Origin of the sequence: Sphingomonas desiccabilis, assembly GCF_004135605.1 — a bacterium.
GTDB classification, from domain to species: domain Bacteria; phylum Pseudomonadota; class Alphaproteobacteria; order Sphingomonadales; family Sphingomonadaceae; genus Sphingomonas; species Sphingomonas desiccabilis.
On sequence record NZ_SDPT01000002.1, the window covers coordinates 1,012,927 to 1,069,546 of the forward strand.

Annotated in this window: 52 protein-coding genes (2 of these 52 running past the window's edge); 22 read left to right on the top strand and 30 right to left on the bottom strand. The window is 69.5% G+C overall.

The features are described 5' to 3' along the window. The 5 genes from pstB to EO081_RS13005 all read right to left on the bottom strand — a co-directional run. Positions 1-704: the 5' portion of a phosphate ABC transporter ATP-binding protein PstB gene (gene pstB, locus EO081_RS12985; RefSeq protein ID WP_221215062.1), read on the bottom strand. It extends 43 nt beyond the left edge of the window; 704 of the gene's 747 nt are visible here — the first part of the coding sequence; it begins with the start codon at positions 702-704; its stop codon lies off the left edge, out of view. Between the two features lie 35 nt (positions 705-739). Beyond that, positions 740-2,035, bottom strand: coding sequence for a phosphate ABC transporter permease PstA (gene pstA / locus EO081_RS12990; protein ID WP_375781650.1), 1,296 nt, complete (start codon positions 2,033-2,035; stop codon positions 740-742). Beyond that, positions 2,028-3,404, bottom strand: a complete 1,377-nt coding sequence (pstC, locus tag EO081_RS12995; RefSeq protein ID WP_129342301.1) for a phosphate ABC transporter permease subunit PstC — start codon at positions 3,402-3,404, stop codon at positions 2,028-2,030. Before pstC ends, pstA begins: the two co-directional genes overlap by 8 nt. Before the next feature lie 7 nt (positions 3,405-3,411). Further along, positions 3,412-4,443, bottom strand: coding sequence for a substrate-binding domain-containing protein (locus EO081_RS13000; protein ID WP_129342302.1), 1,032 nt, complete (start codon positions 4,441-4,443; stop codon positions 3,412-3,414). A gap of 73 nt (positions 4,444-4,516) precedes the next feature. Continuing rightward, positions 4,517-5,728, bottom strand: a complete 1,212-nt coding sequence (locus tag EO081_RS13005) for an ATP-binding protein (protein WP_129342303.1) — start codon at positions 5,726-5,728, stop codon at positions 4,517-4,519. A gap of 118 nt (positions 5,729-5,846) precedes the next feature. Between EO081_RS13005 and EO081_RS13010 the strand changes: the two genes are divergently transcribed. The 4 genes from EO081_RS13010 (at position 5,847) to EO081_RS13025 (ending at position 8,474) form a co-directional block, all read left to right on the top strand. After that, positions 5,847-6,254: a hypothetical protein gene (locus EO081_RS13010; RefSeq protein WP_240697664.1), complete on the top strand. Its 408-nt coding sequence runs from the start codon at positions 5,847-5,849 to the stop codon at positions 6,252-6,254. 80 nt (positions 6,255-6,334) lie between these two features. Further along, a complete protein-coding gene (locus tag EO081_RS13015; RefSeq protein ID WP_311720797.1) occupies positions 6,335-6,574 on the top strand; it encodes an HPr-rel-A system PqqD family peptide chaperone in 240 nt (79 codons plus the stop codon). After that, the gene (locus tag EO081_RS13020) at positions 6,571-7,434 is read left to right on the top strand and encodes an HprK-related kinase A (RefSeq protein WP_129342305.1); all 864 of its coding nucleotides are present in this window, start codon (positions 6,571-6,573) and stop codon (positions 7,432-7,434) included. Before EO081_RS13015 ends, EO081_RS13020 begins: the two co-directional genes overlap by 4 nt. Continuing rightward, entirely contained in the window at positions 7,431-8,474 is a 1,044-nt protein-coding gene (locus tag EO081_RS13025; protein ID WP_129342306.1) for a nucleotidyltransferase domain-containing protein, read from the top strand. The genes EO081_RS13020 and EO081_RS13025 overlap by 4 nt, the downstream gene beginning before the upstream one ends. Before the next feature lie 3 nt (positions 8,475-8,477). Here EO081_RS13025 and EO081_RS13030 read toward each other — a convergent pair whose 3' ends face one another. Genes EO081_RS13030 through EO081_RS13040 form a run of 3 tightly spaced genes read right to left on the bottom strand, consistent with a single transcriptional unit; the run spans position 8,478 to position 10,442 of the window. Then, complete coding sequence (locus tag EO081_RS13030; RefSeq protein ID WP_129342307.1) at positions 8,478-8,951, bottom strand: OsmC family protein; 474 nt, start codon at positions 8,949-8,951, stop codon at positions 8,478-8,480. Positions 8,952-8,959: 8 nt separating this feature from the next. Further along, a complete protein-coding gene (locus tag EO081_RS13035; RefSeq protein WP_129342308.1) occupies positions 8,960-9,751 on the bottom strand; it encodes an SDR family NAD(P)-dependent oxidoreductase in 792 nt (263 codons plus the stop codon). A gap of 7 nt (positions 9,752-9,758) precedes the next feature. Further along, the gene (locus EO081_RS13040) at positions 9,759-10,442 is read right to left on the bottom strand and encodes an HAD-IA family hydrolase (protein ID WP_129342309.1); all 684 of its coding nucleotides are present in this window, start codon (positions 10,440-10,442) and stop codon (positions 9,759-9,761) included. A gap of 75 nt (positions 10,443-10,517) precedes the next feature. On the opposite strand from EO081_RS13040, the gene glmU reads away from it, so the two are divergent. The 10 genes from glmU to EO081_RS13090 all read left to right on the top strand — a co-directional run bounded on the left by glmU (position 10,518) and on the right by EO081_RS13090 (position 23,580). Beyond that, the gene (gene glmU / locus EO081_RS13045; protein WP_129342310.1) at positions 10,518-11,876 is read left to right on the top strand and encodes a bifunctional UDP-N-acetylglucosamine diphosphorylase/glucosamine-1-phosphate N-acetyltransferase GlmU; all 1,359 of its coding nucleotides are present in this window, start codon (positions 10,518-10,520) and stop codon (positions 11,874-11,876) included. A 1-nt stretch (position 11,877) separates the two neighbouring features. Further along, positions 11,878-13,701, top strand: coding sequence for a glutamine--fructose-6-phosphate transaminase (isomerizing) (gene glmS, locus EO081_RS13050; protein WP_129342311.1), 1,824 nt, complete (start codon positions 11,878-11,880; stop codon positions 13,699-13,701). Positions 13,702-13,840: 139 nt separating this feature from the next. Beyond that, positions 13,841-15,706 (top strand): putative bifunctional diguanylate cyclase/phosphodiesterase, encoded by a 1,866-nt coding sequence (locus tag EO081_RS13055; protein WP_129342312.1) that lies wholly within the window; start codon positions 13,841-13,843, stop codon positions 15,704-15,706. Beyond that, complete coding sequence (locus EO081_RS13060) at positions 15,706-17,487, top strand: sensor histidine kinase (protein WP_129342313.1); 1,782 nt, start codon at positions 15,706-15,708, stop codon at positions 17,485-17,487. Before EO081_RS13055 ends, EO081_RS13060 begins: the two co-directional genes overlap by 1 nt. A gap of 137 nt (positions 17,488-17,624) precedes the next feature. Beyond that, positions 17,625-19,679 (top strand): carbon starvation CstA family protein, encoded by a 2,055-nt coding sequence (locus EO081_RS13065; protein ID WP_375781661.1) that lies wholly within the window; start codon positions 17,625-17,627, stop codon positions 19,677-19,679. Then, positions 19,676-19,870, top strand: coding sequence for a YbdD/YjiX family protein (locus EO081_RS13070; RefSeq protein WP_129342315.1), 195 nt, complete (start codon positions 19,676-19,678; stop codon positions 19,868-19,870). The genes EO081_RS13065 and EO081_RS13070 overlap by 4 nt, the downstream gene beginning before the upstream one ends. Positions 19,871-19,953: 83 nt before the next feature. Then, complete coding sequence (locus EO081_RS13075; protein ID WP_129342316.1) at positions 19,954-21,243, top strand: Hsp70 family protein; 1,290 nt, start codon at positions 19,954-19,956, stop codon at positions 21,241-21,243. A 93-nt stretch (positions 21,244-21,336) separates the two neighbouring features. Next, positions 21,337-21,912 (top strand): LbetaH domain-containing protein, encoded by a 576-nt coding sequence (locus EO081_RS13080; RefSeq protein ID WP_129342317.1) that lies wholly within the window; start codon positions 21,337-21,339, stop codon positions 21,910-21,912. Positions 21,913-21,994: 82 nt separating this feature from the next. Then, the gene (locus tag EO081_RS13085) at positions 21,995-22,429 is read left to right on the top strand and encodes a hypothetical protein (RefSeq protein WP_129342318.1); all 435 of its coding nucleotides are present in this window, start codon (positions 21,995-21,997) and stop codon (positions 22,427-22,429) included. Continuing rightward, complete coding sequence (locus tag EO081_RS13090; RefSeq protein WP_129342319.1) at positions 22,426-23,580, top strand: SGNH/GDSL hydrolase family protein; 1,155 nt, start codon at positions 22,426-22,428, stop codon at positions 23,578-23,580. The genes EO081_RS13085 and EO081_RS13090 overlap by 4 nt, the downstream gene beginning before the upstream one ends. Before the next feature lie 3 nt (positions 23,581-23,583). Here EO081_RS13090 and EO081_RS13095 read toward each other — a convergent pair whose 3' ends face one another. From EO081_RS13095 to EO081_RS13150, 13 genes are all read right to left on the bottom strand, one after another. Continuing rightward, positions 23,584-24,864, bottom strand: a complete 1,281-nt coding sequence (locus tag EO081_RS13095; RefSeq protein WP_129342320.1) for a hypothetical protein — start codon at positions 24,862-24,864, stop codon at positions 23,584-23,586. Continuing rightward, on the bottom strand, positions 24,864-25,631 hold the full coding sequence (locus tag EO081_RS13100; protein WP_129342321.1) for a glycosyltransferase: 768 nt from the start codon (positions 25,629-25,631) through the stop codon (positions 24,864-24,866). Before EO081_RS13100 ends, EO081_RS13095 begins: the two co-directional genes overlap by 1 nt. Then, on the bottom strand, positions 25,628-26,869 hold the full coding sequence (locus EO081_RS13105) for a glycosyltransferase (RefSeq protein WP_129342322.1): 1,242 nt from the start codon (positions 26,867-26,869) through the stop codon (positions 25,628-25,630). Before EO081_RS13105 ends, EO081_RS13100 begins: the two co-directional genes overlap by 4 nt. Next, positions 26,866-27,774, bottom strand: coding sequence for a glycosyltransferase family 2 protein (locus tag EO081_RS16890; protein WP_165284628.1), 909 nt, complete (start codon positions 27,772-27,774; stop codon positions 26,866-26,868). Before EO081_RS16890 ends, EO081_RS13105 begins: the two co-directional genes overlap by 4 nt. Next, entirely contained in the window at positions 27,771-29,069 is a 1,299-nt protein-coding gene (locus EO081_RS16895) for a hypothetical protein (protein ID WP_165284630.1), read from the bottom strand. The genes EO081_RS16890 and EO081_RS16895 overlap by 4 nt, the downstream gene beginning before the upstream one ends. Beyond that, on the bottom strand, positions 29,066-30,289 hold the full coding sequence (locus EO081_RS13115; protein ID WP_129342323.1) for a WcaI family glycosyltransferase: 1,224 nt from the start codon (positions 30,287-30,289) through the stop codon (positions 29,066-29,068). Before EO081_RS13115 ends, EO081_RS16895 begins: the two co-directional genes overlap by 4 nt. Then, complete coding sequence (fcl, locus tag EO081_RS13120) at positions 30,277-31,233, bottom strand: GDP-L-fucose synthase (protein ID WP_129342324.1); 957 nt, start codon at positions 31,231-31,233, stop codon at positions 30,277-30,279. The genes EO081_RS13115 and fcl overlap by 13 nt, the downstream gene beginning before the upstream one ends. Next, positions 31,223-32,290, bottom strand: a complete 1,068-nt coding sequence (gene gmd / locus EO081_RS13125; RefSeq protein WP_129342325.1) for a GDP-mannose 4,6-dehydratase — start codon at positions 32,288-32,290, stop codon at positions 31,223-31,225. The genes fcl and gmd overlap by 11 nt, the downstream gene beginning before the upstream one ends. Before the next feature lie 24 nt (positions 32,291-32,314). Then, positions 32,315-33,121 (bottom strand): hypothetical protein, encoded by an 807-nt coding sequence (locus EO081_RS13130; protein WP_129342326.1) that lies wholly within the window; start codon positions 33,119-33,121, stop codon positions 32,315-32,317. Then, complete coding sequence (locus EO081_RS13135; RefSeq protein WP_129342327.1) at positions 33,118-35,298, bottom strand: GumC family protein; 2,181 nt, start codon at positions 35,296-35,298, stop codon at positions 33,118-33,120. The genes EO081_RS13130 and EO081_RS13135 overlap by 4 nt, the downstream gene beginning before the upstream one ends. An 11-nt stretch (positions 35,299-35,309) precedes the next feature. Beyond that, positions 35,310-35,996: a polysaccharide biosynthesis/export family protein gene (locus EO081_RS13140; RefSeq protein ID WP_129342328.1), complete on the bottom strand. Its 687-nt coding sequence runs from the start codon at positions 35,994-35,996 to the stop codon at positions 35,310-35,312. After that, a complete protein-coding gene (locus EO081_RS13145) occupies positions 35,993-37,279 on the bottom strand; it encodes an O-antigen ligase family protein (RefSeq protein ID WP_165284632.1) in 1,287 nt (428 codons plus the stop codon). The genes EO081_RS13140 and EO081_RS13145 overlap by 4 nt, the downstream gene beginning before the upstream one ends. 196 nt (positions 37,280-37,475) lie before the next feature. Next, positions 37,476-37,733, bottom strand: coding sequence for a hypothetical protein (locus EO081_RS13150; RefSeq protein WP_129342330.1), 258 nt, complete (start codon positions 37,731-37,733; stop codon positions 37,476-37,478). A gap of 300 nt (positions 37,734-38,033) precedes the next feature. On the opposite strand from EO081_RS13150, the gene proS reads away from it, so the two are divergent. After that, positions 38,034-39,566, top strand: coding sequence for a proline--tRNA ligase (proS, locus tag EO081_RS13155; protein WP_129342331.1), 1,533 nt, complete (start codon positions 38,034-38,036; stop codon positions 39,564-39,566). A gap of 242 nt (positions 39,567-39,808) precedes the next feature. Here proS and EO081_RS13160 read toward each other — a convergent pair whose 3' ends face one another. Next, entirely contained in the window at positions 39,809-39,919 is a 111-nt protein-coding gene (locus EO081_RS13160) for an LPXTG cell wall anchor domain-containing protein (RefSeq protein ID WP_129342332.1), read from the bottom strand. 125 nt (positions 39,920-40,044) lie between these two features. On the opposite strand from EO081_RS13160, the gene rnr reads away from it, so the two are divergent. The 3 genes from rnr to EO081_RS13175 all read left to right on the top strand — a co-directional run bounded on the left by rnr (position 40,045) and on the right by EO081_RS13175 (position 43,302). Continuing rightward, positions 40,045-42,303: a ribonuclease R gene (rnr, locus tag EO081_RS13165; RefSeq protein WP_129342333.1), complete on the top strand. Its 2,259-nt coding sequence runs from the start codon at positions 40,045-40,047 to the stop codon at positions 42,301-42,303. A 75-nt stretch (positions 42,304-42,378) separates the two neighbouring features. Next, the gene (locus EO081_RS13170) at positions 42,379-42,873 is read left to right on the top strand and encodes a hypothetical protein (RefSeq protein WP_240697666.1); all 495 of its coding nucleotides are present in this window, start codon (positions 42,379-42,381) and stop codon (positions 42,871-42,873) included. A gap of 81 nt (positions 42,874-42,954) precedes the next feature. Further along, complete coding sequence (locus EO081_RS13175) at positions 42,955-43,302, top strand: hypothetical protein (RefSeq protein WP_206364382.1); 348 nt, start codon at positions 42,955-42,957, stop codon at positions 43,300-43,302. A gap of 6 nt (positions 43,303-43,308) precedes the next feature. On the opposite strand, the gene EO081_RS13180 is transcribed toward EO081_RS13175, so the two are convergent. Further along, a complete protein-coding gene (locus EO081_RS13180) occupies positions 43,309-45,051 on the bottom strand; it encodes an ABC transporter transmembrane domain-containing protein (RefSeq protein WP_240697685.1) in 1,743 nt (580 codons plus the stop codon). Positions 45,052-45,261: 210 nt separating this feature from the next. Here EO081_RS13180 and EO081_RS13185 point away from each other — a divergent pair, with 210 nt between their 5' ends. Continuing rightward, a complete protein-coding gene (locus tag EO081_RS13185; RefSeq protein WP_129342337.1) occupies positions 45,262-46,494 on the top strand; it encodes a polyhydroxyalkanoate depolymerase in 1,233 nt (410 codons plus the stop codon). Between the two features lie 18 nt (positions 46,495-46,512). On the opposite strand, the gene EO081_RS13190 is transcribed toward EO081_RS13185, so the two are convergent. From EO081_RS13190 to EO081_RS13205, 4 genes are all read right to left on the bottom strand, one after another. Beyond that, positions 46,513-46,899 (bottom strand): YkvA family protein, encoded by a 387-nt coding sequence (locus tag EO081_RS13190; protein ID WP_240697667.1) that lies wholly within the window; start codon positions 46,897-46,899, stop codon positions 46,513-46,515. 1 nt (position 46,900) lies between these two features. Next, positions 46,901-47,377, bottom strand: a complete 477-nt coding sequence (locus tag EO081_RS13195; protein WP_129342339.1) for a pyridoxamine 5'-phosphate oxidase family protein — start codon at positions 47,375-47,377, stop codon at positions 46,901-46,903. A gap of 69 nt (positions 47,378-47,446) precedes the next feature. Then, a complete protein-coding gene (locus EO081_RS13200; RefSeq protein WP_129342340.1) occupies positions 47,447-49,423 on the bottom strand; it encodes an alpha/beta hydrolase family protein in 1,977 nt (658 codons plus the stop codon). A gap of 146 nt (positions 49,424-49,569) precedes the next feature. After that, entirely contained in the window at positions 49,570-50,598 is a 1,029-nt protein-coding gene (locus EO081_RS13205) for a DNA topoisomerase IB (protein ID WP_129342341.1), read from the bottom strand. A 111-nt stretch (positions 50,599-50,709) separates the two neighbouring features. On the opposite strand from EO081_RS13205, the gene EO081_RS13210 reads away from it, so the two are divergent. Both EO081_RS13210 and EO081_RS13215 read left to right on the top strand, forming a co-directional pair. Then, positions 50,710-51,315 carry a type 1 glutamine amidotransferase domain-containing protein gene (locus EO081_RS13210; RefSeq protein WP_129342342.1) on the top strand — a complete coding sequence of 202 codons (606 nt, stop codon included), beginning with the start codon at positions 50,710-50,712 and terminating at the stop codon, positions 51,313-51,315. Positions 51,316-51,402: 87 nt separating this feature from the next. Then, a complete protein-coding gene (locus EO081_RS13215; RefSeq protein WP_129342343.1) occupies positions 51,403-52,347 on the top strand; it encodes a right-handed parallel beta-helix repeat-containing protein in 945 nt (314 codons plus the stop codon). A gap of 3 nt (positions 52,348-52,350) precedes the next feature. Here EO081_RS13215 and EO081_RS13220 read toward each other — a convergent pair whose 3' ends face one another. From EO081_RS13220 to EO081_RS16900, 3 genes are read right to left on the bottom strand one after another with little or no spacing between them, the layout of a single operon-like run. Next, the gene (locus EO081_RS13220) at positions 52,351-54,099 is read right to left on the bottom strand and encodes an asparagine synthetase B family protein (RefSeq protein WP_129342344.1); all 1,749 of its coding nucleotides are present in this window, start codon (positions 54,097-54,099) and stop codon (positions 52,351-52,353) included. An 8-nt stretch (positions 54,100-54,107) separates the two neighbouring features. After that, positions 54,108-55,484, bottom strand: coding sequence for a putative O-glycosylation ligase, exosortase A system-associated (locus EO081_RS13225; protein WP_129342345.1), 1,377 nt, complete (start codon positions 55,482-55,484; stop codon positions 54,108-54,110). Then, positions 55,477-55,623 (bottom strand): hypothetical protein, encoded by a 147-nt coding sequence (locus tag EO081_RS16900; protein WP_165284636.1) that lies wholly within the window; start codon positions 55,621-55,623, stop codon positions 55,477-55,479. Before EO081_RS16900 ends, EO081_RS13225 begins: the two co-directional genes overlap by 8 nt. A gap of 87 nt (positions 55,624-55,710) precedes the next feature. Between EO081_RS16900 and EO081_RS13230 the strand changes: the two genes are divergently transcribed. Next, positions 55,711-56,620: the 5' portion of a TIGR04063 family PEP-CTERM/XrtA system glycosyltransferase gene (locus EO081_RS13230; RefSeq protein ID WP_129342346.1), read on the top strand. Its footprint extends 329 nt past the window's final position; only the first 910 of its 1,239 coding nucleotides appear in the window; its start codon is at positions 55,711-55,713; the stop codon falls past the right edge of the window.

Consider the following 56,620-nt stretch of genomic DNA (forward strand, 5'->3'; position numbering starts at 1 on the left):
CGGGGATTGGTGAAGATCTCGGACGTGACGCCATATTCCACCAGGTTGCCCAGGTGGAAAAAGGCCGTGCGCTGCGACACGCGGGCTGCCTGCTGCATGTTGTGGGTGACGATCACGATCGCGTAGCGGCCGCGGAGCTCGTGAATCAGCTCCTCGATCTTGGCGGTCGCGATCGGATCGAGCGCCGAACAGGGCTCGTCCATCAGGATCACTTCCGGATCAACCGCGATCGCCCGTGCGATGCAGAGACGCTGCTGCTGGCCCCCCGAAAGGGCCGTGCCGCTGTCGGAGAGGCGATCCTTGACCTCTTCCCACAGACCCGCGCGCCGCAGCGAGCGCTCGACGATCGCCTCCAGATCCGCACGGCTCGGGGCAAGCCCGTGGATGCGCGGGCCATAGGCCACGTTCTCGAAGATCGATTTGGGGAAGGGGTTCGGCTTCTGGAACACCATGCCGACCCGGGCGCGCAACTGCACCACGTCCATCGACTTGTCGTAGATGTCCTCGCCATCGAGGCGGATGTCGCCCGTCACGCGCGCGTTGCCGACCGTGTCGTTCATGCGGTTGAGCGTGCGCAGGAACGTCGACTTGCCGCAACCCGACGGGCCGATGAACGCGGTCACCCGGTCCATGTCGACGTCGATGGAGACGTCCTTGATCGCCTGCTTGTCGCCGTAGAAGACGTTGACGTCGCGCGCCGACATCTTCGGCGCTGCGGTGTCGGATGTGGGGCTATGGTTCACCAGCGGGTCTCGAAACGGTTGCGGAGATAGATGGCAAAGGCGTTCATCGCGAGCAGGAACGCCAGCAGCACCAGGATCGCGGCCGACGTCTTCTCGATGAAGCCGCGGCTGACCTGGTCGGACCAGAGGAAGATCTGCACCGGCAGCACGGTCGCCGGCGCGCTCAGGCCGTCCGGCGCCTGGACGATGAAGGCGCGCATCCCGATCATCAGCAGCGGTGCGGTCTCACCCAATGCGCGCGCCATGCCGATGATGGTGCCGGTCAGGATGCCGGGAAGCGCCAGCGGCAGGACATGGTGGAACACCACCTGCACCGGGCTGGCACCGACACCCAGAGCGGCGTCGCGGATCGAGGGCGGCACCGCCTTGATGGCGTTGCGGCCCGCGATCACGATCACCGGCATGATCATCAGCGCGAGCGTCAGGCCGCCCACGATCGGCGCCGAGCGCGGCAGGTTGAAGGTGCCGAGGAACAACGCGAGCCCCAGCAGACCGAAGATGATCGAGGGCACCGCCGCCAGATTGTTGATCGACACCTCGATCAGGTCGGTCCAGCGGTTCTTGGGGGCATATTCCTCCAGGTAGAGCGCGGACAGCACGCCCACCGGGAAGGCGATCAGCAATGTGATCGCCATGGTGAGCAGCGAACCCTTGAGCGCGCCCCAGATGCCGACTGCGGTCGGGTCCGTGGAATCGGCTCCCGTCAGGAAGCCCCAGTTGAAGCCGCTTCGGATCGCACCGACTGCCTTCAGGCGCTCGACCATCTGCTCGGCGGCAGGCTCGCCGGTCGCCTTATAGGCTTCCTCGATCCCGGGTGCCGCGGGCACGTAGAGCGCGGCGCGGCGCGTGAGCAGCGTCGGATCGGCCTTGATCGCATCGCGCACCGTCAGCCAGGCACTCTCGGCGATGACCGGCTGATCCTCGCCAAAGGCTTTCACCGCGGTGAGGCCGGTCACCCCTTCGAGGCCTGCTCCGGAAAGCGCCAGGTCGGCGCCCGCGCTCGCGAGCTGCGCGGGCGCCACTTCCAGCTGCGCTGTCGGGAAGTCGATCGGCAAGGCCACCTGCACCCGCTGGAACCCGCCGATGCCGGCAGTCAGCATCGACACGAGCAGGAAGGCGAGGAAGCCGGCGGACAGCAGCACCGCCAGCAGCCCCAGCAGCCGGAAGCGACGTTCGGCAGCGTAGCGGCGACGGATGCGCCGCTGCATCGACCGGGTGTTCCAGTCCGTGGGGCGGCGCTCGGCCGGCTCGTGGCCGGCGGCGGGGACGCCCGCGACGAGGGGGCTATTCATAGGCTTCCCGATAGCGCTTCACGACGCGCAGGGCGACGATGTTGAGGAGCAGGGTGACGACGAACAGCGTCAGGCCCAGGGCGAAGGCGGCAAGCGTCTTGGGGCTGTCGAACTCCGCCTCGCCGGTCAGCAGGTCGACGATCTGCTTGGTGACGGTGGTGGTGCTCTCGAACGGGTTGAGCGTGATGGTGGCGGCGCCGGAGGCGGCCATCACCACGATCATGGTCTCGCCGATCGCGCGGCTGACGGCGAGCAGGACGCCCGCGACCACGCCGGGGAGGGCTGCGGGGAGCAGCACCCGGCGGATCGTCTCCGACGTGGTGGCGCCCATCGCCAGGCTGCCATCGCGCATCGAACGGGGGACCGCGGCGATGGAGTCGTCGGCCATGGACGAGACGAACGGGATGATCATCACCCCCATCACCAGCCCGGCGGACAGCGCGCTCTCGGAGCTGGCATAGGGCATGCCCAGCATCACCGCGAGGTCGCGGATGGCCGGTCCCACGGTCAGCGCGGCGAAATAGCCGTAGACCACGGTCGGGATGCCGGCGAGGATCTCCAGGATCGGCTTCATCCAGCGGCGCGTGGTCGGCCGGGCATATTGGGTGAGATAGATCGCGCTCATCAGCCCGAACGGAATCGCGACCAGCATCGCGATCACCGCGCCGATGAAGAAGGTTCCCCAGAACAGCGGCACCGCGCCCAGCGTCTCGCCGGGGTCGCTCGCGCGGATCACCTGCGGGCTCCAGCGCGTGCCGAACAGGAAATCGGTGATCGGCACGATCGAGAAGAAGCGTCCGCTCTCGAACAGGAGGGACAGGAAGATGCCGAGCGTAGTCAGGATCGCGATCAGCGAGGCGCCCAGCAGCAGCAGCATGACCGCACGCTCGACGCGGGTGCGTGCGCGGAATTCGGGACGGATGCGGGTGAAGGCGAAGGCCGCGCCGGCAAAGGCGAGCAGCAGCGCCACGGCCGTGCCGATCCACCGATAGCGCGCCTGCGCGGTCGCGAAAACCGGCGCCAGCGGCTCGGAGGCGGGATTGAACGCGCCATAGGCGGTGCCGTTGGCGAGCGCACGTGCCTCCGCCAGCACCGCCGCACGCTCGAAGCCATCGGCGGGGAGGGTGGCTGCGGCCGGGCTCGCCAGCACGGCCTCCTGCGCCAGCTGCGGGGCGACCGCGGACCAGACGGCCAGGAACAGCAGCGCGGGGATCGCCACCCACATCGCCATGTACCAGCCATGCTGGCTGGGCAGCGAATGGACGCGCCCGGCACCCAGCCGCGCGAAGCTGCCGGCGCGCGCGCGGGCGACGATCCAGCCGATCAGCGCCAGGCCGACCAGCAGGAAGAAAAGGGCAAAGCTGCTCATGGGCGGATCAATGCAACGTCGTGGGATCGAGGGGGGTGCTCTGCGCAACGGTCGCGCGGGCAGCGGACCGGACCGCGTCCGGGGCGGCGATCATGCCGCGCCGGGTGAGCGGACCGTCGGGGTTCCAAGAGTCGGCATAGCGCGTCAGGAAGTCGGCCATGCCGGGCACGGCCCGCAGGTGCGCCTTCTTCACATAGATGAACAAGGGGCGCGCGCCGGGATAACTCCCGTCCGAGATCGTCTGGTAGGTCGGCGTCACGCCGTCGAGCGGCACCCCGTGCAGGCGACTGCGATTCTCCTCCAGATAGCTGAAGCCGAACACGCCGATCGCATTGGGGTTGGTGGAGAGGTTCTGCACGATGAGGTTGTCGTTCTCACCCTTGTCGACGTACGCGGCATCGTCGCGAATGCGCGTGCACAGGTCTTCGTAGCGTTCCTTGTTGCTCTCCTTGAGCGCCTTCGCCTCGGGCAGGCCGGCCTCGCAGGCGGGAACCATCACCAGTTCGACCAGAGCGTCGCGCGTGCCGCTGGTGGAGGGCGGGCCGAACACCTGGATCGGCAGGCGTGGCAGCGACGGGTTCACGTCGCTCCAGAAGCGCGCCTTCTGCGGCTTGCCGAGCGGATTGGCGGCAAGGGCCAGGTACACGTCGCGGTCGTTGAGCTGGAGCTTGGGACCGTTGTTCGCTTCCGCCAGCACGACCCCGTCGACGCCGACCTGGACCTCCATCACCTCTTTCACGCCATTGGCGATGCAGCCCTGCATCTCCGACTTCTTGATGCGGCGCGAGGCGTTCAGGATGTCGGGATGCTGCGGGCCGACGCCCGCACAGAACAGCTTCACGCCGGCCCCGGTGCCGGTCGATTCGATCACCGGGGCGCGCAGCGCCGGATTGGCGTTGATCATCGCCTCGGCAACGGCAGTGGTGAACGGGAAGACGGTCGAGGAGCCGACCACCCGAATTTGGTCGCGCGAAACGTTGCGATCGCATGCTGCGAGCGCGAGCAGCGCAGCGGTGGCAATCGCGATACGGCGGATCATCGTCGTCATCTCCACAGCGGGCGAGGGACTCGGCCGACCGTCGCTGCCGCCCTTCCGCACGTTGGTTGCCGTTTTATGACAATGCGCCGTCCTCCACCCTCGGCAGGAGGACGGTGACCGTGGTTCCGATGCCCAGGGTGCTCGCGATGTCGAGTCGTCCGCGATGGCGCTCGACGATGTGGCGCACGATGGAAAGGCCCAGGCCCGTCCCCCCGACGGCGCGGCTGCGCCCGGCGTCGACACGGTAGAAGCGCTCGGTCAGGCGGGGCAGATGCTCTGGCGGGATGCCTTCGCCCTGGTCCGCGACGCGCAGACGGACCATGTCTCCGACCGGCTCCAGCTCCACGCGCACCGGCGTGCCGGGGCGCCCATAGGCCATGGCATTGCCGACGAGGTTGTGGATGAGCTGCGACAGCTGGGCGCGGTCGCCCTTGACGGCAGGTACCTCCGCCACCTCCAGCACCAGGTCGGCACCCCGGCCGCCGTGCAGGTCCACCAGCGCACCGCGAACCTCCCGCACGAGTGCGTCGAGCGCCACCGTGGTCTCAGGAGCCCGGAACTTGCCGGCTTCGATCCGCGACAGCGAGATCAACTCGTCGATCAGCCGCTGCATGCGCCGGGTCTCGTCGAGCATGATGCCGAGGAAGCGGTCGCGCAGCTGCGGGTCCTCGCCCGCTTCCTCGCGCAACGTCTCGGCAAAGCCGCGCAGCGAGGCGAGGGGGGTGCGCAGCTCGTGGCTGGCGTTTGCCACGAAATCGACGCGCATCCGCTCGGCGGCATAAAGCTGGGTCTCGTCGACGAGTTGCACCAGCCGCCGCTCGTCGCCCACGGGTCGTACCCGCATCTCCCAGCGCTGCTCGCGCGTGCCGATGCCGACCAGGTGCGTGGTGCTGCCTGCCTCCTCCGCCGGGTCCGCGATCAGCCGCTCGGCAGCAGCAGGATGGCGGATCGCGATCCGCACGTCCTGCCCGACGATATGGGCCCCCAGCAGCGTACGTGCGGCCTCGTTCGCGCAGGCCACGCGCGTGCCCGCCGTCACCAGCACCGGCCCCGCGAGCGCGTCGATCAGCGCCTGGACGCTCGGTTGCTCCGGACGAAGGCGGGCGGGAGGCCGTGGCAGGCTTTCTTGCGCCTCTCCCGATGCTGCGATCAGGACGGCGGCGAGCCCGGCGACCGCGGCCACCACGACGGCATTGATGTCGGCGCCCAGCAGGAAACCGGCCGCGGCACCGCCAATCGCGACCCCCGCGGCGACGAGCGTGCGAATCCCTGAACCGATGGCCATGGGCGCCCTATAGGCCAGCCGGAGGTCAGCGGGAACGTCCCGCAGCGATACGGACGTTCGGTGGAAGCCCGGCGCTTGGGGATTGCGCATTCGCAGCGCTTCCAACACACAGGCCCTTGTGAGCGACGAGCAGAAACCTGAGGGCGAAGGCGCCCGCTCCGGCCTGGGCCGACGCACGCTGCTGCTGGGGGCTGCGGGTGCATCTGCGGTGGTGTCGATCCGACCCGCCCTGGCGAACACCGCCGCATCCGTGTCGCTGTGCGAGATCCCGGTTCCCGATCCGGGCCGCGCGGGCAGCTATGTCGCGCCCAATGGCGACCTGGTGCCGCCGGGTACCCGCGGAGCCCATTTGGCCGCGCGCCGGCCGTTCAAGGCCGCGGACGTGAAGCGCGCGCTCAACAACGGCGTCAACCTGCCGGGTACCACCAGCGATCAGTCGCGCGCCTACACCAACTACATCCGCCGCCTGCAGTCGGGGACGAGCGGGTTCACCTGCTTCGCTTCCCTGCAGATGCCGCGCGGCTGATCGGCCCCGCGGCGTCCACGCGAATGGCTGCAGCGGATGCAGGCGGCGGTCCTGTGCGGTTCCGCGCGCCAGCGGTGGGCGTGCTGCGCATCATGCCGCTCGACGAACTCACGGCGATCTATCACCGCGCTTCCGGCCAGACTCATCTGGTTGCGTCGCCGGTGCCGGAGATTCTTGCTGCCCTGGCCCCAGCGCCCGCCACGCTCGACGAACTGCTCGCCCGGCTGGCGGCGGGCTACGACGTCGTCGATCCGGACGCGGAGGCGTTGAGCGCGCGCGTCGCCGAACTGGTCGCGCTCGGCCTGGTGCAGTGCGCGTGAGGCACGTGTTCTCCTTGCGCATCGGGCCGGTCGGCTTCCGGGTCGGTGCGGACTGGCGCGAGCCGATCGAGGCGCTAAGGGCGCTGTACGACGACTATCCCAAGCCGCACGACGGCATTCCCGACTTTTCCGTTCGCCTGTTCGCCGCGCGCCGCTGGCGCCGCTGGGTGCGGCCGTCGATCACCATCGGCGGGGACTATGTCCTGCCCGACGCCGCGCCCCTTCCGCTGCCGCTGGGGCTGCTCGCGGCGGAAATGGGCATGAACCTGCAGATGGCGCTCGGTCAGCGGCGCTATCTCCTGCTCCATGCCGCGACCGTCGAGCGCGACGGCCGCGCGCTGCTGATGACGGGTGTCTCGGGCGCCGGCAAGTCGACGCTGGCTGCGCTGCTGATGGTGCGCGGCTGGCGGCTGATGGGCGACGAGTTCGCGCTGCTGGATCCCGCTACCGGCCTGTTGCACGGGTTCCCGAGGCTCGTGAGCCTGAAGAACCGGGCGATCGGCGTGGTCGAACAGGCGCTGCCGGCCGGGAAGTTCGGTCCCCTTCAGGCGGATACGCCGAAGGGGGACATCCGCCATCTGAAGCCGGATGCGGCGTCGGTCGCGGCGATGGACGTGCCCGCGCGGGCCGTGGCGATCCTCTTCCCCAGCTTCGGCCACGCGCCCGATATGCGGCCGGTGCCGCCAGCCGAGACGTTCGTGCGGCTGACCCAGGCCTCGACCAACTATGTCGCCCTTGGCGAGCGCGGCTTCGGCGCGCTTACCCATCTGGTCGCCACCGTGCCTACGCACGCCATCGACTATCCGGACGCCGAAACGGCGGTCGCCATGGTCGAGCGACTGTGGGAGCAGGCCGCGTGAGCGGCGCCTCGCTGGTCCGGGCGCTTCGCGACCCCGCCACGACCCACGCGCTGGACGCCGCCGGCTGGACCGGCCTCATCGCCGCGGCGCGCGCGGAACAGATCCTCGGCACGCTCGCCCACCGGCTGCAAGGCCTGCCCATGCCCGCTACCGTCGATCGCATCCTGGCGGACGCTCGCACCGCCGCCGAGCAAGGGCGCACGCTCGCGCTGTGGGAGGCGGAGATGGCCGCACAGGCGCTGCTGCCGCTCGGCGTCCCCGTCGTGCTGCTCAAGGGTACCGCCTATGTCGCCGCCGGCCTTTCGGCGGGGCAGGGCCGGAACATCGGCGACCTCGACATCCTGGTGCCCCGCGACGCGCTCGATCCGGTGGAGGCGGCGCTGCTGGCGGCCGGCTGGGAATGGGTGAAGCCCGACGCCTATGACGACGCCTATTACCGGCGCTGGATGCACGAGCTGCCGCCGCTGATCCATCGCGAACGCGACCGGATGATCGACGTGCACCACACGATCCTGCCCCTGACCGCACGCCCCACCCCAGACGCGGACGCGTTGCTGACAGGCAGCGTGCCGCTCGCAAACGGCCTCCGCGTGCTGTCTCCCGAGCACATGGTCATTCATGCAGCCGCACACCTGATTGCTGACGGCGACCTCTCGGGCGGCGTGCGCAACCTGTGGGACATAGACCGCCTATGTCGTGACTTTGGTGTGCAGGACAAGGATTTCTACCTGTCGCTGTACGAGGAGGCGCACTTCCAGGGTCTCTGGAGTCAGACCATGCGCGCGCTTCGGCTGGCGCATCAACTCTACGACACGCCGGTCATCGGTTATTGCTCGCCGCTCCGCAGCGATCTGGACGAGAAAGCTTCCGACCGCCTCTATGTCCGCCGGCTGCTCGCCCGCGACGGCTGGGGCAGGGCGACGCGTCCGGTGACGCAGGCCGGCTTCTACCTCCGCTCGCACCTGCTGCGCATGCCGCCGGGAATGCTCGCCCGCCACCTCTGGACGAAGTGGCGCAAGGGACACCGCGTCACGCCCTGACGATCATTCCGTGACGATCACCGGCTCGTGCTTGATCGGGAACCGGACCGACCGCGCGATAAAGCACAGGCGAGAGGCTTCCTCGTGCAGCGCGCGGGCATGCTCGACATCGTCGCCCGCGCCGATGGTGACTTCCGGCCGCAGCGTCACCCCCTGAAACTGGCCCGAGCCGTCGGCATTCTCCGCCATCACCCCGCTGGCGGCATCGCGATAGGCGAGCACGCGGATGCCCGCGCTGGCGCAGAGGTGGAGATACCAGAGCTGGTGGCACGCGGCGAGCGCACCGACCAGCATCTCCTCGGGGTTCCAGCGGCCCGGATCGCCGCGGAAGTCGGGATCGGCCGATCCCGCGATTTCGGGCTTGCCGGCTGCGGTCAGCAGGTGATCCCGACTATAGCCGCCATAGGAGCCGGTGCCCGACCCGGTGTTGCCGGTCCATTCGACCGCAACGGCGTAGCGATGCTCCCGGCCGGCCACCTAGCGTCTCAATGGTATCGATCCGCGGTGCGGTCGCGCGAACTGTTGGGGGCGATCTTCGCCTCCGCAGCCAGATAGGCGTCCCAGTCGCGGATGTCGGGCAGCGAGGGGATGCACACCGGCTCCTCCATCTCCAGCGCCCGCAGCGAGGCGACGACCAGGTCGTCCGCTTGCATCACCCGCTCTGGCGGGAAGTTCTCGATCGCGTTGCCGGCGATCTCGTGGAAGTCGGTCGCGATCACGCCGGGGATCAGCAACTGCACCCGCACGCCGGTCTCGGCCAGGTCCAGCTGCATGGTGCGGGTGAAATAGGCGACGAACGCCTTGGTCGCGCCATAGCCGGCGTTTCCGGCGAACTGCATGAACAGCGTGCCCGACCCGACGTTGATGATGGTGCCTCGGCTCTCCGCGCGCATCCGCGCCGCCGCCGCGTTGGCGAGCCGCGAAAAGGCGAGCACGTTCACCCGGATCATCGACTCCAGGGCGGCAGGATCGAGCCCGCCGACCGCCCCCCGCGCGGCGAAACCGGCGTTGTTGACGAACAGGTCGATCGGATCGCCTTCCGCCAGCCGGGCTTCGACCGCAGCGACCCCTTCCGGCGTTTCGAGGTCGGCGGGCAGCACCTCGACCACGATGTCGTGCGCCTCGCAGAGTTCCTCGGCAAGCGCCTCCAGCCGGTCGGCGCGGCGGGCGACCAGCACCAGGTCATGGCCGGTGCGGGCGAGATGGGTGGCGAAGCTCTTGCCGATGCCGGCGGAGGCGCCGGTGACCAGGGCGGCGGGGCGGGTGGAACTGCTCATGGCCGGCTCAACGCGCAACCCTGCCCAGCCGCTCCAGCACCGGCAGCAATTCGTCGTATCCGTCGATCACCGCGTCCGCCTCCAGTTCCTCCACCGGCTGCATCAGAAAGCCGAAGCTGCATGCAACCGAGGGGATGCCGGCGTTGCGCGCTGCGCCCGTGTCGTAGATCGAGTCCCCGACGAACGCTGCACGCCCGCCGCCGCAGCGCCGGATCATCTCGTCGATCGGCGCGCGATGCGGCTTGCCGAACCCCTTGCCCATGGTGTCGCCCCCGATCAGGCAGGCGAAGCGATCGCGAATGCCGAGCTCGCCCAGCAGCTGTTCGGCAAGGGCCTCCAGCTTGTTGGTGACGACGGCCAGCTTGACGCCGCGCGACTCCAGCGCGTCGATCGCGTCCATCGCGCCGGCGAAGGGGGCACTCTCGACCGCGATGTGGCTTTCGTAATGGTCGAGCAGCAGGCGGTAGAGCCGGTCGAGTTCCATTTCGGAACAGCCGCCGGTGCTCGCCATCCCCTGCATCAACATATGCCGTGCACCGCCCCCGATCATGGTGCGCACCGCCTCGCGTGCCAGCGGGGGCCGGCCGGCATCGGCGAGGGCATGGTTGAGCGCGTTGGCAAGGTCGCCGCTGGTGTCCACTAGCGTGCCGTCCAGGTCGAAGCCGACGATGTCGAAGGCGAAATCCATCATGACGGGGCTCATGCGGGCAAGGCACTGGCAAAGGCAAGATCGGCGTGGCAGGGCGCAGATGCCTCGGAGACGTTCATGACCCCTCGATCCATCGCCGCGATCATTCTTGCCGCCGGCAAGGGCACCCGCATGCAGTCCGACCTGCACAAGGTGCTCCACCCCGTCGCCGGCCGCCCCATGCTGCTGCACCTCGTCGACAGCGTCGCCGCGCTGGCGCCGGACCGTAGCGTGGTGGTGGTGGGCGCCGGCCGCCAGCAGGTCGAGGCGGCCGTGGCTCCGCTCGGCATCGCCACCGCGCACCAGGCCCAGCAGCTCGGCACCGGCCATGCGGTCGCCCAGGCGGAGGCCGCGCTCGACGGCTTCGATGGCGACGTGCTGGTCCTCTATGGGGACGTGCCCCTGGTCTCGGCCGCGACCATGCGGCGGATGCTGGACCGGCTGCACGGCGAAGACGCGCCTGCGACGGTCGTGCTCGGCTTTCGCCCCGCAGATCCGGGCGCCTATGGCCGGATCGTCGCCGAGGGCGACCGGATCGTGAAGATGGTCGAGTTCAAGGACGCGACTGCGGAAGAGCGCGCGCAGACGCTGTGCAACTCCGGCCTGATGGCGGTGCGCTCGTCAGACCTGTTCGCGCTGCTCGCCCGCGTGGGCAACGACAATGCCGCGGGCGAATATTACCTGCCGGACGTCGTCATGCTGGCCGCTGCCGATGGACGTGCCTCGGCCGTAATCGAGACGGATGCGGCGGAGGTCGCAGGGGTCAACAGCCGTGCCGAGCTCGCCGGGATCGAGGCTGCGTGGCAGGCGACCCGCCGCGCGCGCGCAATGGCGGAGGGGGCGACGCTGGTCGCGCCGGAGACCGTCTGGTTCGCGCACGACACGCAGATCGGCCGCGATGTCGTGATCGAGCCGAACGTCGTGTTCGGCCCCGGAGTCCGCATCGCCGACGGGGTGACGATCCGGGCGTTCAGCCATCTGGCAGGCGCGAGCGTGGGCGAAGGCGCCGAGGTCGGCCCCTATGCACGGCTGCGGCCGGGAGCCGTCTTGGAGCCGCAGGCGAAGGTCGGCAACTTCGTCGAGATGAAGAATGCAGTGCTCGGCCGCGGCGCCAAGGCCAATCACCTGACCTATCTGGGCGATGCGGAGGTCGGCGCGGGCGCGAACATCGGCGCCGGCACGATCACCTGCAACTACAACGGCTTCCTCAAGAACCGCACGCGGATCGGCGAGGGGGCGTTCGTCGGATCCAACAGCGCGCTGGTGGCCCCGGTCACGATCGGTGCCGGGGCAATCGTAGCGGCGGGCTCGGTCATCACCCGCGACGTGGCGCCGGACGCGCTGGCGGTGGCAAGGGCGGCTCAGGACGTGCGGCCCGGCTGGGCCGCGCGGTTCCGGGAAGCGATGGCGGCACTGAAGGCCGCGGGGAAGCGATAACATGTGCGGAATTGTGGGAATCATCGGGGGCGGCGACGTCGTGGACAGCCTGGTCGATGGGCTGCGGCGGCTCGAGTACCGCGGCTATGACTCGGCCGGGGTCTGCACCGTCCACGACGGCGTGCTCGATCGCCGCCGCGCCGAGGGCAAGCTCGCCAACCTGATCCGCGAGGTGCGCGACGCGCCGCTCCCCGGCGCCACCGGCATCGCCCACACCCGCTGGGCGACCCATGGCGCGCCGACCACCGCAAACGCCCATCCCCATGCCACCGGCGAGGTGGCGCTGGTCCACAATGGCATCATCGAGAATTTCAAGCCGCTGCGCGACGCGCTGATCGCCCGCGGGCGCGAGTTCCACAGCCAGACCGACAGTGAGGTCGTCGCCCACCTCGTCAGCGAGCGGATCGAGGCGGGGGACAGCCCGCAGGATGCGGTGAAGGCCGTGCTGCCGCAGCTCCATGGCGCCTTCGCCCTCGCGATCCTGTTCCGGCAGTTCCCGGATCTGCTGATCGGTGCGCGCCTCGGCTCGCCGCTGGTCGTCGGCTATGGCGACGGCGAGACCTATCTGGGATCGGATGCGCTGGCGCTGGCGCCGCTCACCCAGCGCATCTCCTATCTGGAAGAGGGCGACTGGGTGGTCCTGACCCGCGAGGGCGCGCAGGTCTTCGACAAGGACAACCACCCCGTGGAGCGGCCGATCACGATCAGCGGCGTCACCGGCGCGCTGATCGACAAGGGCAACCACCGCCACTTCATGCTCAAGGAGATCTACGAGCAGCCGGTGGTCGTCGCCCAGACGCTGCGGTCGTATCTCCGCCCCGTCGAGGAGAAGGTCGCGCTGCCCGACATGGACTTCGACCTGTCCAGCGTCGAGCGGGTCGCGATCGTCGCTTGCGGCACCGCTTCCTACGTCGGCATGATCGGCAAATACTGGATCGAGAAGTTCGCGCGGCTTCCGGTCGAGGTCGATGTCGCGTCCGAGTTCCGCTACCGCGACCCCGTGCTGCTGCCCAACACGCTGGGCGTCGTCGTGTCGCAGTCCGGTGAGACCGCCGATACGCTCGCGGCGCTGCGCCACATGAAGGCGAACGGCGTCACCACCGCCGGCATCATCAACGTGCCGACGAGTTCCATGGCGCGCGAGGTCGACCTGTTGCTGTCGACCCATGCGGGGCCGGAGATCGGCGTGGCGTCCACCAAGGCATTCACCTGCCAGCTCGCGGTCATGGCGGCGCTCGCGGTCAATCTCGCCTGCGCCAAGGGCAAGCTGACGCCGGAGGAAGAGCGCGAAATCGTCCGCCATCTCGTGGAATCCCCCGCAGCCCTCAACGCCGCGCTCGGGCATGATGCGGAGATCCAGCGCATGGCCGGCACCATCGCCGGCGCGCGCGACGTGCTCTACCTCGGGCGGGGACCGGACTATCCGCTCGCTCTGGAAGGCGCGCTCAAGCTCAAGGAAATCAGCTACATCCACGCCGAAGGGTACGCCTCGGGGGAGATGAAGCACGGCCCGATCGCGCTGATCGACGAGCATGTGCCGCTGATCGTGCTCGCGCCCTCGGGACCGTTGTTCGAGAAGACCGTGTCCAACATGCAGGAGGCGCAGGCGCGAGGCGCGCAGGTGGTGCTGATCTCGGACGCCGACGGTCTGGCGCTCGCCGGTGAGGATGCGGTCGCGACCATCGAGATGCCGAAGGTCCACCCGCTGATCGCGCCGCTCGTCTATTCGGTGCCGGTCCAGCTGCTCGCCTATCACGTCGCAGTCGCGAAGGGCACGGACGTCGACCAGCCGCGCAACCTCGCGAAGTCCGTGACCGTCGAATAACCCGCCGGCAGCCGCGAAGAGAAAAGCCAATCCGGCGCGACGTTTACCTCGCTGTAACGCGCCGCCCGGTAAGCTCCCGTCCATTTGGTGAGGGAGTCGGGCCGCGGTGCGGATACTGATTGTAGACGACGAACCGGCGATGCACGAATCCTACCGGCATGCATTCCGCAGGCCGGAAGGAGAGCGCTCCCTGTCCGCCATGGCCGCCGAGCTGTTCGAGGAAGACGGCAACGGCGCTTTGGCTGCCGATCCGGATCCGGAGCTGGAGCTCGTCCATGTCTCCCAGGGATTGGAGGCAGTCGCTGCGGTCGAGGAGGCCGTTCGCGCCGGCAGGCCGTTCGCCGTGGCGTTCATCGACGTCCGCATGCCGCCAGGCATCGACGGCAAGGAGACGGCGGCCCGGATCCGCGCGATCGATCCGGACGTGAGCCTGGTGATCGTCACCGGCTTCTCCGACTTCGCGCCGGCCGAGATCTTCCGTGCCGCCGGGCCGGCGGACAAGATCTTCTACATCGCCAAGCCGTTCGAGGCGGTCGAGGTGGTGCAGACCGCGACCGCGCTCGCGCACCGCTGGCAGCTGGACCGCGAACTCGCTGCCACCCGCGCGGCCCTGGCGGAGAAGGTGGCCCGGCTCGAGGAACAGGCGCTGGAGCTTGCCGCCAACGAGAGCAAGGCCGCCCATCTGGCCAGCCACGACTCGCTCACCGAGGCTCCCAACCGTCTGGCCTTCCTGCGCGCGCTCAGCGAACGCGTGCACGTGCCGGGTTGCTTTGCGGTGGCGATGCTCGACATCGATCGGTTCAAGCTGATCAACGACACCTTCGGCCATTTCGCGGGCGACGAAGTGATCCGCACCGTCTGCAACGTCCTGTCGGAGCAGATCGGGGACGACGGGTTGGTCGCCCGTCTCGCGGGTGACGAGTTCGGGCTGATGATGTCGGTCTCCGGCGAGGACGATGCGGTGATGCGCTGCGAGCGGCTGTTGCGTGCCTGTTCGGGGACGCTCAGCATCTTCGGACAATCGGTACAGAACACCGCCTCGATCGGCTTGGTGGTGGCCGATGCGGATCATCAGCGCGACTCCGTCGATATCATGCGTCGTGCAGACCTGGCGCTGAACGAAGCGAAGCGCGCGGGGCGCAACCTGGTCCGGGTGTTCGACGAGAGCATGGACGATTCGGTCCGCTTCCGCCGCCAGATCGAATCTGGGCTCGGCCAGGCGATGGCCAACGGCGAACTCTCGCTCGTCTACCAGCCGATCTTTGCGCGCGGCGGATTGGAGGTGGTCGCTTTCGAGGCGCTGCTTCGCTGGTGCAGCCCGGAACACGGCATGATCTCTCCGGGGATGTTCATTCCCGTCGCAGAGGAAAGTGGGCTGATCCACGATCTCGGCGACTGGGTGGTGGGCGAGGCGCTCGAAGCGGCCAAGCGCTGGCCAGGGCAATTCGTCTCCGTGAACTTCTCTCCGCGCCAGTTCCGCCGGCAGAATTTCGTGGCGCAACTGGTGGGGCAGGTCCAGCGGGCCGGCGTGTCCCCGAACCAGCTGCAGATCGAGATTACGGAAACAGCGCTCGCCGAAAATGCCGAACGCGCCGCCGACACCCTCTACCGGTTGCGGCAGATGGGCTTTCGCGTGGCGATCGACGATTTCGGCACCGGCTACTCCAGCCTGTATAATATCCGCACCTTCGCGCTCGACACGCTGAAGATCGACAGCAGCTTTGTGGACGGCATGGGACGCGAGCGCGAGTCTGCCGCGATCGTGCATTCGATCATCCATCTGGGCCGCGCGCTGGGTCTGGAGGTCGTGGCGGAGGGCGTCGAGAACGAGACTCAGCTCCAGGCGCTGCGCCTGGCAGGCTGTTCCCAGGTGCAGGGCTATTATCTCTCCCCGCCGCTGGTCGCCGAGGATGCGGTGCGGCTTGCCGAGGGCGGCAGCGTGCTCGACCCGCAGGCCCCCTGCGCACCGGAGGCGCAAGTGCCGGGTACCGGCACCACCGGCTGATGCCCGGCCGCCGGCGCGCGCATCAGGGCTGGCGCCGCCACCTGCGCGGGGCCGGCCCGACGTCCCTGTCCGGCAAGCTCGTGTGGATCCTCACCGGCATCGGCGTGGCCGGGACGCTCGGCATCGCCCTGATGCTGACGCTGGTGCTCACCCCCGGCTTCCGCCAGTTGGAGGATCAGTCTATCCAGCGCGAGACGATGCGCGCCGCCGCCGTGCTCGACACGCTGCGCCTGCAGGTGGAGGCGACGGCCCGTACGGTGGACGAGGCCGGTGCCGGCGGGAAGCCGGCGGTGCGGCTCGCGGAGGAAAGCCCGCGCGCCCGACTGCTCGTGCCGGATGATCCGCCGGACGCTCGGCGGACGGCAGAGGCATTGCGCGGTATCGATCCGGTTGCAGCCCTCGGGGACGCGCGATCGGGCAGCTTCTTCGCCTGGAACGGCGGCACGCTGATCGCCGTCGGCATCGCGCGCGTGACCGCGCGCACAGGAGGGATCCCCACCTATGCCGCGGTTGCCGAGCCGGTACACCGCGCCCAGATACAACAGCGCCTCCAGCGGGCGGTCCGGCTCGTGCCGATGGGTGCCGCTACTCCGCGGGTGGACCGCAACCGCGACAGCCTGGACCTGCGGGTGCCGATTGCAGGCTGGGACGGTCGTCCCGTCGCGGGCGTCGCCTTCTCGATCGATCGGAACCTATGGGGTCTCGGCGGCAAGCTGCTGATGTACGCGGCAGCGGGCGTCACCGCGCTGATGCTCCTTCTCCTCATCATGCTGCGGCGCATCTTCCACCGGCTGGTCCTGCAACGGCTGCACTCGGTCGAGCGGCACATGCACCAGATCGGCGACTCCGGCTCGATGGCGACGCTGCCAGATCCGGTCACCCGGGATGAAATCGGCTCGCTGGTAGCCAGCTTCAACGCGATGCTCGGCCAACTCGCCAGCCTGCGCGAGCAGCTGGAGGTGCAGTCCTTCCGCCTTGGCCGGACGGAGAGTGCCGAGGCTGCGATGCACAACGTTCGCAACGCTCTGAACCCGATCAGCACGATCCTGTCGAAGGGGCTCAGCCACGGGCTGCCGGTCGATCCTGCCACGATCGATCGGGCGCTGAACGAGCTTGGCGAGCCGGGGACGCAGCCGGAACGCCGGGCGAAGCTGGTCGCATTCCTGCGCGCCGCGCTCGCTGCCGAGCGGAGCGCGCGCGGGGAGCGGCTTTCCCAGCTGGAGATGGGGCGCGACGCTCTGCAGAACGTGCTGGAGATCATCGGCAGCCGCTCCAGCCGGGATCAGGACCGGTTGCCACTGGAGATCTGCGACGTCACCCAGTTGATCGCCCGCAACGGCGCGATCGCGCGCTATTCGCGCGAACTGTCGATCGCCACCGTGTTTCCCTCCAAATCGTGCCTGGTGCGCGCGAACCGCGTGATCCTGAGCCAGGTGATCGGCAACCTCTTCTCCAACGCGGCAGAATCCATCGCGGCCGCAGAAACGCCCGGCGCCAGCATTCGCGTTTCCATTGCCGAGCGGGAGGGCCGTGTGGAGGTCGTCATCCGCGACAATGGCGAAGGCTTCGACCCCGCGGACGGACCAGCGTTGTTCCAACGCGGCTTTTCCACCCGGAAGAACCGGTCCGGGGGGCTGGGCCTTCACTGGTGCGCGACGTCGATGATGGCGATGGGCGGCGCGCTTCGTCTGGAGAGCGAAGGCTGGGGGCGGGGAGCGCGCGCGGTGCTGACGCTTCAACGGGCGCAAGCGACGGCCGAGGCGCCGGAAATCGCCGCCTAAAGAGGGCGCGGCGCCTGTCGCGTGGTTCCAGACTTTGTTAGGAGTGGTCGGGCGAGACGGAACGCCGCATCCGCGCGATGCGGTCGCGCGCCGCCACGGCGGTGGGCGCATCGAAGAGAGGATGCACGGTGACGGCGATTTCCAAAGCAGGCTGGGCGGCGCTTGCGCTGTTGGCGGCGGCCGCGCTGGGCGTGGTCGCCTTTTCCCGCGGCGAGTCGGTGAACGCGCTGTGGATCGTCGTCGCCGCGGTTGCAATCTACCTGATCGCCTATCGCTTCTACGCGCTCTACATCGCCCGCCATGTAATGCGGCTCGATCCCGCGCGCGAGACACCCGCGGTCCGGCGCGCGGACGGGCTGGACTATGTCGCCACCCACCGCAACGTCCTGTTCGGCCACCATTTCGCGGCCATCGCCGGGGCGGGGCCGCTGGTGGGGCCGGTGCTCGCGGCGCAGATGGGCTATCTTCCCGGCACCCTGTGGATCCTGGCGGGCGTCGTGCTCGCGGGCGCCGTGCAGGACTTCATGGTGCTGTTCATCTCGATGCGGCGCGACGGCAAGTCGCTCGGCGAGCTGATCCGCATCGAAATGGGCCCGGTCCCAGGCACGATCGCGCTGTTCGGCGCCTTCATGATCATGGTCATCATCCTTGCGGTGCTGGCCCTCATCGTGGTGCGCGCGCTCGCCGACAGCCCATGGGGGATGTTCACGGTGGCGGCCACGGTGCCGCTCGCAATCCTGATGGGCATCTACACGCGCTGGCTGCGACCCGGGAAGATCGGGGAGGTCTCGATCCTCGGCTTCGTCGGCCTGATCCTCGCGATCGTCTATGGCGGGCAGGTGGCGGCGTCGCCCACCTTCGGGCCGCTGTTCACCTTCTCGGCGGTCGAGCTGTGCTGGATCCTGATCGGCTATGGCGCGATCGCCTCCGTGCTGCCGGTGTGGCTGCTGCTGGCGCCGCGGGATTATCTCTCCACCTTTCTCAAGATCGGCGCCATCGCCGCGCTCGCCATCGGCATCGCGATCATGGCGCCGCCGCTGCGCATGCCCGCGGTGACCCAGTTCATCGACGGCAGCGGCCCGGTCTGGTCGGGCGCGCTGTTCCCGTTCCTGTTCATCACCATCGCCTGCGGGGCGGTTTCGGGCTTCCACGCGCTGATCGCGAGCGGTACCACGCCCAAGCTGATCGCGAGCGAGGGCGACGCCCCCTTTATCGGATATGGGGCGATGCTGATGGAGAGCTTCGTCGCGATCATGGCGCTGGTCGGGGCTTCCATCCTCGATCCAGGCGTCTATTTCGCGATGAACAGCCCCGCGGCGGTGCTGGGCACCGACGTCCACTCCGCGGCCACCGCCGTCACGGCGATGGGCTTCCCGGTCACGGCCGATATGCTGGCCCAGACGGCCAGCGACGTCGGCGAAACCACGATCGTCTCGCGCTCGGGCGGGGCGCCCACGCTGGCGGTCGCGATGGCGCACATCTTCAGCCACGTCGTCGGCGGCAAGGCGATGATGGCCTTCTGGTACCATTTCGCCATTCTGTTCGAAGCGCTGTTCATCCTGACGGCGGTGGACGCGGGCACGCGCGCCGGCCGCTTCATGCTGCAGGACCTGATTGGTCTCGCCGTCCCCCGCTTCCGGGAGGCGTCGGCGATCGTGCCCGGCCTGATCGCGACCGCGCTGTGCGTCGCTGCGTGGGGCTTCTTCCTCTATCAGGGCGTCACCGATCCGCTGGGGGGCGTGAACACGCTGTGGCCGCTGTTCGGCATCTCCAACCAGATGCTCGCCGCCGTGGCGCTGGTGCTGGCGACCGTGGTGCTGTTCCGCATGAAGCAGCAGCGCTTCGCCTGGGTGACGATGGTGCCGGCCGCCTGGCTGCTGGTCTGCACGGGCAGCGCGGGCTTGTTGAAGCTCTTTTCGGCGGATCCGAAGGTCGGGTTCCTGGCGCACGCGGCACGGTATGGAGACGCGCTCGCCAGCGGCCAGGTGCTGGCGCCTGCCAAGGATCTCGCCGAAATGCGCCGCATCGTCTTCAACGATCGCATCGATGCAGCGCTCTGCGCGATCTTCCTCGCCGTGGTCTTCTCGATCTTCTTCTACGGCATCCGCACCTGCCTCCAGGCCCGGCGGATCGCCCGGCCGAGCGTGACGGAGATCCCGCCGACGCTCGCGCGGGTGGAGGCGGCGCAATGAGCCGGCTCGCCGCCCTTGCCGCCCGCGTGCGGGAAACGGCCCACCTCATGGTCGGCATGCCCTCCTATGCTGCCTATCGCCTGCACATGGAGCAGCATCACCCCGAAAGCCCGCCCATGAGCGAGGCGGAGTTCTTCCGCGATCGGCAGCAGGCCCGCTACGGCGGCAAGAACGGCGGTCGCTGCTGCTAACGAACGGGTCCCGCCCTTCCGGGCGACCCGCTGTCCGTCAAACGCCTTGAGCCCGTCCGTCAAGCGTGTAGGGCCGCACCCCCATGTCGCACGCACACCCCACCGCTCTCGGCCTAGATTTCGGCACCACCAACTCCGTCGCGGCGTTGGCGCGCGGCGGCGCGGCCGACCTCGTCCTGCTGGACGCACCCGACGGCCCGGATGCGGTGTTCCGATCCGCGCTCTGCTTCTGGCAGGACGAGGTGCCCGGCGGCGTCGCGTGCGAGGCCGGGCCGTGGGCCATCGCCGAGTATCTCGAGTACCCGGAGGGCAGCCGCTTCCTCCAGTCGTTCAAGTCGGTCGCGGCGAGCAGCGCCTTCGAACAGGCAACCGTCTTCGATCGGCGCTACCGCTTCGAGGACCTCGGCCGTCTGTTCCTCGACAAGCTCGCCGCACGGGCCGGCGGCGCGATCGCGGGCGTAGGCAGAGTTGTGGTGGGGAGGCCGGTGGAATATGCTGGACATCGGCCGGACGCCGCCCTCGCGCGCACCCGCTATGATGCGATGTTCGCGGGGCTGGGGGCGGAAATCCACTATGTCTACGAACCGGTGGGCGCGGCGTTCAGCTACGCTGCGCGCATCGACGATCCGGCGACCATCCTGGTGGCCGACTTCGGCGGCGGCACCAGCGACTTTTCGGTCGTCCACATTGCGGCACCGGGCGCCGCTCGCCGGTGCGAGCCGCTCGGCCACGCCGGCGTCGGCATCGCCGGCGATCGCTTCGATTATCGCATCCTCGACCATCTCGTCCTGCCGCTGCTGGGCAAGGGCAGCAGCTATCGCTCGTTCGACAAGGTTCTGGAGATCCCGCGCGGCTATTTCACCGACTTCGCCGACTGGTCGCGCCTGGCGCTGATGCGCAATCGCCGTACGCTGGCGGAACTCGACAAGCTGCGCCGCAGCGCGCTCGACCCGGACGCGATCGGGCGCATGATCGCGGTGATCGAGGAAGAGCAGGGCTTCCGCCTCTATGACGCGGTCGGCCGCGTGAAGCGCGACCTTTCGACAGCGGAGCATGCCCGATTCCGGTTCACCGGCGGCGGGCTCTCGGTCGAGGCAGAGGTTACGCGCGCGCAGTTCGAGGCGTGGATCGCCCCCGACGTCGTCCGCATCGAGGCAGCCGTCGACACTGCCTTGGCGACGGCAGGGGTGCCCCCGACCGCGATCGACCGCGTGTTCCTGACCGGCGGCACGTCGCTCACGCCGCGCATCCGCCGGCTCTTCAGCGAGCGGTTCGGCGACGAGAAGATCGCTAGCGGCGGCGAACTGACCTCGATCGCCCACGGTCTGGCGCTGATCGGCGAGCAGGAGGATGTCGCGGCCTGGGCAGCGTAGCGCGACATCGCCGTGGAAGATGCCGGCTGAGCAGCTATGCTGGCTCTGGGGCGACCGCGGTGGGTGCTGCGGTCTACGTCGGGGGAGCGGGCGATGGATCGAGGGACCGGCACGTCGCAGCCGCTGGAGCCCGTCGAGCGGCACCAGCCGAGCTTCTCGCTCGGCAATCGGCTGTCGCGGGTCGGCTGGGGGCTTTGCTGGCTGTTGCTTGCCCGGTGGACGCCGCCGCCGCTCCACCGCTGGCGTTGCATGCTGTTGCGCCTCTGGGGCGCGGAGATCGGCCGTGGTGCGCGCATCTACGGCTCGGTCCGGGTCTGGCACCCGGCGAACCTTGAGGTCGGCGAGGGATCGGTGCTCGGCCCGCGGGTTCGCTGCTACAACCAGGGGCGCATCAGGATCGGGCGGTCGGTGGTCGTCTCGCAGGACGCCAGCCTCTGCGCGAGCACGCACGACGTGGCCGACCCATTGTTCCCGCTCCGCCTGCGGCCGATCCGGATCGAGGATCACGCCTGGGTCGCCGCGGAAGCCTTTGTCGGGCCCGGGGTTCGGGTGGGGACGGGGGCAGTGCTCGGCGCGCGGGGCGTGGCGATGCGCGATCTCGCGCCATGGACCTTCTTCTCCGGCAACCCGGCGCAACCGCTGAAGCTGCGACCTCCGCTTCAAGAATAACCAGTCTGGTACGTTTCTTCTTTCCTACACCTGTCGTTCCGGATCACACCTGCCGCGGATTTCCATCTTCGGGAGGCTCCGTATGTCTTCTTCCATTCCCATCGACGTACCCGCACCGTTCGTCCCTGCCGTTGGCCTGTCGTTCGGGCAGCCGGGGGCCGACGCCGTGTTCGTGGACACCGCCAATCCCATGCCGGTGCGGCTGGCCCGCGGCCCGGCCGCCGCCTCGCCGCTGGCGGGAACCGCGTCCACGTCAGGCCGGGTCGGGCCGTTCGTGCCGGAACTCGATCGGCCGATCCACCTCACGCTGTCGGGAAGCTGGTCCGGCAGGGTGCGCGTGCTGCGATCCGCGGACGGCGGCGCTACGCTCGATCCGCTGACGCTTGCGGGCGAGCCTTGGGGCCTGTTCACGACCAACGCCAACGAACCGGTCGCGGAGGAAAGCGTCGCCGGCACGTGCTATTACCTCGAACTGTCGCTGCTCAGCGGCACGGTCGCCTATCGGGTGGCGCAATGAGCGCGGACCTGCTGGCGAGGGGGATCGGTGCGCGCGCGCATGCCGTCGCCCGGCGCAACGCGCGTGAAACCGCGATGCGGACCGCTGTGGCTGCACCGGTCGGCCCGCTCGCCTGCTTCACCGTGGCGGCAAGCCCGCCGCTCGTCACCACGACGGACGCTGCCGCGACCACCATCCCATCCGCCGTCCGGGTGGCGGCGACCAACGCCTGCTTCCGTGTGACCGGCACGCCGATCCTGGCGGTGGCAGCCGATCCCTCCGCATATGGTGCATCCGACGGAGCAGGGGGCACCGGCTTCGCGCGCCCGATCCAATGGGAGTGGATGAGCGACGCTGCGCAACTCGAACTGCTCGTGTTGAAGCACAATGCGCTGTTCGACGTCTTCGTCGACGGCCAGCTCGTCCAGGAAGGTGCGTTCGCCACCCCCGCGACCGGGGACCGCCGGCTGGTGAAGCTCGACTGGACTGCCACCGGCGATCCCCGCCGCCCGCGGCACTACCGGCTGGCTGGGATCAACCTCCTGTTCGGCGGCCTGTATCTCGACCCTGCCGGCAGCGCCTGGTTCCCTGGGGATGGTGCGCGACGTGGGTTCATCGCCGTCCTCGGCGACAGCTACAGCCAGGGCACGGGCGCACCCACGGTGGCGCGGACTTGGGCGGCGGCCGCCGCCGCACAGCTCCAGATGGATGCATGGAGCGACGGCGCGGGCGGTGCCGGGTGGAACAGCGGAGGCACGAATGTCCCGGCCCAGCGGGTGGCAAAGGGCATCGCCGCCCTCACCCGGGCGCCCGATCTGCTGGTCACGGCAATGGGCTACAACGACTTCGCCGCGGATGCGCCCGCTCTGGTCAGCCTGCGCGGGCGCTATGATGCGAGCGTCGCAGCGATGCGGTCGGCGTGGCCGGCGGCCCGCATCGTGACGCTCGGGCCTTGGACACCGCTCGGCCCGACGACCGCACTGGGGCGGGTCAGGGCGGCACTGATCGAGGCAGCGGCCGCCAATGGAGTGGCGTACGTGGACCTCGAGAACTTCGTCGGCGTCGGGAACCGCGGCATCTACACCGCCCCGGACTACGTCCATCCGACCGCCGCCGGCCATCTCTACCTCGGCCGCCGGATCGGGCAGGCGATCGCGGAGGCGCTGGCGTAGCCGCTAGAGGGGGGCGCCCGCGGGCGGCCCCCACGCCGGTCGGCGGGCAGGCGCCGCCCGCATCGCCGCGTTCGTCTCTGCGGCGGGCCGGCACGGGCGGTCCGCGGCCCGGCACGCGGCCACGAAGTAATAGGTGAGCAGGGAGGACTCCACCGAGAGGAAGCTGCCGGAAATCGCCGTCGACAACAGCAGGTAGAGCAGCGCCGCAGCCGCCTCCCGCCGCCCGGCGAGCGTAAGCGCCGCAACCCCCAAGAGCGCTGCGGCGAGTGCAGCAGCGCCCAGCACTCCGAAATAGAGCAGGAATTCGTAGATGCCGTTGGTGATCTTCGCCTCGCCGGTGCGCTCGGCATAGCCGGACGCAGCCGCGACCAGTTCGGCCGCGCCGATCGCTACGCCTGCCGGATAGGCGGCGAGCGTCTCTGCCACGGGCGCAAGGGGCGCCACGGTGCGGCGATAGGTAGATGCTTCCGCCTGAACCGCGGCATCGTTGCGCAGGCGCTGCTCGATTGCGGCGCCTTGCACCCCCGCAACCAGCACGGCCAGCGACGCCAGCGCAAGCGCGCCGCGCCGCGACCGGCCGAGCAGGATCGTGCCGATGGCGGCGGCCAGCACCAGCAGGCCGAGCGACTTCGTCAGCAGGAGAGCCGCTAGCAACACCCCCGCCGCCCGCATCGCGCGCCGGTGCTGGAGGAAGTCAATGAAGGCGAGCGTCCCCAGCACCCGGCCGCACATCGAGGGTTCGTAGTAGAGGCCGATCGCCCGCACGCCCCATCCCGGCTCCATCCGGAGATAGCCGTGCACCAGGTCGATGCCCAGCAGGGGCGCGACCAGTTCGAAGCCGGCGAGGCTTCCGGCCAGCCCGGCGACGAGCCACTGGGCACCTGCGACCAGGAGGACCATCGACGCGAGGGCGAAGGACCCCGGCAGTTGCAGCGGACGGGTGCTGAGGAATGCGAGGCCGATCAGCACCACGGATGCAGCCCACAGGGCATAGGATTGCAGAAAGGCGTCGGGAGCCGGCAGCAGCGTCGCCTCCGCGAGCGATGCGCCCAGGAACAGCAGCAGCGGCCACAGCAGCAGGGCTGCGTCGATGGCAAGGGGTGCCAGCGGCAGGCGAACCTCGCGCAGCGACGCCAGCAGCACGGCCGCCGCTGCCACGCCACCCAGGGTGACGGCGTAGCTCCCGACTTCCCCCACCCGCAGATAGAGGCCCAGCACGCTCGCCGTCGCCAGCAGCCGAAGCGGCAGGCGCTCCCGCGGATCGTCGGGGTGCAGGCGCCGCATCAGCGTGCTGAGCGGCGCGGCGCGATGCTGGTGAGCACCGTGAACAGCGCCGAGTGCAGCGCCCGCCGTCCGACGCTTACCGCCACCTTCCAGCGCGGCAGGCGCAGCACCGCACGCTGGATGGCAGCCGCTTCGCGGATCAACAGCCGCTTGTTGCTGGACATGGCGCCGCGCTCGAACCGGTTCACGCCGATCGTCTCGGCGAAGCTCGCCATCCGCGCGCCGGCCGCTGCCATGCGCGCGAGCGCATCATAGTCGCCGCAGACCCGGTATCGTTCGGTGAAAGGGTGCCGGAGGTGCAGCGTGCGCCGGACGAAGGTCGCCTGGTGCAAGCCGGGCTGGCCGTGCCACAGATAGGTCGGCGGCTTGGCCGGCCGGGCAAGTATGCGCCCGCCGAAATCCATCTGCGACCCGAAGAAGGCGATGTCCGGATCGCCGGACGCCGCCATGGCCATTGTGGCGCGATCGAGCGCATCCGGCCCGATCAACCGGTCGCCCGCATTGAGGAACAAGACGCGATCGCCGCGGGCGAGCCGCAGCCCCTTGTTCATCGCGTCGTAGATGCCGGCGTCCGGCTCCGAAGCCCCCCGTGCGGCGCGCTGATCCAGGAGGGTTTCCACCAGCGGCCGGGTTGCGTCCGTCGACGCGCCATCCACCAGGATCCACTCGAAGGCGCGCAGGCGCTGCTCGTCGAGCGAGCTTCGGGTCCGCTCCAGTCCCGCCCGGTCGTTGCGCACGATCGTGATGATCGAGAGCGGGGGGCTCATGCGGCCGCCTGCGCGACGGCGGGTCGAAGCGCACGCGCATAGACGCGCAGATAGGCGTCGAGCATCGCGGCTCCCGACCAGATCTGCCGCGCCCGCCGCGCCAGTTCGGCAGGGGGCATGCCGCCATAGAGCATTGCCTCGCGTCCGGAGCGGACCAGCGCCAGCGCTTCGGCCGCGGACTGCACGCAGCGGCCGCCGACGAGCGCGAGCATCTCGCGGGCCGCGCTCGAAGGATAGGCGAGCACATAGCAGCCCGCACTCAGCGCCTCGATGATGGTGAGCGGGGCGTTGTCCATGCGGGAGGGAAACAGCAGCCCGCGCGCGCCTCCATAGAGCGTCGCCAGCGCCGCGCGGGAGCGGACCTCGCCATGCTCGACGGCAGCGGTGTCGCGAAACGGGTTGCCGCGACCGATAAGACCGACCGTCACGCCGGGCTCCGCCGCCAGCGCACGGACGAGCCCGGGGTCGATCTTGCCCGGCGCGCCGAGATCCGACGCGCAGAACAGGTGCCCGCGGCGGTCCGTTGTCGCGAGGGGAGGGCCGAGCGCGGCCTCGAACCCGAGGTCGAGTGCGTTGGGTACACAGACGACTTCCAGGTCCGGAAAGATGCGGGCGTGGTCCCGCGCGAGGTGGTGGGAAGGGCAGACGATCGTCAGCCGCTCGCCGAGCATGCGCAGCGCCCTGTGCCGCGCCCGGCGGACCGCCGCCGACCGGTCCAGGAGGGTCGGCAGGTCCTCGAAGCGCCGGTTCCCGCACTCGCCGCAGCGGCGCGTCCAGCCGGAACAGTCGCGCACGAAGCCGCAGCGACCCGTCAGCAGCCACCAGTCGTGGGCGGTGATCACCACCGGCTTTCCGCTGTCCCGCAGCATCCGCGCGAGACCGCCCCATCGGACGTACCAATGATGCACCGCGTGCAGGTGGATCACGTCCGCCTCGGCGGCCGCGCCGCGGATCAAAGCGGCGCCGGCCGTCACCAACTCGCCTCCGCCCAGCAGATGGGTCGCGAAATTGGCGAGCACGACGGGCCGCGAGCCGATCATCTCGACCTCGGGCTCGGCCAGCGCCTGCGGGTCCGGCGCGATCCCCGATCCATAGCCGTAGAGCAGCCGCGGCCGGTGACCGGCAGCCCCCAGCCGCTGGTGCAGATCATAGGCCATGCGCCCGGCGCCGCCCTGGGTGGCGCGGATGTTGAGGGCGAGGATCCGCATGGGCGGAAGGGACGTGCTGCCGCCCGTCACGCCCACCCTCCACCCGTGCCCGAGATCGCGCGGAGCGCGAGTGCCGGCGCCCGCTTCAGCGCCCGCGCCGTTGGGCACCGGAGCAGCGAGCGCAGCATGTATGGGAGCGCCGCGCGCGTGCGTTCGAAGCGGCTCTCGATCTCCGCGAGCGTCCACAGATGCTCTGCGGCGACATAGCGTTGCTCCGCCGCGCTCGACGCCATCGCCGCCGCGCGTCGATGGACCAGCGCATGCCCCGCCTCGACGGCCTGCGCGGAGGTCGTGATGCGGGGGTGCGGCCCCACGTCCTGGAAGGTGAGCGGTTCGGCGAGAAAGGCGAAGCGGCCGCGCTGACTCAGCCGCAACCAGAGTTCCCAGTCCTGGCAACTCGGTAGTTCGGGATCGAAGCCCCCCACCGCGCGAAAGGCGTCGGTCCGGACGCAGACGCTCGAGCAGCTGCCGACGAAGTTCCAGCCTGCGACAGCCACGCGGAGCGGCCAGCGCGCCGGCGGCGCACGTCCGACCGTTCCCCGGCCGGTGCCGGCACCGGATCGCGTGAGCTGGGCACGATTGTAGGAGAGCACGGCACCCGGCGCGGCGAGGGCTGCGCGGTGGCTCGCCAGGCGGTGCGGCAGCCACCAATCGTCGGAATCGAGAAAGGCGAGCACGTCGCCCGCCGCCTGCCGGGCAGCGAGATTGCGCGCCGCTGCCGCCCCGGTGCTCCGCTCCTGCCGCAGCAGCCGCGTGGCCGGCGTGGCTGCCACGAGCTCGGCGGTGCGTGCTGCCTCCTCGGGGCAGGAGCCGTCGTCCACCACCAGGATCTCGCGCGGCGACTCGGTCTGCGCCGTCACGCTGGCAAGGGCGCGGGCAAGCTTGTCGGCGCGATCGCGGGCAGGGATGATGACGGAGATGCGCATGTCGCTCATGCCGCGCGCGCTCCGATGGAGGAAAAGGGCCGGGGCAGGTGGATGTGCGCCCCATGGCGCGCGACCGTGACGACCAGCACCGCGATGCCCAGCGCCTGCCCCAGCAGCGACGCCTGGAGCACGGCCGCCAGCGGGGGAAGGCCGGCACGGCTGAGGGCCGCTGCGCCCAGCACGGTGGCGCCCAGCGCGATGCCGCCGCCCAGGCACCGCTGCCATAGCCAATCGCCGCCCAGCGCTGCGATCGAGCAGTGGCTGTAGGCGGCGACACAGGCGGTCACGGCCGCGATCGGGATCAGCTGGGGCCGGAGCGCCAGCGCCAGCTGCACCAGCGTGAGGTGGCCGATCTGCGGCAGCATCGCCGCTGCCGGGCCGAGCAGTAGCAGCGCCACGGCATTGAGGGCGAAGACCAGTGCTCCGGAGACGAGTGCCGGACGCAGGTCGAGCGTGCGCCGGCTCCCGCTGTCGTAGTAGCGCTTGAACCGCGCCGTCACGGTCACAGACAGAAGCGCGACCTCCAGCCCGAGGATGCGCTGGTACAGCGCGACCTGGGGTGTCGCCGTATGCCCCAGGCTCGCCACGATCAGGATCGGCGCGTTGAAGGTCGCGGCAGCGACGAGCATCTCGATCCCTACCAGGCTGGACCGTCTGGCCAGGAGCGTCACGCCTGCCGCTACCCACCGGACCCGCGCGCGCAACAGCATCGCCGCACCCCGTGCCCAGCTTTTCGCGGTACCAGCAGCCGCGATCGACAGCCCCAGCCCTCCGAAGGTGGCAAGCAGGTAGAGCAGCAGTGCGCGCGCCACATCGAGCTGCGTTCCGGCCGTAAGCGAAAGCGCCACGGCCATGCAGAAGAACAGCGCGGGTGCCGCCTCGAGCAGGATCGCGGCCGTGACCCGTTCCCGGAGCAGCAGCAGGTGGCGATTGAGGCCGGCCAACTGGAACAGGATGTTCGCCGCGAAACCCAGTGCGAGCGCTGCCGCGGGCACCTCCGTCCGCCATCCGTGGAGCAGCAGTAACGGGAGCAGCAGCGCCGTCGTGCCGGTGCGGAAGCCGAGGCTCCAGAGCACCAGCACCGGGATCGGCCGGCCGCGATGGGCGAGGCGGAACTGATAGCGCCCGAGCCCGAAGTCGGCGGCCTGTGCCGCGACGCCGGCGGTCGACAGCACCAGCGAATAGCTGCCGAACCCTTGGGCGCCCAGCGCCTGGGTGAGCAGCGCCAGCGTCAGGAGTTGCGCGACGAGGCCCGATCCCTTGGTCGCGAATTGGGCGATTGCCGCCGCTGCCCGCCCGCTCATGCGGCAACGACTCCCACCCGCGCGACGAAGGCGTCCAGGATCGCGCCACGGCTCCAGCGCGTCTCCGCCCGCGCGCGAGCGAAGACGCCCATCGCTTCAGCCCCGGGAGCGTCGTCGATCAGCGCGGCGATCGCCTCGGCCATGGCGGCGGGATCCCCCGGCGGCGTCACCAGCCCGCACCCCTCCACCTCGCGCGCGAGGCCCGAGCCGACGGTTGCGGTGGCCACGATGGGGCGTCCGCTCGCGAGCATGTTCGCGAGCTTCGACGGCAGCACGAGATCGGCCGTTCCGGCGAGCTGCGGCAGCAGATGGACGCTCGCCAGGCCCAGCAGTGCGCCCATCCGTTCCGCGGGCTGGAGCGGACGGAACTGGATGTTGGTGAGGCCCGCGGCCCGCGCTTCCAGCCGGGCCCGGTTCGGTCCCTCGCCGCAGACGACGAAGACGATGTCCTCGCGATGGGCGAGCCGGTGCGCCGCCTCCACCAGGATCTCGATGCCCTGCTTGTTGGCGATGTTGCCGGAATACAGCGCGACGTGCCGGTTCCCCAGGCTCCATTCGGCGCGATAGCCCGATGGCACCCCCAGCGGCGTGATCGTATCCACCTCCGCCCAGTTGCGGAATTCGACCACGCGTCGGGCGGGAACGCCCTTCTGCTCCAGGCGGCGGCACATCTGTGGCGAGATGCTGCTCACCGTCTGCGCGGATCTCAGCACCACCGCCTCGAAGGCGCGTGCCATCCGGGCGAGTGGACCTGCGCCCTCCAGCAGGCCCGTCGCGAACGCCGCTTCGACCTCGAAATCCTGGACGTGGACCCAGAGCGGCGCCCCTGCGATCCGCGCCGCCAGCTTCGCGACGGGCACCGACAGAAGGGAAGGCGCCACCGTCAGCACGAGGTGCGGCCGGAAGCAGGCTGCGGCTGCCAGCATCGGGGGCAGGGCCGCGAGCGCAAAGCTCAGGTGATGCGCCACTCGGCGGACGCCGGAAGGGTGCCGGGGCACGTACAGCGGGCAGCGCCAGACCGTCGTCCTGCCGCGCGCCTCGCGAGTGTAGAGCGTGCGCGAGCATTCCGGGGAGAGCGACCAGCCGGGATAATAGGGCTTGGCGGTGACCAGCCGCACCTCGTGCCCCGCCGCTGCGAGTGCCGCAACGGCGCCCGCCGTATAGGGCCCGATTCCAACGGGTTCCGGTGCATGGTTGATGCCCAGGATCAGGATACGCATGGCTGCATCTGCTGCTGGTAGTGGGCGTAGACCTGGGCGATGCCGTCGCGCAGCCCGATCCGGGGCTGCCAACCGGTGGCCCGCAGGCGGCGGCTGTCGAGCAACTTGCGCGGTGTGCCGTCGGGCTTCGTCGGGTCGCAGCGGAGCGTCCCTTCGAAGCCCACCACTTCCGCCACCAGCCGAGCCAGGTCGAGGATCGGAATATCGACGCCAAAACCGATGTTTACAGGACAATCCTGCGAATAGATGCTCATCAGGTGGACGCACGCGTCGGCAAGATCGTCCACGTGCAGGAACTCGCGCCGCGGTGTGCCGCTGCCCCAGATCTCCAGCGTGTCGGCATTGCTCAGCTTCGCGGCATGCGCCTTCCGGATCAGGGCCGGCAGCACATGGCTTGTCTCCAGGTCGAAGTTGTCGCCCGGGCCGTAGAGGTTGGCGGGCATCACCGAGATGAAGTCGCACCCGTGCTGGCGGCGATAGGCCTGGCAGAGCTTGATGCCCGCGATCTTGGCGATCGCATACCATTGGTTGGTCGGCTCCAGCGGCCCGGTGAGAAGTGCGTCCTCGGAAATCGGCTGGTCTGCGGACTTCGGATAGATGCAGCTGGATCCCAGCAGCATCAGCTTGCCCACCCCCGTGCGGTACGCCGCCTCCACCACATTCGCCTCGATCAGCAGGTTGTCGTAGAGGAAGTCCGCCGGTGCGCGATCGTTGGCCAGGATGCCGCCGACCTTGGCCGCCGCGAGGAAGATGGCGTCCGGACGGTGGGCCATCATCCATCGCTCGACGGCATCCTGCCGCCTGAGGTCGAGCTCGGTACGCCCGGCGGTGAGGATCGTGCACGCTTCGCGCTCAAGACGCCGGACCAGCGCGGAGCCGACCATGCCGCGATGCCCTGCAACCCACACGCGCTTGCCTGCGAGCGGGAAGCCTTCACTCGGCACTGCAACGTTGCTCCCGTGCGACGGCGATCAGATCCTCGCGCACCATCTCGGCGCAGAGGGCATCCCACTTCGTGCCGTGCTCCCAGCCGAGGCGCTCCCGCGCCTTGCTCGGGTCTCCGATCAGCAGGTCTACCTCGGTCGGTCGAAAATACCTCGGGTCGACCTCCACCAGTGTCCGGCCGGTACGCGCGCAGATGCCGGCCTCTTCCACGCCGGAGCCGCGCCATTCGAGCGGGAGCTCCACCAGGTCGAAGGCCTTGGCGACGAAGTCGCGCACCAGCGTGGTTTCGCCGGTCGCGAGGACATAGTCGTCGGCCCAGTCCTGCTGCAGCATCATCCACATGCCGCGGACATATTCACGGGCATGGCCCCAATCGCGGCGCGCATCGAGGTTGCCGAGGTAGAGCTTGTCCTGGAGCCCCAGCTTGATGGCTGCGGCGGCACGCGTGATCTTGCGGGTGACGAAGGTTTCGCCGCGCAACGGGCTCTCATGGTTGAAGAGAATGCCGTTCGAGGCATGCACGCCATAGGCCTCGCGATAGTTCACGACCATCCAGTAGGCGTAGAGCTTGGCGGCGGCATAAGGGCTGCGCGGGTAGAAGGGCGTGGTCTCGCGCTGCGGCACTTCCTGCACCAGCCCGTAGAGCTCGGAGGTCGACGCCTGGTAGAAGCGCGTCCTGTCCCCCAGCTTGAGCAGCCGGATGGCTTCCAGCAGGCGGAGCGTACCGACTGCATCGGCATTGGCGGTATATTCCGGCGTCTCGAAGCTCACCGCGACGTGGCTCTGCGCGGCCAGGTTGTAGATCTCGTCCGGCTGCGTTTCCTGCACCACCCGGATCAGGTTGGTGCTGTCCGTCATGTCACCATAGTGGAGGATGAAGCGCGGATCCTCGACGTGCGGGTCCTGGTACAGATGCTCGATCCGCGACGTGTTGAAGGAGGAGGATCGCCGCTTGATGCCGTGAACGGTGTAGCCCTTGGACAGCAGCAGCTCGGACAGATAGGCGCCGTCCTGGCCGGTGATGCCGGTGATCAATGCGGTCTTGCCGGTGCTCACGGTCGTTCCCCCCTTGCGTGATCGTCAGCTGGTGGTCGTCTGCTCCATGGCGTTCGCTCGCGCGTCCCGCCGCGCAGCGTCTGTCGTGGTCTCGACGGGACGATCACGGCCCTGCGTTTCGCCCGCCGGCGCGCAGGTCGCTCGCCACGGGGCAGACGCAGATGCCGGCGTGCCGCGTGCGAACTGGCTCCGCGCCACCGCCGCTATGGCTTCGCAGTCGAGGGGCATTCCGCCCGAGCGGGCGCGCTGCAGCACCGCGATTCTGCGGGCGAGCGGTGTCCCGGAGAGGGTGCCGATGCTTGCGACGAATGCGCTCCGCCAGTCCGGCGCAGCCAGGAGTTGCGCCGCGACTGCGGAACGGCCCGCTGGGGATGCTTCCAACTGCAAGAGCGCCGCATCGGTGGCCGCGCTGCGCTGCCCGGTGCGCAGCAGCGCGTCCAGCCGCTCTGCCGCGAGCCGGTGGTCCTGCGCTTCCAGCCCGGCGCCCAGCCAATAGAGCTGGGCGGCCGGATTGCGCCATCCCAGCCGCGCGCTGACCGCAAAGGCATCGTGCGCTGCTACCGGATCGCCCGCCTTCAGGGCCACGGCACCCAGCAATGCGCTCGCGCCAGCGTCCATCGGGCTGGCGGCGACCGCCGCTGCGGCGCGAGCGCGCGCCCGCATCGGATCGGCCGAGACGAACGCCTCCCGCGCGGCCTGGATCGACGCACCGGGCGCGAGACCAGCTGGCAGCATGCCGACCGGCATGCCCGTGCGCTCGGCGGCACTGGCAAAGCACGCGAGCGCAAGCGGCACGGCGCCCAGGCGCGTCAGGATCGCTTGCGCGTTCATTCGGCCGCCTGTCGAAGCGGCTCGGCCTCGCCATAGTCGTAGTAGCCAACGCGGTAATGGCCCATGCCGGCCGTGCGCAGGTCGAACTTGGTGAGCACCAGCCCCAGGATGGCGGCGCGTCCGGCGCGGAGCCGGCGCAGCGCGTCCTTGGTGGCGCCCCTGCTGCGGCGACCTGCCTCGACCACGAAGACCGTCGCCTCCGCTTGCGCAGCGAGCGTCGGCGCATCCGCAAGCCCCAGCACCGGCGGGGCGTCGAGCACGATCGTCTCGAACCGCTCAACGAGAGCCGCCATCATCTCCGCCATGCTCGCGCTCCCCAGGAGCTCCGCCGGGTTCGGCGCTACCGCACCTGCCGTCAGAACCGCGAGGCCGAGCGCCCGAGAATCCTGCAGTGCGCTCTCCAGCCGTGCCTGACGGGCGAGCACGTCGCTCACGCCGCAGTCGTTCGGAAGTTCGAGCATGCGGTGGAGCGAGGGCCGGCGCAGGTCTAGGTCGACCAGCACGACCCGCCTGTCCAGCCGCGCGAGGCCCGCGGCGATCGCATAGCTGGTGGTCGACTTTCCTTCGCCCGGCTGGCTGCTCGTTACCAGCAGCGTTCGGGGCAGCCCGTGCGGGCTGGCATGCACCAGGGCGCTCCGCAGCGCGTTATACGCCTCGCCGGCCGGGGAGCGGGGCCGCACCACCTCGGCCGCGATGTCCTGGACGCGCGGGATGGCTCCCAGCAGGGGCAGCCCCAGCTTGCCCTCCACTTCATCGGGTGCCCGCACGGCGTCGTCGAACTGCTCGCGCACCAGCACCGTCGCACCCGCGAGGATCAGCCCGAGCGTCAGCGCGACCAGCAGGTTCAGCGCCAGCTTCGGCGAAGAGGGGGCAAGCGGCGGCTCGGCTCTGTCGACGATCGACAGGTTGTTGGCGTTGATCCCCGCCGCCGCGCTCAGTTCCTTGTAGCGCTGGAGCAGCCCGTCATAGAGCGTGCGATTGGTGTCGGCCTCCCGTGCGAGGATGGCATAGCGCACGCCGCGGTCCTGCTCGGCGAGCGTGGCCTGCTTCAATCCTTCCACCTGCGCCGCCAGAGCGCGTTCGCGGCCAAGGGCATCGCGATACTGGTCGTGGATCGAGCTGCGGATTGCGGTGGCGAGGGTGGAGACCTGCCGGTCCAGCTCCGCCTGCTGGAACTCCAGCTGGCGTACGCTGGGATGCTCGCTCAGATGCCGCGCGCGTTCGCGCTGGAGCTCCGCAGCGCCGGCCGCGCGCTGCTCGAGCAGTCGTTCGACCGCCTGGTTGCCGAGCACTTCGGGTATGTTCAGGACCGGCACCGGAGAGATCGCGCGCCACTTCTGCTCGGCGGCGATGCGGGCGGCACGGGCGTCGTTGGCGGCGCCGTTCAGCTGCACGAGGCTGGCTGCGGTGACCGAGCCAGGGATGCCGGCGTGCGATCCCTCGCCGGTGTCTGCGGTGCGGATGAGCCGTGCCGCCCGGGCATAGTGGGTCAGGGCGCGCTCCGAATCCTCCAGCCGCAGCTTCGCTGCCGCCAGTTGGCGCGACAGGAAGTCGCGCGCATAGGCGGAGCTGTCGAATTTGCGCTGAAGGTTCGCCGCGATGAATTCGTCGGCGTAGGCGTTGGCAATCCGCGCGGCCAGGGCGGCGTCGGTGCTCTCGAACGCGATGCGGGCCACGCGGGAGTTGCGCGGCAGCGCGGCGGCAAGCTGCTCCTGCAGCAGCCGCAGGGTCGCGTCCCGGCTGCGCGCGGTTTCGCCCGTGGTCGGCGCCTCCTGCGGCGCCGCGGCCTCCATCGCATGGAAGAACGCAGGATCGCCGAACAGCTTCAGGCGCTGCGCCACGCGGATCGCGAGCGTTCGGCTCCGGAGCACGTCCGCCTGGGTCTGGAGAAAGCGGTCCGCGTCGGCATAGCCGGCCTGCGGCTGTACCTCGGCACCTTCCAGCACCCGATCCGCTTCCTGGTCGATCTGGATGCTGGCGGTTGCGACATATCTGGGGCTGATCAACAGCGTCACCATCAACCCGCCCAGCAGTGCCGTCGCCAGTGTTGCGGCGATGAGCAGGCGGTTGCGGCCGAGGATCGACAGCAGCGCCGTCAGGTCGATGCGAAGGGCTGCGTCGGGCGCCGGTTCCGCGGCGCGGGGCAGGGCAGCGACGGGCACGGAGGCGAGGGACAAGGCCGGCGCTCCTAGAAGGTGCGAAACGCGCTGACGAGCGGCGCGGTGGTGAGGAAGTCGCGGAAGGCGCCCTTCACGGCGTCGAAGCCCACGACGACCACGTCGCCGCCGAGCAGCTCCGGATCGGGTGCCCGGCCGTTGCGGATCGCCGCGACGTCGAACACCGCGCCCGCGCGCCTGCCGTTGATCGTGCGGAAGACCACCACTTCCTGCAGCCGGGCAACCCGCGTCGGGCTTCGGGCGCGGGCGAGCGCCTCCAGCAGGGTCGGCGCGCCCGTGATGTCATAGACCCCCGGCATGGTGACGTTCCCCTCCACCGTCACCTGCTGCGAGACGGAGGCGGTGACCGACACGGTGACCTGCGGGTCGACCAGATACCGGGCTCCGAGCTGCGCGGCGATCTCGCGGGAGAGCTGATGCGCCGTCTTGCCGCGGGCCTGCACGGTTCCGACCAGGGGCATCAGCAGGTTGCCGGAGGCGTCCACCTGAACATCGCGCTGCGACAGCTCCGGCTCCTGGAACACGGCGATGGCGAGCACGTCGAGCGGGCCGATCCGGTACGCGCCGCGGGTGGTGCCGGCCGCAGGCGGCGGGATCACGGCATAGGCATCGGGCCCGTGCGGCAGCCCCGCGCGCGGCGACTGGCAGGCCGACAGCAGCCCCATGGCCAGCAGCACGACCGGACCCACGCGCATCATGCGACCTCTCTGCGCCGTGGCGGGTGGGCGAGCATGCCGATTGCGATGGCGGCGACGCAGGCGAGCGTCATGGCGCGCATCGGGTAATCGACCAGCGCGTGCAGCGCGAAGATGCCAAGCGTGGCGAGCGCGAACAGCAGCTGGGCACGGCGCTCCGGCGCCACGCCGGCGCGCAGCAGCGGCGCGGCGCGCCGGAGGACCGCGGCGGCCGCCGCGAGCAGCAGCAGCGGGGCGGCGGCGCCTGCTTCGAGGGTGAACTCCAGATAGTCGTTGTGCGCGCGATTGGCGGCGGTCGGATCCACCGTTTCCAGCCGCTCGGCGGCGGCAAAGACCGGCACGAAACTGCCGATGCCGGTGCCGGCGGGCCAGCTTCGTGCAATTGCATGCAGCGTGTCGATGCGCAGATCGGCGCGGTTGTCCGGCGCCAGCGCGAGCCGTTCCCAGCTGTGGCGCAGTGCCGGAGCGCCGCTGGCGAGCGCCAGCGCGGCGCTGCCGATTACCAGCGTCCCAGCCGCCCAGCCGAACGCCTGCCGCCTGCGGAACCGCCAAGGCCGGAGCATCAGCGGCGCAAGCACCAGCGGCACGAGCGCCAGCATCATCCCGGCTCGCGAGCGGGTGAGCAGGACGGAAAGCAGCAGGAACAGCGCCAGCATCGACCAGGCGAGACGCGCAGAGAGGGTGCGCAGCAGTTCCGGGCGCGCCGCCGCCAGGGCGAGCATCGCGACGATCCCGGAGACCAGCAGGTCGGCAGCGGCGTTGCGATTGGCGAACAAGCCGCTGGCGTAGTCGAACCCGCGGCTGCCGTAGAAGCGGAGCGCTCCCGCACTCCCGCTCGCCACCTGCGCCACGCCGACCATGGCCGATAGCGCGGCGGCTGCGACCACCACGGCGAGCAGCTTGGTTCGCTCGACCAGCGGAGCACGGGCCACGAACGCGAGCACCACCAGCGGCGGGATCAGCGACAGCGCCGAGGCGAGGGTGCGGTCCGGCGTCATCGAAACCGGCATCCACTGGCCGGCCGCCCCGACGAGTTCGAGCGCCGCAAGCTCCGTCTCGCGTCCCGGAAGCCCCTGCCAGAGCAGGGGCGGCAGGGGCACCAGGTGCAGCAGCGCGATCCCCGGCAACGCCGCGACGAAGGCGATCGGCAGCCGATCGATGTGGACCGGGGCCTCGGCCGGGAGGAACGACCAGAGGACGGCAGCGCCGATCGCGGCGAGTTCCACTGCCAGTTCCGCGCGTGGTTCCGGCGATCCGCCGCCCCCGATCAGCAGCGCGACCGCCACGAGTCCTATGCACAGGGCGGACCGGGCATGAGCCGGGACCGTCCTTCCGGCACGATCCGCGCGTGCCGCCGCAATCCGCATCGGTGCCGAGATCATGGGCGCACCTCGCGCAAGCACGGTTCCGCTCCGGTCGGAGCAACCGTGGGATGAAGGAAGGGGGTGCGGCGAGTGCCGACGCCCGCCGCGCTGCCGGCGATCAGCCTTCGCTGTCGGGCTGGCCTGACGCTGCCACGGCGACCGTCACAGCGACGGCCGTGCCGATGCCCAGGCCGATGAAGAGCGGCAGGCCGATCAGGCGGCTCGGATCGGGCACCGGGGGAACCGCGCGCCGGGGCGCGACCGACCGCTGCGCCGTTGCGCGCATCCGTGGGAGCGAATCCTCCGACCGCCGCGCCGCCGCTGCGCTTGCGACGCTCCCCAGCGCCACCGCGATCAGAATGGCCGCCTTTAGCACCCCTCCGCTTTTCGGCATCTCGTCCCCCGACTCCATGTCTATAGTTAACAATATCCTAACCGGATGCCTTGGCAACAGACGAGAACAAGAAAAATGCCAGACGATAGTTGGTGTGCTGCCCCATTTCGGATCATGCCAGCGAAGGTGTACTTCATCGATACTTCGATCTGTCGCGTTCGACTCGGTGGGGCGGGGTTTTGTCGGGCAGAGGGACGGGGCGCGCAAAAGAACCGCGTCCGACGCCCCGGTTTGCGCGTGGGTAGATGACGCGGCGCCCGGAGGGCGCTATCGGCGCTTTCCATGAAACACGCGCTCCCCGTCACCCGCGAGGCCGATTTCGCGGCCTGGTACCAGTCCGTCATCACTGAGGCCGACCTCGCCGAGGAATCCGGCGTCCGCGGCTGCATGGTCATCCGGCCATGGGGCTATGGCATCTGGGAACGCATCCAGCGCCTGCTCGACGACCGCATCAAGGCGACGGGGCACGAGAACTGCTATTTTCCGCTGTTCATCCCGCTCTCCTACTTCGAAAAGGAAGCCGAGCACGTCGAGGGCTTCGCCAAGGAGATGGCGGTCGTCACCCATCACCGGCTGGTGGCGGACGGCAAGGGCGGGCTGGTGCCCGATCCCGAGGCGAAGCTGGAAGAGCCGCTGGTCGTGCGGCCGACGTCGGAGACGGTGATCGGCACCGCCTTTTCGCGGTGGGTCCAGTCGTGGCGCGACCTGCCGGTGCTCATCAACCAGTGGGCGAACGTCGTGCGCTGGGAAATGCGCACCCGCATGTTCCTGCGCACCAGCGAGTTCCTGTGGCAGGAGGGGCATACCGCCCACGCCTCCGCCGACGAGGCGCGCGAGGAGACGCTCAAGATCCTGGAGCTCTACCGCAGCTTTTCCGAGGACTGCCTTGCCGTCCATGTCATCGCGGGCGAGAAGCCGGAGAACGAGCGTTTCCCCGGCGCCGTTGCGACCTACAGCATCGAGGCGATGATGCAGGACGGCAAGGCGCTGCAGGCCGGCACCTCGCACTTCCTGGGCACCAACTTCGCCAAGGCGCAGAACATCCGCTTCCAGAACGCGAACGGCGAGCTGGAGCTGGCGAACACCACCAGCTGGGGCGTGTCGACCCGCATGATCGGCGGCGTCATCATGGTCCACGGCGACGACGACGGCCTGCGCGTGCCGCCCAAGATCGCGCCGTGGCAGGTGGTGATCGTGCCGATGCTGCGCGACAAGCCGGAGGACGAGGAAGTCGTCGCCTATTGCCGCGAGTTGCAGGCGGCGCTCGCCGGCCAGAGCGCGCTGGGCGAGCCCGTGCGCGCGCTGCTCGACCTGAAGCCCGCCAAGGCCGCCAACAAGCGCTGGGGCTGGGTCAAGAAGGGCGCGCCGATCCTCGTCGAGGTCGGTCCGCGCGATGCCGCGGGCGGCAACGTCTCGGTGCTGCGCCGCGACAGGCTGTACCGTGAGGACGGCAAGCTCGACAGCGCGATCCTGCCGCGGGATGGCTTCGTCGGCGACGTCGGCGCGACGCTGGAGGCGATCCAGACGGCGCTGCACGACCAGTCGGTCGAGAAGCTGCGTGCCCGCATCACGCCGGTGGACGACTGGGCCGGCGTCGAAGCGCATTTCGCCGAGGGCGTCGTGAACCCGGGCTGGGTGGATGTGCGCTGGGTCCGCCCGACCGGCGCAGAGCTGGACCAGGTCGTCGAGCGGCTGAAGGCGCTCAAGCTCACCATCCGCAATGCGCCCACGGCGCAGACCGGCCATGACGAGGGTCCGTGCGTGTTCACCGGCCGCCCCTCGGTCGAGCGGATCCTGATCGGTCGCGCCTATTGAGCGGGACGGCCTTTCGTGCCCGCGGACGCGGGGGCGTCGTGATCGGAACCGCTGGCCCTTCTTGGTCATCCTGACGAAAATCAGGATCCATTGCCGCTCCGCCAGATGCTGAAGCGCTGCGTCTATGGATGCCGACGTTCGTCAGCATGACGGGAAGGGCGGAGGGTTCGCGAAGATCCCGCCTGCGCGGGAGCACAGGAAGCGCGTGATCCTATGGGGCGGGATAACCCCGCACCAGGCCCTCAGCTGTGATCGTCCGAGGTGTGCCCCGTGTCGCGCCGTCGCCACAGGAACAGGAAGGCCGCCGCGACGACCAGGACGATGAACACGACGATCATTTGGTTGGTGGTCATCTACGCACCTCTTCAAAGCCCCGCTTCGCAACGAGGCTAGGGGCCGGGGGTTAACGCGCAGTAAGTTTCGCCGCCGTCACGCAGTCCATTGGCCTTGGGGCCGCGGGCGCCTATCTTTGCCCCACATGGCAAAGAAACAAATCGCCCCCGGCCTTCCGACGCGCGAGCAGATCCTCGACTTCATCACCACGTCGGACACGCCGGCCGGCAAGCGTGAGATCGCGCGCGCCTTCGGCCTCTCGGCCCAGCAGAAGATCACGCTCAAGGCGCTTCTGAAGGACATGGCCGACGAGGGGCTGATCGACAGCGCGCCCGGTCGCGCCTTCCACAAGATGGGGGGGCTTCCGAAGGTCACGGTGTTGCGCGTAGCCGATGTCGATGACGGCGGCAGCGTCTGGGCCGTACCCGAGCGATGGGAGGCGGAGACTCCCCCGCCGCGGCTGCGCATCCGGGAGAAGGGCAAGCGTTCAGCGCTCGGCGTCGGTGATCGCGTGCTGGCGCGTACCGAGGAGGCGGGCTCCGGCTGGATCGCGCACCCGATGAAGACGCTCGCGCGCGGCGAGGAACTGATGCTGGGCGTCCTTCACGAAGAGGGCGGGCGGCTGTGGCTCCAGGGCGTGGAGAAGAAGGAGCGGCGCGACTTCATGGTCGCCGACGCGGGAGACGCGCGCCCGGGCGACCTGGTGCTCGCAGAAAAGGCCGGGCGGCCCCCCCGGATCACCGCGCGCGTGACGCAGCGGCTGGGCGATCCGTTCGAGGCGCGCAGCTTCTCCCTGATCGCGATCCACAAGCACTCGATTCCGGACGTGTTCGGCGCCGAGGTGATCGAGGAGGCGGAGCGCATCGCCAAGGCGCCGCTGGGCGACGACCGCGAGGACTTGCGCGACCTGCCGATCGTCGCGATCGACCCCGCCGACGCGCGCGACCACGACGACGCGGTGTGGGCCGCACCCGACGACGATCCTGCCAACGAAGGCGGGTGGAAGGCGATCGTCGCGATCGCCGATGTTAGCTTCTACGTCCGCCCGGGCGGCGCGCTCGACCGTGAGGCGCGCAAGCGCGGCAACAGCGTTTATTTCCCCGATCGCGTGGTCCCGATGCTCCCCGAGACGCTGTCGGCCGACGTGTGCTCGCTCAAGGAAGGCGTCGATCGCGCAGCGCTCGCCTGCCACCTTCAGGTTGCCAAGGACGGCAAGCTTAAGGGCTGGCGCTTCACCCGTGCGGTGATCCGCGTCGCCGCCAACATCGCCTATGAGGATGCGCAGGCGGCGATCGACGGCACCGGCGACGAGGTGGCGCCGGACTTGGTGGAAACGGCGCTACGCCCGCTCTGGGATTGCTGGCGCGCGCTCTACAAGGCGCGGGAGGCGCGCGAGCCGCTCGACCTCGACCTACCCGAGCGCCGCATCGTGCTCGATGAAAAGGGTCGGATTCTCTCGGTCGCCCCGCGCGAGCGGCTCGACGCGCACAAGCTGATCGAGGACTATATGATCGCGGCCAACGTCGCCGCGGCCAAGGCGCTGGAGGCCAAGAAAGCGCCGGTCATGTATCGCATCCACGAGCCGCCGAGCCGCGAGAAGCTGGTCGCGCTGAAGGACTATCTCGAGACCTTCGACATCCCCTTCGCGCTCGGCCAGGTAGTGAAGCCCGCCACCTTCAACCGCATCCTCGATCGGGTGGGGGAGGCGGTGTTCCGCCCGCAGGTGATGGAGCAGGTGCTGCGTTCGCAGACCCAGGCCTATTACGGTCCTGCCAACCACGGCCACTTCGGCCTGTCGCTGGGCAGCTACGCGCATTTCACCTCGCCGATCCGCCGCTATGCCGACCTCGTCGTGCATCGTGGTCTGGTCGCGGCGTACAAGCTGGGGCCGGGCGGCGTTGCCGAGGACATGGCGACGATGGAGCGCACCGGCGAGACGATCAGCGCGCTCGAACGCCGCGCGATGGAGGCGGAGCGCGAGACGGTCGACCGCTATGTCGCGGCCTATCTCGCGGAGCATGTCGGCAGCGTCATGGAGGCCCGTATTACCGGGGTGCAGAGCTTCGGCTTCTTCGCCACGGTGGAGGGGATCGGCGGCGACGGGCTGGTGCCCGCACGCGACCTGGGTCGCGAGTATTTCCGCTACGACGAGAAGGGCCAGCGGCTGGTCGGCGACCATAGCGGCGAGGAATTCACGCTGGGCCAGCGGCTGCCGCTGCGGCTGGTGGAGGCGAATCCGGTATCGGGCGCGCTGCGCTTCGAACTGGTCGATGGCAAGGGGTCGGCCGGCGGCGCGCCGGAGGGCGGTGCGCGCGGCGATCGAGAGCCGGGCCGCCGACCGCCGAGGGTGCTCAAGCGTCGCGGACGCCCGGGCAACATCCGCCACCAGGGCCGCAAGCGCTAGCCACTTGTCCGCGGCCCCGCTTGCCGCCACACGTGGCGGCGGGGATATCGGGGGACAGGGATGAAGCGACTGGTCATGGCCACGGCCATATGGATGGCGTCGGCCGCGGCAGCCGAGGAGCCTGCGCGCGCGCCCGATGCCGTCCGGCAGCTGGAGGGCTGCTGGCAGGGCAGGGGCGAGGTGATGGGCAAGCCTGTGACCATCGCCGTGGAGGCTCGGCCGGTGGCGCTCGGGGCGATGCTGGCCCTCGACGCGAGCAGCGTCGCGATCGACGATCCTTCCGACCGCTATGCCGCGCATCTGGTGCTCGGCGGCGGCAAAGGGTCTGCCGATGTGATCGGTTTCTGGTCTGACAGCTTTGGCGGCACCATGACGGCGATCGGCAGCGGCACCCTTCGCGCCAACGGGTTCGACATCGGCTATCGCTACGGCGAGGCGACCTTCCTCAATGGATGGCAGGTCGCGGGCGAGCGGCTCCGCTGGGAGATCGTCGCGCAGGAGAAGGGTACGTCGCAAGCGTTCGCCAGCTATGTGCTGACGCGCGCCGCCTGCGTATCGGGGGCCGAATAGACGGAGCGGTTTCCGCACGCTTGTGGGAACGGCAAGACCGCGGGGCATCGGTCTGATCCAGCCGCCACACTCCCGCCGCGATTGACGGCGAGCATCCTGCGGCCGTCCGGTCGGGAGACGCCGATGCTGGAATCGTTGCTGCTGCTTCAGGCCACGGCGGTTCCGCCGCAGGAGCTTCGCGCGGCGCCCCGCGTCGACCTGCGGATCGCGACGCGCGTGCTGGATTGCCCGGAGCCTGCCGGCGATGGCGAGGTGGTGGTGTGCGGCAGCCGGGGAGGGCACGACCCTGATCGCCTGGAGCCGCTGCCGCCAGACGGCGAAGACCAGCAGTTCCGTCTTCGCATAGGCGGCGCAACCTTCGCGCCCCAGGTGGAGACTGACCGCTTTGGCCTTGCCACCCCGACTGTGCGGCTGACGATCCCGTTCTGAGCCGGGTTAAGCCGCCTCGTTGAACTGGAGCGCTGCCAGCCGCGCGTAGAGGCCGCCTGCGGCGATGAGTTCGGCATGAGTGCCGGTTTCGACGATCCGGCCCCCGTCCATCACGACGATCCGGCCGGCGGCGCGTACCGTGGCGAGGCGGTGCGCGATGACGAGCGTGGTGCGACCGGTCATCAGATGCTCCAGCGCGTCCTGGACCAGCCGCTCGCTTTCGGCATCGAGGGCGGAGGTCGCCTCGTCGAGCAGCAGGATCGGGCTGTCGCGCAGCAGCGCGCGGGCGATCGCGATGCGCTGGCGCTGGCCGCCCGACAGCCGCGCGCCGCCTTCGCCCAGGAAGGTGTCGAGCCCGTCTGGCAGCGCGCGCAGGAACTCGCTGGCGTTGGCGGCATCGGCCGCGGCCCAGATCGCGTCGTCGCTGGCGTCCCAGCGGCCGTAACGCAGGTTGTCGCGGGCCGAGGCACCGAAGATCACCGTCTCCTGCGGTACCATGGCGATGCGCGCGCGCACTTCTGCCGGATCGGCCTCGCGCACGTTCACCCCGTCGACCGACACCGTGCCGCTCGCCGGATCGTAGAAGCGCTGGAGCAGCTGGAACAGCGTCGACTTGCCGGCACCGGACGGTCCGACCACCGCCACCGTTTCCCCGGGCGCGACCTCGAGCGAGAAGTCGGTGAGCGCCGCGACGTCTGGGCGGGTTGGGTAGCGGAAGGCGACGTCTGCGAAGGCCAGCGCTCCCTGCGGCGGCTGCGGCAGCGCGACCGGGTTGGCCGGTGCGCGGATCTCCGGCTCCTGGGCCAGCAACTCGGCAAGGCGCCCAGCGGCGCCCGACGCGCGCAAGAGGTCGCCATAGACCTCCGTCAGCGCGCCGAACGATCCGGTCACCAGTGCCGCGGTGATGACGAACGCGGTGAGCGCGCCGCCGGTCGTGCGGCCCGAGGCGACATCGCTCACCGCATCCCACAGGATCAGCGTGATCGCGCCGAACAACAGCCCGATCACCATCGCCGTCATGATCGCGCGGGTGCCGAAGCGGCGGCGGGCGACGCCGAAGCCCGCCTCCACCGCCGACTGGAAGCGCGCCGCCTCCCGCTTCTCCTGTCCGAATGCCTGCACGATCTTCATCGCGCCCAGGGTCTCGGACGCGATCGCGCCGATGTCAGCGATGCGGTCCTGGCTGGAGCGCGACAGCTTGCGCACGCGCGAGCCCATCCAAATGATCGGCGTGACCACGAGCGGGATGCCGATGATGAGATAGGCGGCGAGCTTGGGGGCCAGCGCGAACAGGTAGATCACGCCGCCGATTCCGATCAGCAGGTTGCGCAGCGCCGTCGAGACGGTGGTGCCGACGATCTGCTCGACGATGGCGGTGTCCGCGGTCAGGCGCGACGCGATCTCCGAGGGGCGATTCTCCTCGAACCAGCGCGGCGGCATGCGCAGGAGGTTGCGGTGCACGGCCGCGCGCATGTCGGCGACGGTCCGCTCGCCAAGCCATGACACGAAGTAGAAGCGCCCGGCGGTCGCGAACGCCAGCGCCACGACGACGAACAGCAGCCCTTCGAAATAGCCGCCGATCTGCGACGGGTCCGCGCCCGCTGCGAAACCGTTGTCGACCACCTTCTGGAAGGTGCGCGGAATCCACAGCGTCGCCATCGCGGCGATCAGCAGCGACACCAGCGCCGCCGCAAGCTGCAGCTTGTAGCGGATGGTGAAGCCCCAGACGAGCTTGAGGGCGGGCAACATGCGCGCGGTCGGTTCGGCCGATGCGGCGCGCTGCGAGGAACGGAGTGCCATGCCGCCCGACTAGCGCGAACCGCCGCCGGGCGAAACCTCTGCGCGACGGCGTGCGTTCGGCTCGTTGCGGCTCCAAAGATTGCAGCGGCTCCGAAGCGGTTTATATCGTGGAACAAAGTGCCGTCCTGCGCGGGCGCGCTGGCGAGGGACGGTTTGTTGATGTTGTACGACGCTTACGAATTCCAACGTTCGATGCTGGCCGGTGCCAGCGCCATGGCGAATTTCGGCGCGGGGCTGCTCCAGAACCCGGCGAACCCCTTTTCCTATTTCGGCGGCGGGCCGGTGCTCGCGTCTGCGCTGGAGGTCTTCGCGCATGCGGCTGCCCCGCGCGGCAAGCCGGCCTTCGGCATCACCCGGACGGTGGTTGACGGCCGGGACGTAGAGGTCCGGGAAGAGATCGTGCTGCGCAAGCCCTTCGGCCAGCTCAAGCATTTCGTGCGCGAGGGCGTGACCGGCGGGCCCAAGCTGCTGATCGTGGCGCCGATGTCGGGCCATTACGCGACGTTGCTGCGCGATACGGTGCGGCGGATGCTGGTCTCGGCAGACGTCTACATCACCGACTGGCGCGATGCGAAGCTGGTGCCGCTATCGGACGGGCGCTTCGACCTTGACGATTACATCGATTACCTGACGGACTTCCTGGCCGCGATCGGGGCCGAGGGGGATCCCCGCGCGCATGTCCTAGCGGTGTGCCAGCCGTCGGTTCCGGCCTATGCCGCGACCGCGGCAATGGGCCGCGATCGCCACCCGAACCGCCCCTATACGCTCAGCATGATGGGCGGGCCGATCGACACGCGCGAGGCGCCGACGGCGGTCAACACGCTCGCGACCGAGCGCCCCCATGCCTGGTTCGAACAGAACGTCATCGCAACCGTGCCGATGACCTATCCGGGCGCAGGTCGCCGGGTGTACCCCGGCTTTCTCCAGCTCGCCGGCTTCATGAGCATGAACCTCGGCAACCACATGATCTCTCACTGGGAGATGTTCAAACATTTGGTCGAGGGCGACGGCGACAGCGCGTCCGCGACCAAGGACTTCTACGACGAGTATCGCTCCGTCTGCGACATGACGGCGGAGTTCTACCTCCAGACGATCGAGCTGGTGTTCCAGACCCATGCGCTGCCGAACGGCACGATGACCCACCGCGGCCGCCCGGTCGATCCGGCGTCGATCACGGACACGGCGTTGCTGGCGATCGAAGGGGAGCGCGACGACATCTCCGGCCTGGGGCAGACGCGGGCGGCGCTCACGCTCGCAAGGGCGCTCCCGGAGGAGATGAAGCAGTATCACCTGGCCGAGGGTGTCGGCCACTACGGCATCTTCCACGGCTCGAAATGGCGCAACCGCATCGCGCCGGTGCTGGAGGGCTGGATCGCGCGGCACGGCGGCTGAGGCGCGCGCCGCCCGCCCTCAGTCCCAGGCGGTTCTCGCCCAGTGCCACGCCGTCCAGGCGAGCGCAGCCCACAGCATCACCACCATCGCCAGCCCGGCCCACGAGACCGGGCGGTGAGAGGCCGCTTCGGCCGTCGCGCGGTGTTCGACCAACAGCGATGCCGGCACCATGCGCGCGATCAGCCATAGACCGGCTGGAATGAGGAGCGCGTCGTCGATCAGCCCCAGCACCGGCACGAAATCCGGCACCAGGTCGATCGGCGACAGCGCATAGGCCGCAATCACGAGCCCCAGCAGCCGGGCGGCCGGGGGTGTGCGGGGGTCGCGCACCGCCAGCCACACTGCGTGCGCCTCCACCCGCACGCGGTGCGCGAGCGAGGGCCCGACGAAGCGCCGGGCCCGCAAGCTAGAGCGTAACCCGCGTGTGGCTTCCGGCTTCCTCGTCATAGATGGTGTTGCCCGTTAGCATCTTGAGCTTGCCGGTGATGCTGTGGTCGGTCTCCCATATTTCCGCATCCGCCAGGTCGAAGCGCAGCATCAGCAGGCCCGGGTCCTGGCGGCCGCCCTCGTACCAGGCCTCGACCTGCTTGTTCCAATAGCGGTCGATCACCGCCGGGTCGCTCTCGGTCGTCAGCGTGCCCCGCAGCGACGCATAGAGGTCGTGGTTCTTGGACACGAACTGGACGGTCGCCGGGCCACCGGCGGCCGCACGATTGTCCTTCTTGGTGTAGAACCAGAACTCGCTGTCGGCGTCCTCGTCCAGCACGGCGTACATCGGCTCGAAGTGCTCGCGGTCGGTGGTGGTGCCCAGCATCACATAGGGGCTGGCGGCCATCGCCTTCCACATCTGCTCGCGGATTTCCTTCGGGCTCTTGTCCGGCATCATTGTCCTCCTCGAATGGCTCAGGGAGGACAACGACCAGGGGCGCGGCGGTTTCCACGCCATTCCGCATCAGGCCGGGTTATGCTTGGCCAGGAAGCTCTCCAGCGCCTTCAGGAATTCCAGCCGATCCTGCTCGCGGGAGAAATGATGGTCGGCAAGCGGCTGCTCGATATAGTCGACGGGCTTGCCCGCGCGCTTCAGCCGCTGGACCAGGGTTCGGGACTGCCGCACCGGCACCACCCGGTCCTTGACGCCGTGTACCACCAGCAGCGGCGTGCCGAAGCCCGCCGGATTGTTGATCGGCGATACCGCCGCCAAATCCGGCGCCTGCCGCTTCAGCCAGTCGCGCCGTGCGCCCGAATAGAGGAAGCGGCTGTCGTAGCGGCGCATCGCATTGAGGTCGGAGACGCCGGCAAAGGAAACGGCACAGCGATAAAGCGTCGGATCGCGCTCGGCGGCGCGAAAGGCCGCGTAGCCGCCATAGGAGGCGCCCACCATGCACACCCGCTTCGGATCGGCGATGCCCTGCTTGGCGAGCGCGGACACCGCATCGTTCAGGTCGTCCTGCATCGCCAGGCCCCATTGGCCCTCGCCCTTTTCGGTGAAGGGCGTCCCGTAGCCGGACGAGCCGCGGTAGTTGGGCTGGATCACCGCATAGCCGCGGTCGGCGAGAAACTGCGTCCACCAGTCCCATTCCTCGGTGTCGCGTGCGAAGGGGCCGCCATGGGGCAGAACGATCAGCGGCAGGTCGCGGCCCGCCCCCTTGGGCGTCGTGAGCACCGCCGCGATTTCGAGGCCGTCACGCGCCTTGTAGCGGATCGTGCGAACCGGATGCAGCCGCTTCATCCCGATCTTGGGGTTGGTGAAGCCCAGGTCGGTCAGTGTGTCGGTCGCCTTGTCGTAGAGGAAATAGGCGCCCGGGGAGTCGGACCCGCTCGCCAGCAGGATCACGCGCGACTGGTCGCGGCTGAACGACACCAGCCGGACTTGCGCGCCGCGGATCCGGTCTCCGAGCTGCTTGGCCAGCTTGGCGATCTCCGGATCCATCCAGTGCTGCTGCGGCCGGTCTGTGCGGGTGCCGACGCCCAGCACTCTCGATTCGCCGCTGTCGGAGATCACACCACCCAGGTCGAAGCCCTCGGTTGCCATCAACTGCTTGCCGCGGGTCATCGTCTCCAGGTCCAGCTCGTAAAGCGCGCTGAACCCCTTTTCGTCGTCGGCGATCGTCACCGCCCCGGTGTCGGCCAGGAACAGCGCCGGGACCGTCAGGGAGCCGTCGTCGTCGCGGTCCACCGTCCGGAAGCGCCCCCGGTCACCCGCGCGGTACAGCAGCCGCCGGCGGCGCCCGTCATCCGATCGGCCGATGCCCATGCGCACCGCGCCCTTGCCGTCGGCGTACCAGGCCACCACGCCGGGCTGGCCCTCCATCACGCGGGTGCGCTTGCCCGTGGCCAGGTCGAAAAGGTCGACCCGCGGCCAAAAGCCGGGATCGTTGCTGTAGATGGACGTCTGGTAGCCGAGCAGCACCCGCGGCGTGCCGTCGTTGGCAGCCCAAAGGATGTCGTCCCCATTCTGCGCTGCATTGTCCTTTGCCAGGACCTGCACCTTCTGGCCATCGGCGCTCACCGCGACCGCGCGGGTGACGTACCAGTCCTCGTCTCCGACCGGACTGGTCCGACCGATGCCGATCACCAGCCAGTCGTCATTGACCCAGCGCCACCAGTTCAGGTCTGCCTCGCCGAGACCCGCGTACCGTGGCTGCCCGCCGTCGACGGGGATGATGGCGAGGTACAGCGTGCCGTTGAGCGCCACGCGCGCGGCATAGGTCTTCCCGTTCGGGGAGAGCTCCGGCGATTGCAGCATCGGCAGGGCGGCGAAATCCTCGATCGACCTCGGGGCAAGCTTCGCGGCGACCTTCGTCTCCGCCGCCACCGTCTTGCCTACCGGCGGCAGCGGCTGCCCTCCCGCCGCCAGCGCCGCGCTCGCAAGCGTCAGCAGGCCCGCACCGGTCGCGGCCCGACCGGCTGCCCAACGTCCCTTGGTCATCGTCTCTCCCCCCAGCCGGCGCCCCCGCGCCGGACGCCCCATGCTGGCCAAGCACCCGGCACAAGGCAAGCCTGCGCGCGCAAGTCCTCGCCGGAAGGGATGAAGAAGTACGAATGCCGCACGCTGTGCCGTGCGGGCGAAGTGCGTCAGGCGGCCTTGCGCGCCGCCGTCTCCGCCTGGATCTCTTCTTCGACTTCGGCTTCGAGGAAGGCGATCAGGCCGCGTTCGAAGCGGCTGAGATGGCGCGTCGCGCGCGGCAGCCGCAGCGTTTCCCGAAACTCCGTCTGGCCCTGCTTCACCAGGTTGATGAGGCGCGGGTGGACGTAAGACTTGCGGGCGATCGCGGGCGTGTTGCCGAGCGCCTCCACCACCGGTTCCAGCATCGTCTTGAGGCTGATGTCGTGCGGTGCCGTCGCCAGCGCCTCGAACGCCAGCACGCTCGCACCCCAGGTGCGGAAGTGCTTGGCCGTGTAGTCGGCGCCCATTGCCTCGCGGATGTAGCAGTTGACGTCGGTGGAGGTGACGGGATGCGTCTCCCCCGCGGCGTCCACCCAGCGGAACAGATGCTGTCCCGGCAGGTCCTGGCACCGCTTCACGAAGCGGATCAGCGATCCGTCGGTGACGGTCAGCGTCCGCATCTTGCCCGACTTGGCACGGTACTGCAGCTTCAGTCGATCGCCCTTCAGCGTCGCGTGCCGCTTGCGTAGCGTGGTCGCGCCGAAGCTCTTGTTCTCCTTCGCATAGCCCTCGTTGCCGACACGCACGCGGCCCAGGTCGAGCAGGCGGACGACCGCTGCGACCGCGCGATCCTTGTCGAGGGTGCGGTGGCGAAGGTCGGCTTCCACCTTGGCGCGAAGCTTCGGCAGCAGATGGCCGAACTGCGCGCAGCGGTCGTACTTCTCCGCCTCGCGCGCTTCGCGGAAGGCGGTGTGGTAGCGATATTGCTTGCGGCCCCGCTCGTCCCAGCCGATCGCCTGGATGTGGCCGAACGGGTCGGGCGAGAACCAGGCATCCCGATAGGCCGGGGGCAGGCCGATCGCGTTCAGCCGGTCGATCTCGTCACGATCCGTGATGCGCGTCCCGTCCGCTTCGAAATATCCCCATCCGTGACGCATCTTGCGGCGGGTGATGCCCGGCTGCGCGTGGTCGATGAACTGGATTTCCCCGCCTGTCATTGGATCCTCTCGATTGTCGCTCCCAATGCGCCGCTCGTCGCTTCGTTCCGGAACCGCGGGGGATGCGGCTTGTTCGAGCTTCGCGTTCCCCAACAGGATAGGAGAATTCCAATGGCAGACCTTGGCGATGCGCGCGTGCTGATCCTGGCGGCCGACGGGTTCGAGGAGTCCGAGCTGTTCGAGCCGCGGCAGGCACTGCTCGACGCGGGTGCCACCGTTACCCTGGCCTCGATCAAGACCGATGCCATCCAGGGGGTGGTGCACGACACCGAAAAGGGAAGGACGATCACGCCGGACCTCACGCTGGAGGATGTCGACGTGGACGACTATGACGCGCTGCTCCTGCCGGGCGGCGTCGCCAATCCGGACAAGATGCGGATGCAGGATCGCGCGGTCGGGATCGTCGGCGAGTTCATGGATGAGGGCAAAATCGTGGCGGCGATCTGCCACGCGCCCTGGCTGCTGGTGGAGGCGGACGTGGTCGACGGCCGCCGCGTTACCAGCTGGCCCTCGGTCCGCACGGACCTGGAGAACGCCGGCGCCGACGTGGTCGACGAACAGGTGGTCGTGGACGAGAACCTCATCACCAGCCGCAAGCCCGACGACATCCCCGCGTTCAACCGCGCGCTCATCGAGGCGCTGGAGAACGACCTCGGCGAGGATGAGGACGAAGACGAGGTGGAGACGGACGCCGAGGCGGGCTCCGACGACGCGTGACGGCTGCGGGCGGCCGGCTCCCCCGGCCGCCCGTTTCTGCTATGACGGTGCTGGCGGCGTGGGGCCGCTCCAGCTCGAGGATCGCCCATGCGCCTGTCCGCCGTCGTCACCGCTGTCCTGCCCCTGTTCGTTGGGGCCGCCACGGGGCCCCTCGCGGCCCAGGCGAGCGGCCCGTTCACGGTTGCCGAGACCGGCCGCAGCTACGCGCGCCTTCAGGATGCGGTCGGTGCGATCGGCGCCGGCGCCGGCACCATCCGGATCGCGCCGGGCACCTATCGCGAATGCGCGGTGCAGGCAGAGGGGCGGATCGCCTATGTCGCCGCCGAGCTCGGCAGGAGCGTGTTCGAGCGGGTCGCGTGCGAAGACAAGGCGGCACTGGTGCTGCGCGGCGCCGGCGCACGGGTCGACGGACTGGTCTTCACCCATCTCCAGGTGGCCGACGGCAATGGCGCGGGCATTCGCATCGAAAAGGGCGATCTCGCGGTCGCGAACACCCGCTTCATCGACAATCAGTCCGGCATCCTGTCCGCAAGCGATCCGACCGCCACGATCACCGTGGACCGTTCGACCTTCGCCGGCCTCGGCAAGGACCCGACCGGCAATGGTGCCCACGGCATCTACGTGGGCGGGTACGGCGCGCTGACGGTCACGCGCTCCCGCTTCGAACGGGGCACGGGCGGGCATTATCTCAAGAGCCGGGCGCCGCGCGTGACGATCGTCGACAACAGCTTCGATGACAGCGCGGGGCAGGGGACGAACTACATGATCGACCTGTCCAATGGCGCGACCGGCCGAATCGCGGGCAACACCTTCGAGGTGGGACCGAACAAGGACAATTACTCGACCATGATCACCGTCGCGCCCGAAGGGGCGGAGAACCCCTCGACCGGGCTGGTCGTCGAAAACAACCGCGCCTGGCTCACGCCTGCCTTCCGCTGGAAGACGACGTTCGTGGGCAATTGGTCCGGCGATCGCGTGACGCTGCGCAACAACCAGCTTGCCGAGCGGATCGCGCCCTACGCCGATCGCTAGCGATCAGGTCGCCAGGCGCGACCCCAGCCAGCCGGCGAGATACTCCAGGCAGGCGATCCGCCGCCACAGGCCGGAATCGGTGATCCGCTCCATGTCGAAGTAGTGCCGCATCGCCGGGAACGCGGGGTCGATGACCCGGTGCATATAGTCGGGCGACAGCAGCCCCCCGTGCTCGTCGCCCATCGGTCGTAGCCGGCGCTGGACCCAGTAGCTGTGCTGGCGGACCCATGCGGGCCGGATGCGCGAGGACCATTCGTCGAAGCGGTGGCGCCGGCTCGGCGGGCCGACGAAGTCATGACCGTAAGCCGATGGGTAGCCGGCGAGTACGGGGTCGATCGCCGCAAGCAGCTGGGCCTCGAACGCTCCCGCGTGCTTCGCGGCCATGGGCAGCGTCAGTGCGGTGGCCACCAGCTGATGGTCCAGGAACGGCATCAGATAGGCGCCGTGCTGCGCCTCCAGGCTGATCTCACGGCCGAACAGCGCCCGGCAGCGCACGCGCGGATAGGCCTGCTCGGCGCGGGTGCGGGACATGGCGGTCCGGACGTCCGGCAGCTCGAGCGCGTCGGCGATCTTGTCTGCGATGCGCTCCAGGAACGCGCGCCCGTCGAACCCCGGCGTCGCGTCGCCCGGCGTGAAGCGCGCAAAGAAGCTGCGGGCGATGGTGCTCGCGGTCAGCCGGCGGTCCGGCAGCAGGAAGAAGTCGCGATAGACCTCTCCACAGCCGCCCGAGGCGGCGAGGCCGCCGTTCGCGTGCCGACGCAGCTGCGCTGCGGCATGGCCGCCGTTGTCGAAGATGTTGCCATAGGTCGGCAGCCCGTCGAACTGATGGAAGTTTGCTTCCACCTGCGCCGGAAACGCCTCAGGCGCCATGGAAGCGGCGGACTTGTCGATCCAGTCGACTGCGAACCCCTCCGCCCGCCCGATCTCCCGCGCGATGCGGACGTCCGCGCTGCCTTCCGGGCCATAGACGTAGACGGATGGCGTGCTCCCCGCTGCGCGCAGTCCCGCGAGCAGCAGCCGCGAGTCCATCCCACCGGAAAGCGGGCAGTGAATGCGGTCGCCGTACGCAGCCACATAGGGCGCGACGGTCGCGCGCAGCCGTTCCGCATGCTCGGCCAGGCGATCGGGGAGGGGCGCCCGACTCGGCGCTTCGGGCAGCGGCTTGGCGGCCGCGTGGCGGATCACCCCGTCGCGGGTGAGTTCCAGCACCCACCTCGGACCCAGCGTCTTCAGTTCGGCGAACACCGTGTCGTCGCCGATCGGCACCACGTTGAACGCATGTTCGTACACCGCCTGCGCATCGAAGCGGACGCTCGGCAGCGCCTGCAACGCGGCGAGCAGCGAGGTCGAGAAGATCCGGTTGTCCAGGTCGTGGAACAGCTGGAACGCCCCGAAAAAGTCGCCGAACAGGAAGGCGCGGCCGTTCTTGCGTACCAGCGCCACGAACTCGCCGCCGATCCGCGACCAGTCCAGCGCCGGCAGCTCCGTCTCGCGCAGCAACGCGGCAAGTGCCGGCGTGCCGAGGCGACCGTCGAACACCAGCGTTCCCGCGATCGCCACCAGGTCGTCGCCCGCAACCAGCAAGCCTCCCGCGCCGCCGCTCGACGGTTCGAAGTGCAGCAGTGACCAGCCGGGGAAGCGGTGGCGGGTCGGGCCAGCCAGCCCGGCGCGCTCGCCTTGCCCCTGCGCCGCCGCGAGGGCCTGCTCGCAGGAGGGGCCCCTGTCCGTGCGGGCGAGAAACAGTCCCCCCATCGCTGCTCCTATCCTTCCGCCGGCTGGAGCGGCGCGACGGCGGGCCTCGCTCGCGGTTGCCGGATCGGGCGCCACTGGCTCTCCGCACGCTTGCGCGCGAGATAGCCGTCGAGCCCGATCTGCGCGCCCAGCAGCATGAAGACGAAGGGATTGAACGCGATCGCGACGAATGCCGCGCCCAGCAGGTAGATGAGGTGCGCGTGCTGCAGCGCCGTCGCGAGCGGCGCGGCCCAGGCAAGCTCCGGCGGCGCCTGGGAATAGCGGCGGCGCAGCAGTTCCATCCGGAACAATCCGCCCAGGTGGATTGCCAGCCACAATGCCAGCCCGAAATAACCCTGCTCGCCCAGCATCTCGAAATAGGCGCTGTGATAGGCGCGCGCCTGGTCGACCTCCAGCGCGCGCTCCACGGTCGCGTTGTTGCGGTCGCCGACAGTGGCGACCGTGTCGTAGCGGATGCGGTTCTGGCGATAGGCGTCGAACCCGCCGCCCATCGGGTGATCCCGCACATAGTCGAGCGTCCACTGCCACACCGCCAGCCGGGTGGAGGCGGAGGTGTCGGCCTGATAGCTGCCGATCGTCTCCATGCGCTCGGTGAAGGTGGAGGGGAGCAGTGGCACCGCGATCAACGCGGCCGCCCCAAGTGCCGAGAGATAGAGCACCCGCCGCTTCACCTCGCGCAGCATCAGCACCGCGAGCAGCCCGACGCACAGCAGCCCCGTCCGTGCCGAGGTGCCGACCGGGATGAGCAGGCAGGCGAAGCTCAGCGCGTAGCAATAGGTCCGCACGCGCCAGTCCGGCGGAAAGATCGTCCCATGCCGCGTGAACCACAGGATGATCGGAATGATCGCGATCGCGACCGTCGAGATGGTGCTGCTCTCGTAGAGCCCCGAATTGTTGGAGACCATGAGGTTCAGCTCGCCATAGCCGCCGCCGGTCACCAGCGTCTTGATGCCGCCCACCACGATGATCGAGGCTGCCGACAGGAGCATGAAGAGCAGCAGCGCCTCGATCCTCAGGCGCGTGCGCAGGGTGAGCGGCAGGAAGATGGCGAACGCCATCGCCTTCCAGACCCAGTCCCATTTGTACCGCGCCTCCACCGGGAAGTCGGCGTGGACCGTCGTGTACCAGCACCAGCCGATCAGCATCAGCAGCAGCAGCTGGCGAGGCGCGATCCGCAAGCCGCGCTTATCGTCCGCGAGCAGCCATCCGCCCACCGCGAAGGCCGCCGCGATCGCCGAGATCGGCACCGAGTTCAGCAGCAGATAGGTCAGCCGCTGCGGCGAGACGATGTCGATATAGGCGTAGGCCAGCACGAACAGGAACGGCCGGCGAAAGCCGAAGGCGAACAGCGCTGCAAGGAAGCCGACAAAGGCAAGATCACGCACCGAAGCGGTTCCTGCGCCGCGGCCTGGCCGGCTCGGATGCGGCGGTAGTCTCCCGGTCCAGCTCCGGCCGCCGAAGCAGCAGCCACGCCGCCAGCAGCATCAGTCCGTGCGAGAGACCAAGCGAGAAATTGTCGATCATCGTCCCGCTTTCTTACCCCTGGCCGCTCAGCGACTGCACAAGCACGGTTGACGCAGCGTTAAATGCTTTAGAGGCAGGACACCAGCCATGCGGATCCTGCACGTCCTTGATCATAGTCTGCCGCTGCACAGCGGCTATAGCTTTCGCACGCGCGCGATCCTGAGAGCGCAGATCGCGCGCGGCTGGACGGTGGCAGGGGTGACGGGAGCACGGCAGGGCGGCCATGCCGCCCCCGAGGAGGACATCGACGGGCTGCACTTTTTCCGCACGGTGTCGCCCAAGCCCGCCCGCGCACCTCTGGGCGAAGTGCGCGAGGTGGCGGCACTCGCCCGCCGGGTCGAGGAGGCGGTCGACCGGTTCAAGCCCGACGTGCTGCACGCCCATTCGCCGGTTCTGGACGGCTTGGCAGCGCTGCTCGTGGCCCGCCGCCGCAAGCTGCCGCTCGTCTACGAGATCCGCGCTTTCTGGGAAGACGCCGCGGTCGGCAACGGGACCGGGCGGGAGGGATCGTTCCGCTACCGGGCGATCCGCCGGCTCGAAACCTGGCTCGTGCGGCGCGCGAACGCGGTGGCCGTGATCTGCGAGGGGCTGCAGCGCGATCTCGTGGCGCGCGGCATGGATCCCGCGCGCATCTTCGTCTCGCCCAACGGCGTGGACATGACGCTGTTCGGCGATCCGCCGGCGCCGGACGCGGCGCTCGCCCGCGACCAGGGGCTTGGTGGGGAAACGATCGGCTTCATCGGCAGCTTCTACGACTATGAAGGGCTGGACGATCTGATCGCCGCCATGCCGGCGCTGGTGGCCAGGCGACCCGCGCTGAAGCTGCTGCTGGTGGGCGGCGGCCCGATGGAGGCTGCCCTGCGCGCCCAGGCCGCGGCGTCGCCGGCAGCGGACGCGATCCGCTTCGTCGGGCGGGTGCCGCACGAAGCGGTGGAGCGCTACTACGGCCTGATCGACGTGCTGGTCTATCCGCGCAAGCACATGCGGCTGACCGACC

Excerpts from the sequence above, each read along its gene's own strand:
- pstA (WP_375781650.1), bottom strand. The coding sequence starts at position 2,035 with ATGAATAGCCCCCTCGTCGCGGGCGTCCCCGCCGCCGGCCACGAGCCG.
- pstC (WP_129342301.1), bottom strand. The coding sequence starts at position 3,404 with ATGAGCAGCTTTGCCCTTTTCTTCCTGCTGGTCGGCCTGGCGCTGATC.
- EO081_RS13000 (WP_129342302.1), bottom strand. The coding sequence starts at position 4,443 with ATGATCCGCCGTATCGCGATTGCCACCGCTGCGCTGCTCGCGCTCGCA.
- EO081_RS13005 (WP_129342303.1), bottom strand. The coding sequence starts at position 5,728 with ATGGCCATCGGTTCAGGGATTCGCACGCTCGTCGCCGCGGGGGTCGCG.
- EO081_RS13035 (WP_129342308.1), bottom strand. The coding sequence starts at position 9,751 with ATGAGCAGTTCCACCCGCCCCGCCGCCCTGGTCACCGGCGCCTCCGCC.
- EO081_RS13040 (WP_129342309.1), bottom strand. The coding sequence starts at position 10,442 with ATGATGGATTTCGCCTTCGACATCGTCGGCTTCGACCTGGACGGCACG.
- glmU (WP_129342310.1), top strand. The coding sequence starts at position 10,518 with ATGACCCCTCGATCCATCGCCGCGATCATTCTTGCCGCCGGCAAGGGC.
- glmS (WP_129342311.1), top strand. The coding sequence starts at position 11,878 with ATGTGCGGAATTGTGGGAATCATCGGGGGCGGCGACGTCGTGGACAGC.
- EO081_RS13055 (WP_129342312.1), top strand. The coding sequence starts at position 13,841 with ATGCACGAATCCTACCGGCATGCATTCCGCAGGCCGGAAGGAGAGCGC.
- EO081_RS13060 (WP_129342313.1), top strand. The coding sequence starts at position 15,706 with ATGCCCGGCCGCCGGCGCGCGCATCAGGGCTGGCGCCGCCACCTGCGC.
- EO081_RS13070 (WP_129342315.1), top strand. The coding sequence starts at position 19,676 with ATGAGCCGGCTCGCCGCCCTTGCCGCCCGCGTGCGGGAAACGGCCCAC.
- EO081_RS13075 (WP_129342316.1), top strand. The coding sequence starts at position 19,954 with ATGTCGCACGCACACCCCACCGCTCTCGGCCTAGATTTCGGCACCACC.
- EO081_RS13080 (WP_129342317.1), top strand. The coding sequence starts at position 21,337 with ATGGATCGAGGGACCGGCACGTCGCAGCCGCTGGAGCCCGTCGAGCGG.
- EO081_RS13085 (WP_129342318.1), top strand. The coding sequence starts at position 21,995 with ATGTCTTCTTCCATTCCCATCGACGTACCCGCACCGTTCGTCCCTGCC.
- EO081_RS13090 (WP_129342319.1), top strand. The coding sequence starts at position 22,426 with ATGAGCGCGGACCTGCTGGCGAGGGGGATCGGTGCGCGCGCGCATGCC.
- EO081_RS13095 (WP_129342320.1), bottom strand. The coding sequence starts at position 24,864 with ATGCGGCGCCTGCACCCCGACGATCCGCGGGAGCGCCTGCCGCTTCGG.
- EO081_RS13100 (WP_129342321.1), bottom strand. The coding sequence starts at position 25,631 with ATGAGCCCCCCGCTCTCGATCATCACGATCGTGCGCAACGACCGGGCG.
- EO081_RS16890 (WP_165284628.1), bottom strand. The coding sequence starts at position 27,774 with ATGAGCGACATGCGCATCTCCGTCATCATCCCTGCCCGCGATCGCGCC.
- EO081_RS16895 (WP_165284630.1), bottom strand. The coding sequence starts at position 29,069 with ATGAGCGGGCGGGCAGCGGCGGCAATCGCCCAATTCGCGACCAAGGGA.
- EO081_RS13115 (WP_129342323.1), bottom strand. The coding sequence starts at position 30,289 with ATGCGTATCCTGATCCTGGGCATCAACCATGCACCGGAACCCGTTGGA.
- EO081_RS13130 (WP_129342326.1), bottom strand. The coding sequence starts at position 33,121 with ATGAACGCGCAAGCGATCCTGACGCGCCTGGGCGCCGTGCCGCTTGCG.
- EO081_RS13140 (WP_129342328.1), bottom strand. The coding sequence starts at position 35,996 with ATGATGCGCGTGGGTCCGGTCGTGCTGCTGGCCATGGGGCTGCTGTCG.
- proS (WP_129342331.1), top strand. The coding sequence starts at position 38,034 with ATGAAACACGCGCTCCCCGTCACCCGCGAGGCCGATTTCGCGGCCTGG.
- EO081_RS13160 (WP_129342332.1), bottom strand. The coding sequence starts at position 39,919 with ATGACCACCAACCAAATGATCGTCGTGTTCATCGTCCTGGTCGTCGCG.
- rnr (WP_129342333.1), top strand. The coding sequence starts at position 40,045 with ATGGCAAAGAAACAAATCGCCCCCGGCCTTCCGACGCGCGAGCAGATC.
- EO081_RS13170 (WP_240697666.1), top strand. The coding sequence starts at position 42,379 with ATGGCCACGGCCATATGGATGGCGTCGGCCGCGGCAGCCGAGGAGCCT.
- EO081_RS13180 (WP_240697685.1), bottom strand. The coding sequence starts at position 45,051 with ATGTTGCCCGCCCTCAAGCTCGTCTGGGGCTTCACCATCCGCTACAAG.
- EO081_RS13185 (WP_129342337.1), top strand. The coding sequence starts at position 45,262 with ATGTTGTACGACGCTTACGAATTCCAACGTTCGATGCTGGCCGGTGCC.
- EO081_RS13195 (WP_129342339.1), bottom strand. The coding sequence starts at position 47,377 with ATGCCGGACAAGAGCCCGAAGGAAATCCGCGAGCAGATGTGGAAGGCG.
- EO081_RS13200 (WP_129342340.1), bottom strand. The coding sequence starts at position 49,423 with ATGACCAAGGGACGTTGGGCAGCCGGTCGGGCCGCGACCGGTGCGGGC.
- EO081_RS13205 (WP_129342341.1), bottom strand. The coding sequence starts at position 50,598 with ATGACAGGCGGGGAAATCCAGTTCATCGACCACGCGCAGCCGGGCATC.
- EO081_RS13210 (WP_129342342.1), top strand. The coding sequence starts at position 50,710 with ATGGCAGACCTTGGCGATGCGCGCGTGCTGATCCTGGCGGCCGACGGG.
- EO081_RS13215 (WP_129342343.1), top strand. The coding sequence starts at position 51,403 with ATGCGCCTGTCCGCCGTCGTCACCGCTGTCCTGCCCCTGTTCGTTGGG.
- EO081_RS13220 (WP_129342344.1), bottom strand. The coding sequence starts at position 54,099 with ATGGGGGGACTGTTTCTCGCCCGCACGGACAGGGGCCCCTCCTGCGAG.
- EO081_RS16900 (WP_165284636.1), bottom strand. The coding sequence starts at position 55,623 with ATGATCGACAATTTCTCGCTTGGTCTCTCGCACGGACTGATGCTGCTG.